Here is a 56614-nt window from a genome sequence, read left to right as displayed (position 1 = left end):
TTCATATTGAACTGGTATCGCGCCTGACACATGACCTTGTGTTCGCCCAGACATTGCGTCTACGCTCAATGAGAACAAAAAGGGTACATAAATGAGCCAAACTGTTCCCGGCCCAGACGGCCAACCCCGCTGCGCGTGGTGCCAATCCGCGCCCGAGTTCTTTGAGTATCACGACCATGAATGGGGTTACCCGGTGGCCGATGATCAGCGCCTGTTTGAAAAACTGTGCCTGGAAAGCTTTCAGTCTGGGCTGAGTTGGCGCACCATATTGGCCAAGCGAGAAAACTTTCGCAAAGCGTTTAAACAATTCGATTTCAACGCTGTAGCATCGTTTGGTGAAGCAGATGTTGAACGGTTGCTGCAAGACGCGGGCATCATTCGTCATCGTGGCAAGATCGAAGCAGTCATCAACAACGCCCGCCGCGCACAAGAGCTTGTGGCCGCAGAAGGATCTCTGGCCGCCTATGTCTGGCGATATGAAGCAGACAACCCGCCAGAACCGCAAACCGCATCGACCTCGGCCGAGTCCATCGCAATGTCGAAGGATTTGAAGAAACGCGGCTGGAAGTTCGTCGGTCCGACCACGGTGTTTGCCTTCATGCAAGCCATGGGGTTGGTGAACGATCACGCCATTGGCTGTTCCAAGCGTGAAAAAGCGGCGCAATTGCGCCGCGATTTCATCAAGCCAGCGTAGCGCCTCTTAGATCGAGGCGCGGAAGATTTTGTCGATATTGCTTCCAAGAGCAGCGTTGAATTCATCATCCGACTGCTGCTTGGACAGACCTTCGGTCAGCGCACGTGAGAAAGAGGCGATCATCTTGCCGTTCTGGTTCAGAAGATCACAGGCTTGCTGGGTCGAATAGCCGCCGGACAGGGCCACAACACGTACAACGCGCGGGTGGTCGGCCAGATCGTCGAACAGGTTCGGATTGCTGGGGATCGTCAGCTTCAGCATGATGTCCTGCCCCTCGTCCAACTGATCGAGGTTTTTCAAGATTTCGGCTTTCAGAATATCTTCAGCCTCAGCCTTGGTGGCGGAGTTGATATTTACTTCCGGCTCGACAATCGGAACCATACCGGCTGCGACAACCTCGCGGGCGACGTCGAACTGCTGTGCAACCACGGCGGCGATGCCTTCGGCGTTAGCCTCATGGATAACCGAGCGTTCTTTGGTGCCAAAAACGCCGTCGGCCTTAGCCAGGGTTTCAGCCAGGCCCGGGATCGGTTTCATCATTTGAACGCCATTGGCCTGCTCTTCCAAGCCTTTGTCGATTTTCAGAAAAGGCACGATGCCTTTCTGCGACCACAGATAGTCTGCAACTTTACGACCTTCGATCTCTTCGCCGAGGGTACGTTCAAAAAGGATGGCGCCGATAACTTTGTCCTTGGTGAAGTCGTCGGCAAGAATGATCCGCGCACGCATCTTCTGAATCTCGCCGAACATCTCTTCGTCCGAGCTGTAGTCTGAGGCTTCAACCCCGTAGAGAGCCAGCGCTTTGGGGGTCGACCCGCCACTTTGATCCAGGGCTGCTATGAAACCCGCGCCGTTGGACATTTGCTCGCGCTGTTCTGCTTTGGACATAAGACTTTCCCGTTCAACAATGATTCCGCGTTTTGCATTCGCATACAGCAAGGCGGCGGGCGATGGTAGGTTGTTAGCGCTCAAACACCCGCAACCAAATCCCATCTTTCGAACGTACCGTTAGATGCGCGACTGGTACGGGCGTTCGCCCTTCGACCAACTCAAACCGGAACTTCCGAAGTAGCATAGACAACAGCAATGGCCCTTCAACCATCGCGAATCCCGCCCCAGTACAGACCCGTGGGCCGGTGGAAAACGGGATATAGGCCTTGCGCTGACAGGTTTTCCCGTTCTTGGTGCTCCACCTTTGGGGGTCAAACTCATCGGGACGCTCCCAAAGACGTTCATGTCTGTGCAGGTGCCACGGACTGATGACGATTTGCGAACCTTTGGGGGCGTCTCTACCCCGAAAGTGTTCAGTACATGTCGCCTCGCGCACCATCATCGGCACCGGAGGATAGAGGCGCAGAGCTTCGCGGAACACGTCTCGACTGAGTTTTAACTTGGACATCGCGCCAAAGCTTGGATCGTCCAAGGCCTCCGCCTCGACGCTTAGCTTTTCCTGCCACTCGGGATAAAGCGCCATTAAATACAGCGTCCACGCCAGTGCAGAGGCGCTGGTCTCATGCCCGGCGAGGAAGAAGATAGCGACCTGATCCACCATTTCTTGTGTGTCAAAGCAGTGCCTGGTTTCCGGATCGGGTGTAGTCATTATTTTTGTTGCCAGATCGTCCGGTGCCTTTCCGGCGTCGATCAATTCAGCGCGTTCCGCCGTCAAGCGTTTGATTAAGTCCCGGATATCCCGCGCATTCCTGCGTGTATTGTGCGCATGTAGACGCGGAACCCATCGGGGCACGGGTATAAATGCGGCCAGGTTCAACAATGGCTGTTGACGTTGGTAGGCCCGAAACTTTTCGAACACCTGCGCTGCAACTTCATGCTCGATCGGAACCGAAAACAGCGTTCTGAAGATCACATCCGCCGCAGCGTGGCTCGTGAGTTCTTCGCACTCGATTTCCTGACCCTCCTGCCCTCGCAGTCGTGTGACGCAGGCTTGCGCTGCCTCAAGCATGGCCGGGAACGTATCCTTCAGCCGCCCTCCTTCGAAAGCTGGATCAATGATGCGGCGCTGCCGTTTCCACGTGTCTCCGTTAGTTAGAAAGACCGAGTCACCTAACAGCGGGCGCAACCCCTCACTGATGCGGCCTGATTTCGGAAAGTCTTCGGGGCGCTGCTTTAGGACCGTATCCACAAGCTCGGGCTGGTTGATCATGTAGGATCGGAAGAATGGGGTGCGAAACTCGGCCATCCAAGCGTGATAGAGACGTTGTGGCTGCGCGGACAACAAATCCTTGCGGAACAGTTTCAGATAGCGCCAAAGCGATACCTGATCCGGCCGAGGCGTTGGCTTGGGCGGTTTCATGAGCGTACTGACCTGAATTTCGACACTGGATGGTCGATGCGCGATTTCGAGGGTGCCCGTCCGGCAAATCTCTGACCCAAGGTCAGTGGCCCTGCTGTTACGCGGAAATAATCGTAGAGACCCGGACGATCAAAGGCGCAGAGGTATTGGAAGTGTAGTCGAAAAAACCGCCAACGCAGCTCGCGCCAGCGCTCAACAGACAGGGTCTGCGTAAAGGCTGCTGACAGCACCAGTGGCCAGCGTTTCTGGTCCGTCGCTACACCGCTTACAGAAACCGGATCGCACAGGGCGAAAGCGCAGCCATCGCCGGGCGCAGACACGTCGACCCAAGTGAAATTGCTTTGGTTCGACAAAAATTTTAGGTCGGAACGCAGATCCCTAGCCTCTGGCAGGAAAGAAACCATCGGCGTCACCTGCCCCAAAGTCAGAAATGCGAGCCTGGGGCCGTCGTTAGAAAGCCCGCGAACCCGGAGTAAATTCGCCAACGAAATTACCCCTAGATGGGCACCGGAGGAATGCCCGACGACCAGAACTTCATCCACGTCGCATTCAAGAGCGCGCTGGATATGAGCTGTGAATTCGGACAGACGCTTTTTTAATTGGGCAGGTACTGCGCCCTTCCACATGGCCGAGTAGGCGTAGTCATGCATCAGGTAGTAGGCGAACAGACGATTGTCGATTTTGCGAAACCATCGCAGCAACGCATATGCGATGAGACAGGCCGGAACCACCCCAAGCCAGCCCGCAAGGTTCCATAGCAGCATTGTCAAACCCCAGGCGACTGCGAGCGCTATTGCCAATTGTCCGATCAGCATTCCAACGGGGTACAGAGCCGCGATAACCGGCCCCTTCCGCAGACGCATCAGACGCCAAAGTGCTCCGGTTCCGATATAAATCCAAGCTGTTCGCAATAACTGTAGATAGGTTGCGGGGATCGAATTCGACATGCTGTCGCGCACGATATCCGACCAGACAAGTACCTCGCATTCAACCTGAACCTCAGCACCATCCTGGCGCGAGTGGACATGCCAGCCGAATAGCCCTTCTCCTGATTTCGGGGATATCGCGATCTCATAACCCGAGATGTCCGCCTGCGCGCGGCCTTCTTTACGATAGAGCTCGCGATAGCGGCGCGGATGAATTGGGTCATAGCCGGGAATATAGAACACCCGGCGCCTGCGCACTTGCGGCTGTTTTGTGTGATTGCTCATGACCTTACCTTCTGTGGCGCAGGTTAGCGCAGCCTTGTGATCAAGGTAAGTCAGATCAGCATATCACCCGAAATTGGCCAGCGCCGGAAAGGTTTCCAAAAGCCACCAGCTGAATTCGGTGAAAAGCCCGGTGATCAACATGATTCCGACGAACAACAGCAGACCACCCATCACCTTTTCAATCGTGCCCATGTAAGGCTTGATCCGATTCATCACCGTCATTGACCGGTTCAGGAACATCGCCGCCAGAAGGAATGGAATGCCCAGCCCTGCGGCATAGACACCCAGCAACAGGGTTCCCCGAGCGACCGAGGCCTCGGATGCGGCGAGCGACAGAATCGCGCCCAACTGCGGACCGATGCAAGGCGTCCATCCAAAGGCAAAAGCTAAGCCCAGAATATAAGCACCAAAGACTGAACCGCCGGAGTCCCCGGTTTCAATCCGCGCCTCGCGATCAAGGAAAGGAATGCGAATGACGTTCAGGAAATGCAAACCAAAGACGATAACCACCGCGCCGGACAATTTCGCGAACAGCACCTGATTCTTCAGCACAAAAGCGCCAAAGGCAGAGGCCGTGAACCCCAACAGCAGGAACACCGTCGACAACCCGAGAACAAAGAACAGCGCCGACAGGGTAGCCTTGCGTCGCGCCTGCGCTTCATCTTGCATCTCATTGATCGTCACACCGCTCATATAGGCCAGATAAGGCGGAACGATGGGTAGCACGCAGGGCGACAGGAAGCTGATCAGCCCTCCCAGCATTGCGATGAACATGGCAGGCAGTAAGCCCGCGTCGATGATATCGATTCCGAACATAAATCAGCACATATGGTATCACACCCGCCGCGTCACGGGGCCATTCGGTCACATCCCCGTGCTTGGATGCTGGACAGAGGCGCGAAGTGGAAATATCTGAGCCTTATGTCAAACCTCACAGAAACGCTGGACGCGCTGGGCCTGTTGTGCCCGCTGCCTGTCCTAAAAGCTAGAAAACGCCTTAAGTCCATGCCCGCAGGAGCCATTCTGCGTGTGTTGGCGGATGATCCTGCGGCCATCATCGACGTACCGCATTTTTGCTCTGAAAGCGGGCATCAGCTGTTGTCACAAGAGGACACAGAGGGGCATCAAGTCTATCTCATTCAAAAATCTGGGTGAGGAAGAGCTTCGGGCTAGAAAAAAAGGCGGGCCCAAAGCCCGCCTTTTCTAATTACTGACCCAAAGACCACCAACCGCGCCGTTTCGGCTTGGCCGGTTCGCTGGGTTGCTCAGGCTCCTCAGCCACAACCTCAAGTACGGGTTCGGGTGTTTCTGCGACCGGCTCTTGTGGTGCGCCTTCAGCTTCTGCTGGTTCGACCGCTTCAGCAACTTCTTGAGCTGCAGGCTCGGCTGTAGGCTCGGCAATCTCTTCTACTGCAGGTTCAGCAACCTCGTCAGTCGCAGACGCACTGGCTTCTTCAACAACAGGCTCGGCTGCAACCGCTTCCGACTGCTCCTCGGCGTGTTCCTGAGTAGACTCTGCTGAAGCATCCTCAGATGTAGCATCCGTCGGCTCTGCACTAACTTCTTCCGACTTCTCGTCGGGCGCAGGCTCGGCTTTAGTCGAGTTTTCCTCAGCCGTTTCAACCTGTTCCGCGTCCTTCTTACGACGGCGCGGCGCACGGCGGCGCTTGGGCTTTTCAGCCTTTTCTTCCGCGATAGTCTCTTCAGACTCGGCTTCAGTCGGGGTATCTACCGCTTCCTCAGCGGCGACCTCACCCTCTTCGGAAATGGTTTCTGGTGTCTCTCCAGAGCCGTTGCTTTTCTTCCGACGACGACGGCGGCGCTTGCGCTTGGGCTTGGTCTCTTCTTCGGCTTGAACCGTTTCTTCTTCGACGGATTCTTCCTCGTCCGCGTCAACTAAATCCATCAGCGACGCATCAACCGACACGACCGGAGCGCTTGCTTCTGGCACAATCCGGCTGGCGGTTTTGAATTTCTCCATCGAGAAATCAGGGCTGACCAAATGCACGTCGCCTTCCACCCGTACCGACAGGCCATAACGCGCCTCGATCTGCGCGATATGTTCGCGTTTCTGGTTCATCAGGAAGTTGGCAATACTGACCGGACAGCGCACCAGAACCTCGCGCGAGCGACGGCGGGTGCCCTCCTCTTCGATCTGGCGCAGGATAGTCAGGGCCATGTTGTCGTCCGACCGGATCAGACCGGTACCATGACAGGCCGGGCAAGGCTGCGTGGTCGCTTCAAGCATACCTGGACGCAGGCGCTGACGGCTCATCTCCATCAGACCAAAGCCAGAAATCCGGCCGACCTGAATACGCGCACGGTCCGTTTTCAGCTTTTCCTTCAGGCGCTTTTCAACAGCCGAGTTGTTCTTGCGCTCGTCCATATCGATGAAGTCGATGACGATCAAACCGGCAAGGTCACGCAGGCGCAATTGCCGTGCCACTTCCTCAGCAGCTTCAAGGTTGGTTTTGAGCGCGGTTTCCTCGATCGAACCCTCTTTGGTCGCCCGACCCGAGTTCACGTCGATCGCCACCAGCGCTTCGGTCACGCCGATCACGATATACCCGCCGGATTTCAGCTGTACTGTGGGGTTGAACATACCCGTCAGGTAGCTTTCCACCTGATACCGCGCGAACAGAGGCAGCGCGTCCTCATACCGTCTTACGTTCTTTGCGTGGGACGGCATGATCATCTTCATGAAGTCTTTGGCGATGCGGTATCCGCCTTCGCCCTCGACCAAAACCTCGTCGATTTCGCGGTTATACAGATCGCGGATCGAACGTTTGATCAGATCGCCTTCTTCATAAATCTTAGCGGGTGCAATGGATTTCAGCGTAAGCTCGCGGATCTGCTCCCACATGCGCTGCAGATATTCATAGTCGCGCTTGATCTCGGACTTGGTACGTTTGGCCCCCGCAGTCCGGATGATCAATCCCGCGCCCGTCGGCACGTCGATTTCAGCCGCGATTTCTTTCAGCTTTTTACGGTCAGGAGCGTTAGTGATTTTACGGCTAATTCCGCCGCCACGCGCCGTGTTGGGCATCAGAACGCAATAGCGCCCCGCCAGCGACAGGTATGTGGTCAGAGCAGCACCTTTGTTGCCGCGTTCTTCCTTGACGACCTGCACCAGCAGAACCTGGCGCACCTTGATGACTTCCTGAATCTTATAGCGACGCGGACGCGGCTTGCGCGGCGGACGAATGTCCTCGCTGTCGTCTTCATCGGCGACCGATTCAATGCTGTCATCCTTGACCGATGCATCCGCGCGAGTCTCCTCTTCGGTCTCGTCACTCTCGTCAGCATCGCCTTTGGCTTCGTCGTCTGCAGCCGTTTCGTCAGAAGGTTTCTCTTCTTCGCTGTCAGATGTCTCTGCAGCATCCTCGACGTTGGCTTCAGCTTCGGCGGACTCGTCCTGTGCCTCAGCCTCTTCACCTTCGGCCTCTTCGGTCGGCTCAGCTGCAGTCTCTTCAGTCTGCGCCTCAGAATCCTCTGCTACAGCCCCCTCGACCTCATCAGCAGGGGTCTCTGCTTCATCCGGCGCCTCAGTGTCATCGCTGGGTTCTTCAACCGGCGTCTCAGCGACATGATCCATCGGAGAGGTGCCTTCCGGAACCGACAAATCAGCCCCTTCTTCCCCCTCATCCAGATCAATCGTTTCCATACCGGTCGGCTCAGACGACACCTCAATGGTCTCGACCACGTCGTCCGATTTCACGTCTGCTGCTTTGGTCCGAGACCGCGAGCGGCGCTTTTTCGGCTTAGTTTCTTCCGCCTCATCCCGCGCTTTCATTGCCTCGGCATAAGCGCGTTCTTCTTCCATCAGCGCTTCGCGGTCAGCGACGGGGATTTGGTAGTAGTCCGGGTGGATCTCGGAAAACGCCAGGAAACCATGCCGGTTCCCACCATAATCAACGAAAGCCGCCTGAAGAGACGGCTCAACCCGTGTTACTTTTGCAAGATAGATGTTGCCAGCAAGCTGGCGTTTGTTTTCGGACTCAAAATCGAACTCCTCGACCTTGTTTCCGTCGACCACCACGACGCGGGTTTCCTCCGCGTGGGTGGCATCGATAAGCATTTTCTTAGCCATGTGTCCTTGGTGCACCGCGCCAAACGCGTTGTCCTTACCCGTCCGGGGGGACAGGCGCTTTTGGGGTGGTGTCTTGTCAGGGCGATTTCGGACGGCGCGCGGCAGGGTCTGGCGCTGTGGCCCCCTGCCCGTATTCTCGATCGTTGCGCGCGCGTCATCGCGGTTCTTCTCCGACAGGTGCGGAGTGCCGCAACCTGCCCATTTGTTCCTTTCGCCCGCCTTGGCGGGCTCAGGCGTTCAACTGCCCCCTGAAGGGCATAATCGGTCTGCATTGCCTCGTGGGGATCATCACCATCCGCGGCAGAGCAGCGAAACTCAAAGATTCGGGGCTTAAGGGCGCATAACCGCCCGGCCCGTCTCGACACCATAAAGGCAGTCCTGTGGAAAAGACAATGGGCAAACTGCATTGTGGCCGGGTCACGGCCACGTGAATCCCGTCGTCAGACTAAAACAATTCGGGGACTTAAGTGCCAATAGAGGGGGCTGGCCCCCTCTCCTGCGTTTACAAGTAGTCTGAGCGTTGCAAGCTGTACTTGGCCATTTTCTCATTCAGTGTGCGTCGCGGCAGGCACAATTCTTCCATAACGGAAGCAATCGAGCCTTTATGTCGGCGCATTGTGTTGTCGATCAGCATTCGTTCGAACGCTTCGACATATTCCTTGAGCGGCTTGCCCTCGGTCGTCATGACTGGTTGCATTTCCTCGTGATCGGACATCAGAAGCGAGGCAATTGTTCCTGACCCGCGGCGAGATTGCAGCACGGCGCGCTCAGCAATATTGATCAGCTGGCGCACGTTGCCCGGCCACGGCGCCTGCAACAGCTGCGCAGCTTCCTGGGCGCTGACTTGCGGTGCGTCACATCCATATTCTTCGGCAAACTGTTCGCTGAGGCGGGTGAACAGCGTCAGGATATCTTCTCCGCGTTGGCGCAAAGGTGGCATGGTTATGCGCAGCGCCGCCAAGCGGTAAAACAGATCCGGACGCAGGACGTCTTCACTGGTCTTACCGGCTTCCTGCAAGTTCGAAATTGCAACGATCCGCGTCTCGGCAGGGGTGCCCTGATCGTTCATGACGCTAAGAAGGCGCGCCTGAAGCGTATCGCTCAGCGCTTCAACGTCTTCCAGCACAAGCGTACCGCCTCGTGCCTCCTCTATGGCGGGCAACTGCGCATCTTCGGGCATCATCGGACCGAACAGGCGTTTCGAAAGCGCCTCTTCTTCCAGTGCCGCGCAGGACACCAGAACGAATTTCTTACCGGCCCGGCTGCCGACAGCATGCAGAGCATGAGCCACCAACGTCTTTCCTGTGCCGGTCTCGCCGTCGATCAACACGTGACCGTCAGCCTGCCCCAGATCCAGAATATCTTCGCGCAGGCGCTCCATCACAGGGCTGGCGCCGATCAACTTGTTCATGATCTGAGTGCCACCGGACAGTTCACGCCGTAGGGCGCGGTTGTCCAACGTCAGACGCCGCGCGTTACTGGCGCGTTTGGCCAGTTCCGACATCCGGTCAGGGTTGAACGGTTTTTCAAGGAAGTCGAACGCCCCGACGCGCATCGCTTCAACCGCCATTGGCACGTCCCCATGACCAGTGATCATGATCACCGGCAAGGTGCTGTCAGCGCCCATCAGCTTTTTCAGCAATTGAATGCCGTCCATTCCGGGCATCTTGATGTCCGAAATGACAATGCCGGGATAATCCGGTCCCAGCACTTTCAGCGCATCCTCGGCACTGGAAAAGGTTTCGGTGTCATATCCCGACAGCGCCAGCCATTGGCTGATCGACTGGCGCATGTCCTGTTCGTCATCCACAATGGCGATTTTCATGGCCTGTGCCATATTCATTCCTCGTTATTCAGCGGCCTCAAGGCCGTCGCTTCCCAGTATCGGCAGTTGCATCTCAAACACCGCGCCACCTTGCTGGCTGTTGCGCGCGGTCAGCCGTCCCCCATGGTCGTTTACGATACCCGAAGAGATGGCAAGCCCCAAACCGACCCCGTCACCGGGTTGCTTGGTGGTGTAGAAGGGTTCAAACAGGTTCTCGATATCCTCGATCCCGTGACCATTGTCGCGCACGGTCAGCACCGCCGTGTCGCCTGCAGCCAGAATAATTTCGACATCCGGCTCTGGTACAGATTTGGTGGCGTCCAACGCATTCCGCAAGAGGTTCACCATTACCTGTTCGATCCGCATCCGGTCTCCCATCACTATAACAGGTTCTTCCGGCAAAATCTGAGTGATTTTAACATGCCGTTGACGCAGTTGCGGTTCCATCATTGACAGGCTGGAAGCCAACGCTTCCCCAAGGTTTACAGGGGAAAACGCGTCTGCGCCTTTTCTGGCGTAGGATTTGAGCTGACGCGTAATCGCACCCATTCGTTCGATCAGACCGTCTATGCGCCCAAAGCTGGCCAGCGCCTCTTCGGAACGGTTTCTGCGCAGCAGCAAGCGCGCGCCTGCAAGATAGGTTTTCATTGCAGCCAGCGGTTGATTCAATTCGTGACTGACGGCGGCTGACATCTCACCCAGAGCAGCCAGTTTCGAGCTTTGCGCAAGCGTCTGCTCGGCAACTTCCAGTGTCTTTTCAACCCGTTCTCGTTCAGCGATTTCCCGCTGTAGCCTTGTGTTCAATGCGCGAAGCTCTGCCGACTCACGTTGGAACAACGTCATACGCAACGTGGCCCGGCGGCTCAGTGCATAGAACGCCAACGCCAACAGAATCGCAAAACCCATGATCTCAAGCGCCAAAACGCTGTTAACCTTTTCACGGATCGAGGCATAGGTGGTGAAAGACGTCATCTTCCATCCGCGGAACGGAATGCGCGTCTCCATCCGCATCACCGCCTCGCCTTGCAAATACGCGTCAGGCGGCAGCGCGGTCCAATCCGTTGTGGCACGGATCGCGCGTTGGATGGCGCCTTCCGGAGGTTGGCGCAGCATGGCCGCGTTTTCCTCAAGCCCGCGCCATTGCGGTTCGGTCGACAAAATGATGTTGCCTGTGCTGTCTGTTACCATCACCGCGTCCGAAATACCGGCCCAGGCCAGCTCGAACTTGTGCAGATCGACCTCAACAACGATTACACCGAGGATATCGCCACCTGCGTCGATACGCCGGGAATAGACAAAGCTGTATCCACCGGATTCCTTAGGAATAACCGTAAAGATAGTGGCATTAGAGCGTACGGCATCAATGAAATACGGTGAACTTCGGTGGGCCTCTTGCAGCCGGTTTCGGTCCGTCGCCGCCCGTGTCGTTCCATCGCTGTCCAGCAACATCAAAGATGCGGCACCGATCTCTTCAACAAAGGAGATAAGGCGCTGGCTGGAAAGAGAATAATCGCTGGACTGAAGTGCCGAAATCAGCGTCGGATCACGCGACAGAAGCTGCGGCACAATCGCGTTTCTGCGCAACTCGCTCAGCAGGTTGCCAGAATACAGCGCCAAACGCAGCTCAGCCCGGCTTCTGGTGGATTCGGTAAACCGGTCCGTCAGCAGCCTGTTTGTGACCCAAACTGTTGCTATGGCAGCCACCAGAAGGGCCATGACGGCAAAACGCAGGCGCCACCCAAGGGGTGCACCACGAAATGGTTTTGTCAGAACGGACCAGCCGGAGCGAACATCGGAATTCATCCCCGGAAATTACGCGGGGATTGGTTCAACCTCAAGTCACGCTGGTGCGAGAACACCGGACAATGCGCGGAACAATGCCGTACCGTCGGTACCGCCGTGGCCTTCATCCGCCGCCCGCTCAGGGTGAGGCATCATCCCCAGCACTCGACGATTTTCCGACAGGATACCTGCAATGTCGCCAACCGAGCCATTGGGATTCTCGGTATAGGTGAACGCGATCCGGTCCTGATCACGAAGCGCGGACAAAGTGGCATCATCAGCAAAATAGTTACCATCATGGTGGGCAATCGGAATACCGATCACATCGCCAGCATTGTAACCTTCGGTAAAGGCGCTATCGCTGGTTTCCACTTTCAGACCGACTGTCTTGCAGATGTATTTCAGGTCGGCATTGCGAAGCAACGCCCCCGGAAGGATGCCGGTTTCGGTCAGGATCTGGAAACCATTACAGACACCTACGGCATAACCGCCACGGTTTGTATGCTCGACAACCGCTTTGCAGATTGGAGACTGAGCAGCAATCGCCCCACAGCGCAGGTAGTCGCCATACGAGAAACCACCGGGCACACCTACAATGTCGATGCCCTCAGGCAACGCGGCGTCTTTGTGCCAGACCATGTCGACCTGAAATCCCGCCTGCTCGAAAGCGACGGCAAGGTCCCGGTCACAGTTGGATCCTGGAAATACGATGACAGCTGCGCGCATGGCGGGGCCTCCGGAATTTAGGTTCAGACCAGTTCGATTTCGTAGCGTTCGATGACCGTATTGGCCAACAGCTTTTCGCACATCTCGGTGATGTCCGCCTCGGTCGCTCCCTCGGCCAGTTCCAGGTCGATCACCTTGCCTTGGCGTACGCCTTCGACCTGATCGAAGCCCATGGCGCCCAATGCGTGCCGCACAGCCTCACCCTGCGGGTCGAGGACCCCGTTCTTCAGCATCACATGCACCCGTGCTTTCATTCCTGCAACTCCAGCTGAGGGCCTCCGGTCCGGGCCCGTTCCGTTGCGCGGGGGATAGCGTGGTTGTCCGCATTGGACAACCCTTGTTGAACCGCAGATTGCCGCAGATCCCCGCGTTTAACCGCCCCCACCCGAGGATAAGCCGGGATAGCGTGCATCAATCGCGTCGAACGCGCCGGTAAAAACCATCTCGACGGCGACCGCCACAAGGATAATTCCCATAATGCGGGTTAGGACGTTGAGAACTGTCGGCCCCAAAAACCGCGATATCGGAACAGCAAACAGCAATCCAACGCCGATCAGGGCACAGGCGATCAGTATCGCCGATCCGAGTGTCACGATTTCGGCACCATCAGAAAGCTGGTGTGCAAACACAATTGTCGTTGCGATCGTAGCTGGTCCGAAGATCAACGGAATCGCCAGCGGTACCACGGCAATGTTGCTCTTTTTCTTGTGACCCTCTTCTGCAGCCTGCTGATCACCCGGCGATCTGTCCGAAGTATTCAGCATCGACATGCCAAGACCAAGAATGATCAGGCCACCGGCAACGCGAAACGACGGGACATCGATGCCGAAGATGGCCAAAACCTCTTCTCCCACCAAGACAACAATCAGAGAACAGACAACCACTGCACCCGTGACGATTAATGCTACACGTTTGCGCTCTGCGGGCGTGTAGCCATCGGTCATGCTCAAAAAAACCGGGATGCCATATAGTGGGCTAAAGATCGCCAGCAAGGCCGCGAGGTATTTCAGGAAAACGGCGTGATTGAAAAGGTCGGCCATCTCGGGAGTTACCTCACATAAAGCTCCGCCCGACAATGCGAGACAACTAATCGATCTGTCAAACCTCCAATTTCATAGAAAAAACGCCACATCTTTCGACGCGGCGCTTTCGCTCAGAATTTGAGCAAACTGACTGATCAGTTGATCAGCGTCGGCTTGCTGACGTTGCTTTTGGGCAAAACGCCCAAACGGCGCGCAACTTCGGAATATGCATCGGTCAGATTACCCAAGTCGCGACGGAACACGTCTTTGTCCAGCTTCTGACCGGTTTCGATATCCCACAGACGGCAGCTGTCCGGGCTAATCTCGTCAGCAATGATGAGACGCTGATAGTCGCCGTCATAGACGCGGCCGATTTCGATCTTGAAGTCGACCAGACGGATACCAACGGCCAGCATCACACCGCTCATGAAGTCGTTCACTCGCAAGGCTAGGCTTAGGATATCGTCCATGTCCTGCTGGCTGGCCCAGCCAAAGGCGGCAATGTGTTCCTCGGTCACCAGCGGATCACCAAGCGCATCGTCTTTATAGCAATACTCGACGATTGGACGCGGCAGTTGCGTGCCTTCGGCAATACCAAGGCGTTTCGACATTGAACCGGCGGCATAGTTGCGCACGATCACTTCCAACGGCACGATCTCGCAGCTGCGGACAAGTTGTTCGCGCATGTTCAAGCGTCGAATGAAGTGGGTCGGAACACCGATCTGTGTCAGACCATTCATAAAGAACTCGCTCAGACGGTTGTTCAGAACGCCCTTACCGTCGATCACGTCCTTCTTCTCGGCGTTGAACGCGGTCGCGTCGTCCTTGAAATACTGCACGATTGTGCCCGGTTCGGGGCCTTCATACAGAATCTTGGCCTTGCCTTCGTAGATTTTCTTGCGACGCGCCATCGGGGCCCCTTCCATATCGCCAAACGCGATTATCGCGCTGTTGTCGCCCTCATAGTGCAAGCACCCCGTTCCCGCAAGTTCACTGACCCGAGGGGCTTTGACGCAGCGCAAACACCTTGCGCACATACCTTGCTATAGTCATATCATAAGGAAAGAAGTTACAATCCAAGGGGTCCCCAAACAATGACCACATTCGACGAACGTGAAGCCGCGTTTGAAAACAAGTTCGCGCACGATGAGAAAATGCAGTTCATCGCCCGGATGCGCCGTAACCGGTTCATGGCCGTTTGGGCTTCGACACTTAAGGGTGAAACCGTCGACAAAGCAAGGGCTTACGGCCAAGAACTTGTGCATACTGATCTTCAGAATGTAAGCGAAGACGACGTGGTCGAAGCCGTAAAAGGATACTTGGGTGATCTGGCCGATGAGGCGAAAATCCGCGAGAAGATGGCGGAACTTCTGATCGAAGCAAAAGAACAGGTGATAGCAGAGGCCGAAATTTAAGGTTTAGCCTGCAATTCTCATGATCTTCATGAGAATTATGAATTTGATTTGGCGCCCCGGTCGTGAGACACGGGGCGTCTCTGATCTTATTAGGCCATTTGTGCCTTTTTCCGGAATATCCCAATGACAAATGCACTGAGCCAGCTTCTAAAAACCACCGATGCTATTTTGGCAGACGGGGCAACGGGCACCAACCTGTTCAACATGGGTCTGCAATCGGGTGACGCTCCCGAGTTGTGGAACGTGAACGCACCAGACAAGATTCGCGCGCTGTATCAAGGATCGGTCGATGCAGGCAGCGATCTGTTTCTGACCAACACCTTTGGTGGCACCTCGGCGCGCCTGAAACTGCATGACGCCCAGAACCGGGTGGGTGAACTGAACCGTATCGGCGCAGAACTGGGACGTGAGGTTGCGGACAAGGCCGGACGAAAAGTGGTCGTAGCCGGATCTGTCGGACCTACAGGAGAAATCATGGAACCGGTCGGCGCGCTGTCTCATGCAGCAGCGGTAGAAATGTTCCACGAACAGGCCGACGCGCTAAAAGCGGGCGGTGCAGATGTCCTTTGGTTGGAAACCATCAGTGCTCCCGAAGAATTCCGCGCTGCGGCCGAGGCCTTTGCTCTGGCAGATATGCCTTGGTGTGGCACCATGAGCTTTGACACCGCCGGACGCACAATGATGGGCGTAACCTCGGCGGACTTGGCGCAACTGGTCGAAACCCTGCCCAACCCGCCAGTTGCCTTTGGGGCCAACTGTGGCACCGGAGCGTCTGATATTTTGCGCACCGTGCTCGGCTTTGCAGCTCAAGGAACTGAACGCCCAGTGATCTCAAAAGGCAATGCCGGTATTCCAAAATACGTGGACGGACACATTCACTATGACGGGACACCTGAGCTGATGGGCCAGTATGCCTCTATGGCGCGAGACGCCGGGGCGACTATCATCGGCGGTTGCTGCGGCACCATGCCTGACCACCTTCGGGAAATGCGTAAAGCACTGGACACAGCGCCACGCGGATCGCGACCGACGCTGGATCAGATCACGGATGCCCTCGGACCGTTCTCATCGGCCTCGGACGGCACCGGAGACGATGCCGTCGCGCCCGAGCGTCGCACACGCCGCCGCCGCCGTGCTTAAGTTTCTCAGCGCCCCTCGAATTTCGGGGGGCGTTTTTCCATAAAGGCCACGACACCTTCGGCAAAATCCCGACTGCGTCCACATTCACCTTGCATATGCGCTTCTAGCGCCAGTTGCTGTGACAGCGTTTTTTCGTAGGTGCCGCGGATGGCCTGCTTGATAGCTCCAAATCCGGCTGTCGGACCCTTGGCAAGGTAAGCGGCTCGTTCGCGCCAATGTGATTCGAAATCGCTGTCAGGCACCGCTTCCCAGATTAACCCCCAGTCATCAGCCTGACGTGCGCTGATCTTGTCGGCAAACAACGCCGCGCCCATTGCTTTGGCAAACCCCATCTGTCGCGGCATGAACCATGTACCGCCCGCATCAGGAAGCAAGCCGATCCGCGCAAAAGCTTGCAGGAAGTATGCGCTTTCAGCGGCAATAACCACGTCAGCGCACAGTGCAAGATTGGCCCCTGCCCCGGCCGCCGATCCGTTAACCGCAGCGATTGTGGGAACCGGGCAATCGAATATTGTCTCAAGCATCGGTTCGTATTCGTCACGCAGCGTCCGCTCCAGATCCACCTTTCCAGTGCTGGATGCGTCCCCCAGATCTTGTCCGGAACAGAACGCCGTGCCAGCGCCAGTAATGACGATCGCCCGAGCATGGCGCGCGGCGTGTTTCATGGCGTACGTAACCTCGGCGCGCATTTGCACCGTCATAGCGTTCATCTTGTCTGGCCGGTTCAGAGTGAGAACCGCCAAATCGTCCGTGATGTCCAACAGGATCGTTTCATATTCCATGAACCCCTCCCCAAGTCTAAGCTTTTCGAAACCCTGACTGAAATGACAGGGAAGGAAAAGATGAACCCTGGGTCAGTCTTCAAGAATTTGGCGCAAACGTTCTTTCTCGGCCTCGCTCAGCGAGTCCTTTTCGGCTTGGGCCTGCACCTGAGACCTCTTCCGCAGAAAATTCCACCCCATTGCGGCGGCGATCAGCAGCATTATTGGACCTGCGAGCCACAACATCAGGTTTGAACCGGTCGTAGTCGGCTTCAGCAGAACATACTCACCATAACGATCCACGATGAAGGCAATCGCCTCTTCATCCGTATCCCCGGCCACAAGCCGTTCGCGCAGAAGCAAGCGCAGATCACGAGCCAGCTCGGCGTTGCTTTCGTCGATGCTTTCGTTACGGCAAACCAGACAACGCAGCCCCGTGCTGAGGTCGCGTGCGCGCTGCTCCAGCGCAGGATCATCCAGCACTTCGTCAGGCTGCACGGCAAACAAAGGTGACGCGATCAGCGTCAGAATCAGAATCAGACGTTTCATTCCGCAGGTACTCCACCCGCTGGGGCCTTGCGCGCACCAGCTGCAACCCGGAACCGACGATCAGACAGGCTCAACAATCCGCCCAGAGACATCAGAATACAACCGGCCCAGATCCAGTTTGCAAAAGGCTTAATATATGTCCGCATGACCCAGCCGCCGTCCGCCTGTTGATCACCGATCACGACGTACAGATCTCGCAGAAAACGGTAGTCAATCGCGGCCTCAGTGGTGGGCATCCTCGCCACCGGGTAATCCCGCTTTTCAGGATGCAGGGTTCTTATATAACGCCCGTCTTGCTCAACCCGTACATCCGCCATAGTCGAGAAATAGTTTGGTCCATCCACGTTCCGCACACCTTCCAATGTCAAGGTGAACTGCCCAACTTCAAACGGCTGACCCGGTTGTGCGACGCGAATGTCCTCGACCTCCCACGCGGTTAGACCAGCTATGGCGAACATGGTCACGCCGAGACCGGTATGTGCCACGGCCTTGCCCCAATCCGCGCCTGGCAGGCGTAGCAGGCGTTTCAAATTGCCCTTGCGGCCGGTGCGGCTCCAAAGATCAATGGCTGCACCAAAAGTAATCCACGCGCCAAGGAACAAACCAACCGGCCCTAAAGCGCTGCGACCTGTCTGCATTGCCCAAACCAGCAGGGCCAGCGCAACGGCCAGCGCAAAAGCGTAGCGCAGTGAATAAGCGGTTTTTCCAAGCTTGCCGCGTTTCCACGGCAACATGGCACCGACCGGCAAAGCGATCCCCAACGCAACCATAAAAGGCGTGAACGCAGCATTGAAGAACGGTGCGCCGACCGAGAGTTTGCGATCAAATGCCATCTCGGCCACCATCGGCCACATCGTCCCGACGAAGACGACGAAACAACTGACAGCCAACAGAATATTGTTCAAAATCAAGCCACTTTCGCGGCTGACCATTCCAAAGACACCCTTGGCCTCCATCGCCTGTGCACGAGCTGCGAACAGCGTCAGCGCGCCTCCCATGAAGAAGATCAGAATGAGCAGAATGAAGACGCCGCGCTCTGGGTCATTGGCGAATGCGTGAACCGACGTCAGAAGCCCCGAACGCACAATGAACGTACCAATCAGCGAGAATCCAAATGCGATAATCGCCAGCAGGATGGTCCAGCTTTTCAGCGACTCGCGCTTTTCCACCACGATGGCCGAATGCAGCAGCGCAGCAGCCAAGAGCCACGGCATGAACGAGGCATTCTCAACCGGGTCCCAGAACCAGAAGCCGCCCCAACCCAGTTCGTAATAGGCCCACCAGGAACCAAGCGCGATACCGATGGTCAGAAAAACCCAAGCGGCCAGCGTCCACGGCCGCACCCAGCGGCCCCACGCCGCGTCCACGCGCCCTTCGATCAGAGCGGCAACGGCAAAGCTGAAAGCCATACTCAGGCCCACATAGCCCAGATACAGGAACGGGGGATGAAATGCCAAACCGGGGTCTTGCAGCAACGGGTTGAGATCGCGGCCGTCAAAAGGCGCTACGATCAACCGGTCAAACGGGTTCGATGTGAATATGATAAAGGCAAAGAATGCTACGGCAATCGAAGCCTGAACCGCCAATACCCGCGCTTTCAGCGTCGGTGGCAGTCCTCCGCCAAAAAACGCTGCCATAGCACCGAACAGCGACACAATCAGCACCCACAGCAACATGGATCCTTCGTGGTTCCCCCATGTCCCGCTGATCTTGTAAATCATCGGTTTGGCCGAGTGGCTGTTTTCAACCACCACCCTCAGTGAGAAATCCGAGGTTACAAAAGCCCATACCAGAGCGCCAAAAGAGAAGGCTATCAACGAAAACTGGATGATCGCAGCGGGTTCGGCAAAACTCATCCAGCCGGGCCATCGTTTAGCGGCACCAACCAGCGGTACCACCGATTGTACGATGGCAACCAGAAAAGCGAGGATCAGGGCAAAGTGGCCAAGTTCAGTAATCATGGCCCCGGGTATATTCCTGTTCGAAGGCAAGCTCCAATCACTTTCGCCCCTTTGGGGCGAGCATAGTGTCGCGGGTCATTGCGGTCGGGTGCGTCGCCAATCCTCAAGAGCTGGGTTCGCATCCGGTCGCGCGGCCTTTTCAGCCAAGGCTGCATTCGTTCCGGGATCTGCGGCCCCAATACCGTCACTGCGCAACGCGTGTAGGGCTCGCAAGTTCTCCAATACCTGAGGTGTGCGTCGCATTATGGTTGAGATCTCTCGTTGCAGGTCTTGCACCTTGGCCTGGTGACGTGCGCCGAAATAGAAGGACACGATCACCCCCAGCAGCCACCACAACGGCTCGGGCACAAGTGCAATCCCTTGCATCCGCGCCGAGAACCAGATTGGATCGACCATCGCTGCAACGAATAGGCCTAGGGTACCAAGCGCCATTGCCGGGCGTGGCAAACGATTGAGCCCGTCCATAAACCGATCAAATGCACCTTTCTGTGGTGCTTTGAACTCCCCGCCGAACTGCGTCACCGCCTGCTTTTGTAACGCCAAATCGCGTTCAGCCCCTTTCTCGGCATTTTCCCTAAATATTTCAGCAGTTTCTCGCACAACGTTACGGCCGCTACCAAATAGAAACGTGAATACGTTGGAGATCAATCCCATCCCGCGACTCTCCTTTGAAAATCCGCGTCACTCAAATGATAAGTGTGGGAGACAAACTCCTCGGCCCGGCGAATCCAGCCGCCTTTACCACCCGAGCGAGTGCGGGCGTATTTACGCGATGCTGGTCGATGATCGGCAAGCCGAAAGTAGTAATTACGCCGCGCCACACCGTAGGCATCTCGGAGTGCGATCGGTTCCGGGTCCGCAGCACTATGGCAGGCTTGCTTGGTATTGGGTCCGACAACCCCATCCACCACAATTTCATACCCCATATCGCGTAGCAGACGTTGCAGAATCTTGACCGCCTGACCGCCCGCATTGACGTACATGTCGAACACCGAGGGCTGCAGCACCCGAGGCAACACGTTGAGCCGTGGAAGTTCAAAATAATGCTGCACAAAGATCTCAAGGGCCTGAGTTTTGCTAAGCAAGCGTACATCGGCGCTGTTAATCACTCCGTCACTCGAAAGATCTAACCCGAGCCGACGCATCGTGTGAATGGTCACACCGTACTTAGTCGCTCCGCCGGGATCATCAGGGTCGTCTACAAATCCGCCCTCCCGCGCCACGATCTCAGTTGCAATCTGTTGCACCGTCTGCATCGCACCCTCCGCTTGCCGCGTGACAAATGCTGAAGACATCCGGTTAAGTCCGAACAATGAGAAAGGGCGCTGCTTCCGCAACGCCCCTCGAGTCTTGCCAGTCTGTAGTCTGAAATCAGCTTTCGCCGCCTTCTTGGTAGACACCCTGTTCTTTCAAAGCATCCACGACCTCTTTTGGCATGTAGGTCTCATCATGTTTCGCAAGAATTTCAGTGGCTTCAAACACACCGTTGACGTACGAACCCGTACCAACCATACCCTGGTTTTCCGCAAACAGATCCGGCAGAACCCCGGTAAATGCCACTGGCACGCTTTCACCGCCATCGGTCACGACGAAATGCACCGTCTCACCCTGCCCTCGGATGATCGAACCTTCCTCTACCAGACCACCGATACGAAACACCTCGGTCGGCAATGGCGGCTCAGCAATCACCTGACTGGGCGAGCGGAAAAAGTTGATGCCATCCCGCATCGCGTACCCAATCAACCCCGTAGCCAAGATCAAAGCCACAACGGCCAGCAAGATAACTTGTACACGACGACGTTTCTTGAGCGTTTTCATACCGTCCTCACGGGAATAGAGGGGCCATCATCAGCCCCTGGGTTTCATTCTCACCTAACATCAGGTTGGCGTTCTGCAAGGCTTGGCCACTGCTACCTTTTGTCAGGTTATCCAATGCGCCAATCACGATGGCGCGACGTTCAATCCGGTCGCCAACCACACCGATATGGCAGAAGTTCGAGCCCCGCACATGGTGGGTCGAAGGCGTCTCGCCAAATGGCAACATCCGGATAAATGGCTCGTTTTCATAGGCTTTGACGAGCGTTTCATACACACTTGCCGGGTCGCCCTTGACGTAAGTGGTCGCCAGAATACCCCGGTTGGCCGGGATCAAATGCGGCGTGAACTGCACATGCACCTTGCGACCGGCCAGAGCCGAAAACTCCTGATCGAACTCGCCCAGATGCCGGTGAGTGCCACCCACAGCATATGCATTGTAACCCTCGCTGAGTTCCGCATGCAGCAAGTTTTCCTTCAGCGACCGTCCTGCACCAGATACAGCGCACTTCAGATCCAGTACGATATCGTCCAGATCAATGACGCCTGCCGAGATAAGCGGTCGCAGCACATATTGCCCCGTCGCCGCATTGCAACCGGTGCCCGCTACCAACCGAGCGTTCCGGATGTCATCCCTGTAGAATTCGGTCAGCCCGTAAACCGCCTCTTCCTGCTGCTCGAGCGCTGCGTGCGGGTTACCGTACCATTTCTCGTATTCTTCCGCGTCCCGCAGCCGGAAATCCGCTGAAAGGTCAATGATCCTTAGATCTTTCGGCAGGTCACGAATAACTTCCTGACTGGTTTTATGTGGCAAGGCACAGAAACACAGGTCGATCTGAGAGAAATCGATCTCAGAGATTTTGCACAGGTCCGGCAAGTCCATGTGGCGCAGATGCGGGAAGACCTGCGCCATCGACATCCCTGCCTTCCGCTCGGCTGCCAAAGCGGTTATTTCCATGTTGGGGTGCTCGGCGATCAGCCGCACCAGTTCCGCGCCGGTATAGCCGGATGCACCCAGAATTGCGATTTTATGGGTCATGTCAGACCTCGTGTTCCATAGTGTCACATTTTCGACCGCCGTTGTGACGGTCTTCGAATAAAGGAGAGTGCGCTGATCCGTCCTTGACCTAAGTCAGGCTGCGTCGAACGTGATTTGTCGTCGAAGGAACTGCGTCGCCCGATCACTGACGAAATTCGGTTTACCGGTAGTCAGGAATCCACCCTCGGCGTTGCCCTGCATGTTCGGGTGACGCTGAAGATAGTCGGCAAGGCTCTCTGCGACCAAAGCGCCCTGACTGAACACCTGAACGTCCGCCCCCAAAGCAGCCTGAAAAGTGTCAGCCATGAGCGGATAGTGCGTGCATCCGAGAATGGCTGCCTGTGGTTCCGGCATTTTTCGTTTCAGAGCATCGACATGGCTGCGCACCAGCGCTTCGGCCAAGATCATGTCGCCGTCTTCAATCGCGTCGACCACGCCGCCGCAGGCCTGCGCCTCGACATCGACACCGATCGCCCGGAACGCCAGTTCCCGTTGGAAAGCACGGCTGGAAACCGTGGCTGGTGTGGCAAACAAGGCAACGTGCTTTACAGCGACCTCACGCGGTGGGCTGTTGTCGCCCCACTGCCGCTCTGTCAGGGCCTCAATCAGAGGCACGAAAACGCCCAAAACGCGTTTACCCTCGGGTACGCCTTCTTCCTGCATCCGACGCAGAGCGGCAGCGCTGGCCGTATTGCAGGCTAGAATCACCAGATTACAACCGCGGTCCCACAGGTCATAAACAGCGCGCCGGGTCAGTTCATAGATGTTCTCGGCGTCACGCACCCCATAAGGCGCGTGCGCACTATCCGCATAGTACAGGAAATCTACGTCCGGCAGACGTTTCTGCGCGGCGTCCAGGACGGTCAGACCGCCCAAACCAGAATCAAAGATGCCTACTGCCATTTGCCCCTTTAGGCGCGATGCCGTTCCTCGAATTCATAGCCGTAGTCATAAGACTTCAACGGCGTCGGGGACAGCTCATACGTGGCTTTGCGCAAGAAATCCATCATCTTGCGCGTATCCTTGGCCAATGGGTCCAGAACGTCGCGCCCGATGGGCTCTCCGATAACCACTTTCACCGGGGTATCAACGCGCTTTTTGAACTCTTTGATCAGCAGTCCCATGCGCAAAGTATTGTGCAAATGGCTGGCGATCTGAAACAGACGTGAGGTGTGTCCGTCAAAGAATACCGGCACCACCGTGGCATTTGACTTGGCCACCATACGGGCCGTAAACCCGCGCCAGCCCGGATCCATCGGGTGCGAGAACGGCTTAACGCCAGTGCTGACCGTCCCTCCAGGAAAAATGCCAATCGCCCCGCCCTCGCCCAGATAATTCAGCGCAATCTTGCGGGTTTCGAGGTTCAACTTCATGGCCTCTTTTGTCTCGTCAAACGAGATCGGCAGGATGATCCGATTCAGATCCTCGGCCTTGCGGAACACGTGGTTGGCCAGAATACGGAAATCATCGCGGGTTTGAGAAAGGATATGACCCATCATCATCCCGTCGAGAATGCCATAAGGGTGATTGGCGATCAGGATCAGCGGACCGTTTTTCGGGATGTTAGACAGCGCCCCGCCCACAACATCCAGCGACAACCCATAGCGCTCGACCATCACCGACCAGAAATCACGCCCATTGGCGACTTCAGTCTCGTACCCATCTGCGCGCTTAATCAGACGTAAGCGACCCGTGGTGTTCTCCATCAATTTGATCACCATCTTCCCGCCCTTGGTTTCGGCGGAATGGGCATAGGAAATGTCGCGAGCGACATGGCGGCGCGAGGGCATTCGAGTCTCCGAAGTTTGCTGCCTGCTAAATAAGTGTAGGCGACAATTTTGCCTAGGTTTCGTGACATTCCCGTGACGATTTATTCAGCAGCGGTGCGCAGTTCCTGTCCTCCCTTCCGAACGGCCACTAGCAACTCCTCGCGTTTTTTCGCAGCTTTGGCTTCGTTGGCTTGCAACACTGGACCGAATCCACGGATATCAAGCGGCAGTTGCGCCAGCGCAATAACCGCATCGCGAGTCTGTGGCGTAACAAGAGGAGATACCTCTTTGATATCCCGTTCATATTGCTTGATCAGGGCGCGCTCCATCCGACGTTCCGCGCTGTAGCCGAAGATATCTAACGGCGTACCACGCAGGACCTTCATCCTTGCCAAAAGCTTCATCGGCTTCAGCATCCATTCGCCGAATTCACGCTTGCGAGGTCGCCCGTCGGACCCCTTTCCACCAAGGATGGGCGGAGCCAGATGGAGGGTTATCTTGAAATCCCCGTCAAACTCTGCGGCTGCCTTTTCCCGACTGTCCAGCATCAACCGGGCGACCTCGTATTCATCCTTATAGGACAAGAGCTTATGATAGCCTTTTGCCACGGCTTCGCGAATCGCTTCATCCTCAAACGAGCCCACCAGCTTGCGATAGCGCTTGGCCAAACGGCCGCTTTGATACGCGGTCAGGTGCTGTGCTCGAAAATCGATCTTCTGATCCAATGTATTTGGCATGTCCGTCACACTGGGCTCAAGAATGCCAGCGACCTCCTGCGGATGCAGAACCGCCCAGCGACCGATATCAAAGGCACGTTTGTTGCGTTCAACTGCGGTTCCGTTCAGTTCGATGGCCTTCACAATGCCCTCATGGCTGACTGGCAACAGACCCCGCTGCCATGCCGCCCCAAACACCATCATGTTCGAATAGATCGAGTCCCCCATTAACGCCCACGCCAATTCAGTGGCGTCAAACATCGACAACCCATCCTTCAGCCTGGCCTGCAAGGCCAACTCCAGGCGGTCACCCGGTATCCGGAACTCGGTATCTCGGGTGAACTCGCCGGTGACAATCTCGTGGTTATTGACGACTGCGCCCGTTTTCCCGGTTCGGGTCAAACCCAGAGTCTTGGCCCCGGCAGAAACGACAAGGTCACCCCCGATTATCGCATGCGCCTCGCCAGTAGCGACGCGGATGGCACTGATGTCTTCGGGGCGGTTGGCAAGACGACAGTTGATATGCACCGCGCCTCCCTTTTGGGCCAGCCCGGCCATCTCCATCATTCCGGCCCCTTTGCCGTCAATCTGTGCGGCTTGCGCCAATATCGCGCCAAGAGTCACCACGCCTGTTCCACCAACCCCGGTGATCACGACATTATGGGTGCCTTTTATTACCGGCAGCTCAGGTTCAGGCAGGTCCGGGAGGTCAATCTCGGTCGTCGCCTCCTTGCGGATTTGCGCGCCCTCCAACGTGATGAACGAAGGGCAAAACCCATTGAGGCAAGAGAAATCCTTGTTGCAGCTGGACTGATCAATCGCGCGCTTGCGACCCAGCTCGGTCTCTTTCGGTACGATTGAGACACAGTTCGACTGCACTCCGCAATCACCACATCCCTCGCAGATATCGGTATTGATAAACACTCGCTTATCCGGGTCCGGGAACGTACCGCGTTTGCGTCGACGGCGTTTCTCGGCTGCGCAGGTCTGCACGTAGACGATAACCGAAACGCCATCAATCTCGCGGAACTGTTCCTGAACCCGCATTAACTCGGCTCGCTCAAAAGTCTCAACGCCTGCGGGCAGAGTCTTGAAGTTTATATCTTCCTTTTCGTCATAAACCACAGCCACATGCTTTACGCCCATGGCTTTGACTTCAGCGATGATACGCTCAGCGGTCAAACCACCTTCGTTTTCCTGCCCCCCCGTCATGGCGACGGCGTCGTTGAACAGGATTTTGTAAGTGATATTCGTTCCCGCCGATAGCGCCGCCCGGACCGCCTGCACGCCCGAATGGTTGTACGTCCCATCACCAAGGTTCTGGAACACATGTTTGGTTGTCGAAAACGGTGCCTCACCAATCCAGTTCGCACCCTCACCACCCATCTGTGTGAAACCAGTGGTCTCGCGATCCATCCACTGAACCATGTAGTGGCAGCCGATCCCCGCATAGGCGCGGCTACCTTCGGGCAATTTGGTCGAGCTGTTGTGCGGGCAACCCGAACAGAAATACGGCAAGCGCGTGGCGATTTCTTCGGCGTTATCGGCTCGGCGCGCTTCGGACAGTTTGTCCAAACCCGAGCGAATGCCATCGGTCTCTCGCCCCTCCTCGATCAGAATCTCGCCCAGCTTTTCGGCGATCATATTCGGGTCCAGCGCGCCGCGTGTCGGGAACAGTTCCTCACGGTGCAGAGTCCCGGCACCACCCTTGTACCAGCCATAGACACGGCGGCCCCGGCGGACGTCAAAGATCGCCTCTTTGACCTGAACCTCGATCAGTTTTCGCTTTTCCTCAACGATTACAATCAGGTCCAACCCTTCTGCCCAATCATGAAACCCGGTCATGTCAAGCGGGAAAGTCTGGCCGATCTTGTAGGTCGTGATTCCCAGTCGCGCAGCCTCACCCGCATCAATGTTCAGCAACGACAACGCGTGGGTCAGATCCAACCAGTTCTTACCGGCAGCGACGAACCCGATCTTGGCACCGGGTTTGCCCCAAACCCGCCTGTCCATTTTGTTTGCATGCGAGAAGGTCTCAGCCGCAAAACGTTTGTAGTCAATGACCCGTGCCTCTTGCAGGTGCGGTGTGTCACCCAATCGGATGTTCAATCCACCTTGGGGCATGTCGAACTGAGGCGCAGCAAGTTTCATACGGTCAAAGTTGCCATCTACAACCGAAGTAACCTCAATCGTGTCTTTCATCGTTTTCAGACCGACCCAAAGTCCCGAAAATCGACTGAGCGCAAAACCGTAGATGCCGTAGTCCAATACCTCTTGCACACCAGCCGGGCTGACGATCGGCATATACATATCGACCATCGACCACTCGGACTGATGCAAAACAGTCGAGCTTTCGCCGGTGTGATCATCGCCCATCGCCATCAGGACGCCGCCGTGTTTGGCAGTGCCCGCCATATTGGCATGCCGCATTACGTCACCCGACCGGTCAACCCCCGGACCCTTGCCGTACCAAAGACCGAACACGCCATCGAACTTACCGTCGCCGCGCAGCCCGGCCTGCTGACTGCCCCAGAGTGCAGTTGCGGCCAGATCCTCGTTCAAACCGTATTGAAAGGTGATGTCGCTCTCGGCCAGTTGCTTTTGCGCCCGTGTCATCTGCAGGTCCACCGCACCCAATGGAGAGCCTCGATAGCCGGTCACCAAACCAGCAGTATTCAGCCCCGCCTGCGTGTCGCGTGCCTTCTGCATCAGCATCAAGCGCACAAGCGCTTGCGTGCCGTTCAGAAGAATAGGGTTTTTTTCTAGATCAAAGCGGTCGTTCAGCGATATTTGTGGCTGACTCATCAGACGCCTCCCCTCGTCAGATCAGTGTGCTACATTTTAACCCATTTTAGGTCATACTTTCTGACCTGCATAGCATTTATCCTCTGAATCCCAAGGATTTCAGCGTTTGAATGTGGAAGTTGCAACCTATTTCATATAGGCGTTCCGAAGGATAACGAAAGTTGCGGCGATGGATTGGGACAAGCTTAGGATATTTCACGCAGTGGCGGATGCAGGTAGCCTGACACATGCAGGTGACAAGCTGAATCTGTCGCAATCGGCCGTCAGCCGACAGATCAGAGCGCTGGAAGAGTCGCTTGATTCGACCCTGTTTCACCGCCATGCCCGCGGCCTGATACTCACCGAGCAGGGAGAGTTACTGTTCGACGCAACTTCGGCCATGTCAAAACGTCTGGATGCAGCCGCTGCCCGTATCCGCGACAGCGAGGAAGAAGTTTTTGGCGTACTGCGCGTCACCACCACCTTCGGCTTTGGCACCCTGTGGCTGGCTCCACGACTTCCGAAACTCTATGAACAATACCCCGACCTCAACATCGACCTGATGCTCGAGGAACGCGTACTCGACTTGCCCATGCGAGAGGCCGACGTAGCCATTCGTATGAAAGAGCCCAGCCAAGCCGATCTCGTGCGAAAGCGGCTGATGACGGTGCAGATGACGCTGTACGCGACGCAAGACTACCTCGACACCCATGGTGGCATGCTGCAGTCACTGGATGAGATCAAGGATCACCGTTTGATTTGCCAGACACCCTCCGCGCCCCAAGTCGGTGCCAGCGCGTCAATGGTGAAACATCTGATGACCTACAATCCTGGATCTCTGCTAACTGTGAATAATTATTTCGGAGTTTTGCAGGGCGTTTTGCACAATCTGGGCATCGGAGTGCTGCCTGACTACGTGACGCAGGACTTCCCTCAGCTCGTACCGATCCTTTCAGATATCGAAACAGCTGATGTGCCAGTCTACCTCGCCTATCCCGAGGAATTACGCCACTCCAAACGCGTTGCGGCCTTCCGAGACTTCGTCCAGGACGAGATCATTGCGCAACGCAAACAGTTGAAGCAGATGGGAAAACTTTAGCTATGCACGCTTAGCATAGCGGACATGATCTGCAATCAGTCTGAAACATCTTGATCGTCCATAAACTGATCCCTAAATGAGCACTCGAAGGCGATGATGCTGAAACGCTCATCATCTTCATACCTCCCTGTTGGACTACGGCCGAGCTTAGTGCTCGGCCTTTTTTTTGCATTGGGGCGTTGCGCACGCCGTTCGAATACCAAAACATCTGTGAATCTCGGGCACTTAGACCTATGATCGGGCAAAAATCACTAAGACTTGTGTTCGAGGACAGATTCGATGTTTCACCCCTTTCGCCTTTTGATGGCGATACTTTCAGTTATTTGCCTTTCCGGGCCGGTTCTGGCGCAAGAAAACGGCACCACCAGTTCCACAAATACAATTACTATTCCCGAAGACCTGACTCCTGAACAAGTGGACGATTTGGTTGCCCGTATGTCCGACGATCAGGTGCGCGCCATCCTCTTGGAACGTCTGGATGCAGTCGCCGAAAAACGCGCTGCTGAAGCAGAGGATCGTGAAGACCCCATCAAGGAGATAAATGCGATTTGGGAAGCGATGGTGGCTTCATGGACTCATGTCGTCGTCACAATTCCAAATATCTTCAGCGCGCAGGCTCATGCGGTCGAGAATTTCGTAGGTACCTTTGGGGCGCAAGGAACGTTTGTCCTCATGGGATTGGTCCTGAGCGTTCTGGTCGTCGGCTTCATCGCGGAAAAGCTATTCTATCTCTTCACCCGAAAATGGCACGATCAGGCTGGTGCTAATGAGGAGAATGACCTCTGGGGTGCCGCCAGATTCTTGTTCCGCCGCTTCTGTCGGGAAATTGCTGGTTTGGTAGTGTTTTACGTTGTGATCCGTGCATTGGGGCGCGGGTTACTAACACCCGAACAACTGACCTATGCCGCACCTTTTGTCCTTTACCTAATCTGGGTTCCACGTCTGGGCGCGGCTGCCTCGCGGTTCGTACTGGCCCCGAACCAACCTCGATACCGGCTTGTCAATATTGACGATCATTGGGCTAAATTCTTGCACCGCAATCTGATCGGACTTTTGCTCCTGATTGGGTTGACACTGTTCATCGTTCATTTCAACCAACTGAACGGTATTACCGGGCGAGAAACACGGATTGCGTTCTGGCTCAATGGTTCGATTCACATATATATCGGAGTAATTGCTTGGAAAGCCCGCGAAGGGCTGTCGCAGATGATGCTGGGTACCGACCCGGATCGCACCAAGTTTGACGAGGAAGTCGCGCATTATTACCCCTATTTTGCGATCGGGGTCTCGGCCGTTATTTGGCTTCTGGTTGAATTCCTGGCAGCGCAGCGCGATCCCATGATCCGCACTCTGCTTTCGCAAGGCGCACATTTCACCACAATGTTCTGGCTACTGATTGCGCCAGCACTAGATACCCTGATCCGTGGTTTGGTGCGTCACCTGCAGCCACCGATGCTAGGCGAAGGTCCAGTGGCCGAGCGTGCGTATAAATCAACCAAACGCAGCTATATTCGAATTGGCAGGGTTCTGGCGGGGATTCTGGTCATCCTGATGATTGCCAACGCATGGGACCTAGATCTGCAGGAAATCGCGGGTGGAGGTGATGAGTCCGGCAGCAGGCTGATTCAGTTCTTCATCATCATCGCCGTCGGTTACATCCTGAACGAACTCGTTTCGCTGTGGATCAACCGTCGTCTCGCGAAAGAACAGACTGCTGCCGATCAAAGCCCCGACGAGGAAGCCGGTGAAGGCGGCGGCTCGGGTGGCTCGCGCTTGGCGACGGTCCTGCCCCTGCTGCGTGTAACCGCGCAAGTGGCCATCGCGGTGATCTTCGTCCTGCTGGCGCTTGGTGCACTGGGCATCAACATCACCCCGCTTCTTGCCGGTGCCGGTGTTCTGGGTCTGGCCATTGGCTTTGGCGCGCAGAAACTGGTGGCCGATATCGTTGGCGGTATCTTCTTCCTAGTGGATGACGCCTTCCGTGTTGGCGAATATGTGGACGTTGGCGGTACAACCGGCACAGTCGAGAAAATCTCGATTCGCTCGATGCAACTGCGTCACCACCGCGGCCCGGTACATACAATCCCTTACGGCGAGATTCAGAAGCTGACCAACTACAGTCGCGACTGGGTCATAATGAAGCTGAAGTTCACCGTGCCGTTCGACACAGACCCCAACAAGGTGAAGAAAATCTTTAAAAAGATTGGTGCCGAGATGATGGAGGACGAGGTCCATAAGGATGGCTTCCTTCAACCCTTCAAATCTCAGGGCGTATTCGACTTCGACGATGTCGGGATGATCATCCGCGGCAAGTTCATGGCTAAGCCCGGCAAGCAGTTCACCTTACGCAAGGAAATCTTCAACCGGGTCAAGGCCGCGTTCAAAGAGAATGGTATCGACTTCGCCCGCCGTGAGGTGCGCGTTGCAATCCCCGGTCTGGACGAGGCGGAACATCTGACCGAGGAGCAAAAAACGGCGATCGGTGCAGCAGCTGGAGAAATTGCCAACCAACAAGCCGAACAGCAGGAGCAAAAACCTAGTTCCGGACATGGTGCTCCAAAATAAGAAATGACGTTCAAAACAACACAGGGCCGCCCGTCACACCCGCCGGGCGGCCTTTTTCTGGCCGGATCGCCACAGGAAAACCCTTGGCGCCAGTCTTAACTCTTTCCACCGACGCGCCCTTGCCCTAAAAGGCGCGCAATCTCGGCCACCTTGAGAACAGGACAGACGATGCAAGAGCCCGCCATCACACCGGATCTGATTGCCGCCCACGGATTGAAGCCCGACGAGTACGACATGATCCTAGAGATCATCGGCCGCGAGCCGACCTTCACCGAGCTTGGCATCTTTTCCGCAATGTGGAACGAGCACTGCTCTTACAAATCCTCGAAAAAATGGCTACGTACCCTGCCCACTTCGGGCCCACAGGTGATCTGTGGACCGGGTGAAAACGCGGGCGTTGTCGATATCGGTGATGGCCAAGCCGTTGTTTTCAAGATGGAAAGCCACAACCACCCATCTTACATTGAACCTTACCAAGGTGCTGCGACGGGAGTCGGCGGCATCCTGCGCGACGTCTTCACCATGGGCGCGCGCCCGATCGCTTCGATGAATGCTCTGTCCTTCGGCGAACCCGGCCACCACAAGACCCGCCAACTGGTGAACGGCGTGGTTGAGGGCATCGGCGGCTACGGCAACTGCTTTGGTGTGCCGTGTGTCGGCGGCGAGGTGCGATTCCACCCGGCCTATAACGGCAACTGCCTCGTGAACGCATTTGCCGCAGGTCTCGCCGACAGCGATAAGATTTTCTACTCAGCCGCCTCCGGCATCGGCATGCCCGTCGTCTACCTGGGTGCCAAAACCGGCCGCGACGGTGTGGGCGGCGCGACCATGGCCTCGGCCGAGTTCGACGACACGATCGAAGAAAAGCGCCCCACCGTTCAGGTTGGCGACCCGTTCACCGAAAAGCGCCTCATGGAGGCGACGCTAGAGTTGATGCAGACTGGCGCCGTTATTTCAATCCAGGATATGGGGGCTGCAGGCCTGACCTGTTCTGCCGTTGAAATGGGTGACAAAGGTGGTCTCGGCGTCCGCCTCGATCTAGAGAACGTCCCCCAGCGCGAAGAGAACATGACCGCCTATGAGATGATGCTGTCCGAGTCTCAGGAACGCATGCTGATGGTTCTCAAACCCGAGCTTGAAGCCGAGGCCCGCGCCGTATTCGAGAAATGGGACCTGGATTTTGCCATCGTCGGCGAAACCATTGCCGAGGACCGCTTCCTGATCGTCCACAACGGAGAGGTCAAAGCCGATCTGGTTCTGTCGAAACTCTCCTCGACCGCGCCGGAGTATGACCGCTCGTGGGAACCGACACCTGAAGCCGAAGAATTGGCAGAAGTGCCGCAGATCGACCCGATTGACGGTCTGCGCGCCCTGCTCTCTTCGCCCAACTATGCGGGTAAGCAGTGGGTCTACGAACAATATGACACGATGGTCATGGCAGACACCGCCCGCACACCAGGTCTGGGCGCTGGAATGGTCCGTGTCCATGGCACCGACAAAGCGTTGGCTTTCACGTCGGACGTGACCCCTCGCTATGTTCGCGCCAATCCGGTTGAGGGCGGCAAGCAGGCCGTGGCCGAAGCGTACCGCAACCTGACCGCCGTTGGCGCCAAGCCTTTGGCCACGACCGACAACCTGAACTTCGGCAACCCCGAAAAGCCCGAAATTATGGGCCAGTTCGTCGGTGCGATTCAGGGTATCGGTCAGGCGGTGGCCGCGCTGGATATGCCGATCGTTTCGGGCAATGTTTCGCTGTATAACGAGACCGACGGTCAGGCGATCCTGCCGACCCCCACCATTGGCGCTGTAGGCCTGCTGAACCACACTGATGAGATCATCGGCAACGAGGTTCGCGAAGGCCACGTCGCGCTGGTTATCGGTGAAACCAATGGACATTTGGGTCAATCGGCCCTGCTGGCTGAAGTCTTCAACCGCGAAGACGGCGATGCGCCCCATGTTGATCTGGACGCCGAAAAGCGAAACGGAGAGTTCATCCGCGCCAACCGCGACATGATCAAAGCCTGTACCGATCTGGGTGATGGTGGCCTTGCGCTGGCCGCATTTGAACTGGCTGAAGCGGCAGGCGTTGGCGTCCACCTCGATGAGGCGTCGACCGAGTTCCTGTTCGGTGAAGATCAGGCCCGCTATCTGGTCGCCTGCAATTTCGATCAGGCCGAAGCGCTGATGATCGCGGCCGGTCAGGCCGGTGTTCCGCTGGTTTCGGTTGGCCGCTTTACCGGCAACGCCGTCAAAATCGGCAATTCCGAAGCCGCGCTTGATGATCTGACCGCCACTTTCCGCGGCAGCTTTGCCGAGGCCGTTGCCTGATCACCGATCATGACTGCAATTATGAAACCTGCGCCCCCACACAGGCGCAGGTTTTGTTGTTTTCAGCCCCCCTTCCCACCCTTGCGCGCCCGGTCCGGGCGCTCTACATCTTGGGAAAGACCTTTAGGAGAAACCTACATGCCGATGAGCGCCCACGAAATCGAACACCTGCTGCGCCAAGCTTTTCCAGATGCGGAAATTCAGGTCGGCGGGCATGACGGCGTACATATGTCCGCCATGGTCGTGGACGAGAGCTTTCGCGGAAAAAACCGGGTCCAGCAGCAACGCGCAGTCTATGCCGCGTTGAAAGGCAAGATGGACGGCCCAGACGGAGAGCTTCACGCGCTGGCGTTGACTACGAAAGTACCCGAGTAATGGATCTAGCAATTGGCATTGTTGGCATTTTGGCCGTTATAATGCTTGTTGCTTTTCTGTCGCGTAGTCGCGCGAAACTTGATCCGAAACCAAAACGAGGCATTCACCCAGGTAAGGGTGACCAGATGATTAACGCCAGTTACGACTCAGGTGGGCCTGGCGGTGGCCACGGAACAATCATTCGTGTACCTAAGGATCCCCAAGAGTATACCAAGGCGATGTCACCCAAGAAATGAGTAGCTGGCTGTTCTGGATATGTGTGATCGCGGCATTGATAGTTGCCGCCGCTCTGATCGAAGCCTATGTGAAGCGGAACAGGAAACGTAACCTCGCCGACATGCGTCCGGACCCGGACAAGATCAGCAAGGTTGGTGGCATCGAAAGATACGGGCTGGACCCACTGGCCCTGGCGCAAGCCGAACACCGACGGTTGGAGGAAGAAGGATGGACCTCTGACCCGTCACAGAATGAAACGACTGCCCGAGATGCGGGTGAAGAGGACAAGCAAGATGACCGACGTTAAGACCCAGATCGACGAAACCGTCAAAGCCAATGACGTGGTGCTGTATATGAAAGGCACCAAAGAGATGCCCCAATGCGGTTTCTCTTCACGTGTGGCCGGTGTTCTGAACTATATGGGTGTTGAATACACCGACGTGAACGTTCTGGCCGACGAGGAAGTCCGTCAGGGCATCAAAGACTATTCTGACTGGCCGACGGTTCCCCAGCTCTTTGTCAAAGGCGAATTTGTCGGTGGCTGCGACATCATCACCGAGATGACCCTTTCGGGCGAACTGGACACTCTGTTTGATGAAAACGGTGTCGGCTACAACAAGGATGCAGCCGACAAAATCCGCGAAGCGAACGCCTGATCAGCTGCTGACGCAGCTTTCCAAAATGACCTGTTCACTGGCGGCATCTGCACCTGTCGCCAGAAAGCTCACCGTAGCCTCCCAACCCTTGGAACGCAGGATGTACGTGCCTGCTCCACCTACGGATTCGTAACGAATGCCAGAACCGCTCTCGACCTGCCGTAGAGTGACAAGCTGGTTGTCCACCATCATCGCTGCTGCACTGGAGCCGTCTGGCGCGTTGAAATAGGCGATTTGCAGCGGAATGCCATTCTGGCAGGTGAACGTAACCGGCAGAATATCAATCTCTGCGAGCGCCGCACCGGCAGGCAATGCCATAGCTGCGGCACAGGCAAGCGCCTTCGCAGCCTTCATCGTGCAGACCTTTCTTCGATCACCGATGCCAGAGCCTCGGCCCTCGCGGCCAGTTCTGCAAGTGTATCCGTGACCGATGGTGGCACTACGGCAACCTCAATCCGTTCTGGTTCGGGTCGGGGCATATTTCTTAGGGTGTGAAGCTCGGCCTCAACCTCGGCCAGTTTCGCTTCAAGCGCGGTGATCTTGTCTTCAGTCCCGGCCGCTTTGTCAGCCAACATCAGCCCGGCCATCAGTAGCATTCTCGATTCCGGCATGCGGCCTATTTGGTCGGACAGAACCTGAGCCTCATCATCCAGCATCTTGGCAGCTGAATGCAGGAACGTTTCTTCCCCTTCCTGGCACGAGACGTCAAAGCCGCGCCCGCCGATTTGAATAGTCACTTCGGGCATTATTCAACCTCCCCTTCCGCCAGTTTCGCTTTGGACAGCAAGGGCTCCAATCGGGCCAGAACTGCATGCGCTTCGGCTGCATCCGTGGCCTGAGCGGCGCGCGTGGCCTCAAGCTCTGCCACCGTAGCCCGGTTGAGCAGATCAGCATCCGAAATACCTTCTGCCGCAGCGGCCCGCAGCTCATCCACTGATTGGCGCAACTGTTCGTTTGCCTTGCGCATTCGCTGCAGATCGTCATCCAAACGAGACATCGCGGCCCCGTGGCTAGTGCGTTCTGCACGCAACATGTCCAACTCGGCGCTCAACTCGGACACGCGCTCACTGTCAGCCAGTTCAGATCGCAGACGCGCATTCTCGGCTTCGATTTTTTGCGCTGAAGAAACGGCAGCTTTCAACTCGGCGTTTTCGTTCTGGATCGCTTGCACTGCGTTCATTGCAGCGGTCAGTTTCGCATTTTCAGCTTTAAGTGCCTCAAGCTCGTCTTGGTTCTCCAGCGCTTCCTTCGCTGCAGCCAATTCGGCACGCGCCGCCTCGACCGCGGCCAGCTTTGAATGGGCCTCAGCCAGTTGCTCTCGCAGAGCCCCTTTTTCAGAATCTTCGATCGGCGCCGCGCGCAGGCTTTCCATGTCTGCGCGCATTGCGCTGACTTCCTGCTCGTGGCGGTCCGTCAGTGATTTCAGTCGTTCTTGCAATTGTTCATTGGCGACCCGTTGGTCATCCAAAGCTGCACGTAATGCGTCGTCCTCACCGCCGCTGGCCGGAGCCACATCCCGCAGCGCCTCAACGCCCGTTCCGATCCGATCCATCGCGGCAACGATACGGCGTTGTAGTTCTTCGATCTGGCTCATGCCCCTGCCACCTCATTTTCAAGGTTCGTTCGTTTCCCGGCTTTGTCCGAATCAACATAGCGCGGGTCTTGCCCTAGTCTAACCCAATGGGGCGGAAAATACCCACTGTTTGCTTTCAATAACTTGGGCTGCTTTCTTGAACCACACCTCCACCGAAACCCCAACGAAACACCCAGTTCCGCTTGCACTTTGGGGGGTGGATGGTATTGAGCGCCCATCTGCCTGTAATCCAAAGGAACAACGCCCGTGGACCTGACTGCGCTGCGCAATGCAAACCCCGAACACTGGGACAAAGCTGCGGCCATCCGCACCCTGACCCTTGACGCCGTCGCCGCCGCCAATTCCGGCCATTCCGGCATGCCGATGGGCATGGCCGACGTTGCGACCGTGCTGTTTGAGAAACACCTAAAATTTGACGCCTCGGCCCCGAATTGGCCGGACCGCGACCGGTTCATCCTGTCCGCGGGTCACGGTTCGATGTTGATCTATTCGCTGTTGTATCTGACGGGTCATGGCGACGTAACGCTTGATGAGATCAAGAACTTCCGCCAATTGGGCGCGAAAACCGCAGGCCACCCGGAAAATTTCCTTGTCGACGGCATCGAAACCACGACCGGTCCGCTGGGTCAGGGTATCTCCAACGCTGTGGGCTTTGCTATGGCCGAGGAAATCCAGCGCGCGCACTACGGCAAAAAGGTCGTAGATCACTACACCTATGTGATTGCGGGCGACGGTTGCCTAATGGAAGGTGTCAGCCAAGAGGCGATCACGCTGGCCGGCCGTCATGAGCTGAGCAAGCTGATCGTGTTCTGGGACAACAACAACATCACCATCGATGGCACCGTCGATATGGCCGACCGCACTGATCAGGTACGCCGTTTCGCGGCCTCGGGCTGGCATGTGATCGAGATTGACGGCCATGATCCAAAGGCCATCGACGCCGCAATCGTACAGGCGAAAGCTTCGAACAAGCCGACCATGATCGCGTGCGAAAGCCACATCGCGCTGGGTCACGCCGCGCAAGGCACTTCAAAAGGTCACGGAGCACTAACGGATCAGGAGCAGTTGAAAGCCGCGAAAAACGGCTATGGCTGGCCCCATGACGCGTTTGAGATTCCGGCCAACATCAAATCCGCATGGGAAACCATTGGCGCCCGAGGCGCTGCCGAGCGCGCCGCGTGGGAAGAGCGTTTCGCGCAACTGTCCGAGCGCAAGCAGGCCGAGTTCAACCGTGCTTATGCGTTCGAAGCCCCCAAGAAGCTGGCTGGTGCCATTCGGGCGTTCAAAAAGCAGATGTCGGAAGACCAGCCGAAGCTGGCCACACGCGCCTCGTCCGAGAAGGTTCTGAACGTCGTGAACCCGATCATGACCGAGACCGTGGGCGGCTCGGCCGACCTGACCGGCTCGAACAACACCAAATCGGCCGATATGGGTGTGTTCCTGCCGGAAAACCGCAAGGGTCGCTACATTCATTACGGTATCCGCGAGCACGGTATGGCCGCTGCCATGAACGGTATGGCGCTGCACGGTGGCATCCGCCCCTACGGCGGCACATTCATGGCCTTCACCGATTATGCACGCCCGTCCATGCGTCTGGCTGCTCTGATGAAAGTGCCGTCGGTATTCGTGATGACCCACGACTCGATCGGTCTGGGCGAAGACGGCCCAACTCACCAACCGGTCGAACATCTGGCGATTTCGCGTGCGACGCCGAACACTTATGTGTTCCGTCCCGCCGACACTATTGAAACTGCTGAAGCTTGGGAATTGGCGCTGACCTTCAAGGACAGCCCCTCTGTCCTGTCGCTGACACGTCAGGGTGTGCCCACCGTACGGACCGAGCACAAAACAAAGAACCTTGTTGCTCAGGGCGCTTATGTTCTGGCCGAAGCCGAAGGCAAGCGTCAGGCTATCCTGATTGCGACAGGTTCAGAGGTATCGCTTGCGATGGAAGCCAAAGCGTTGCTCGAAGCCGAAGGCATCGGCACCCGCGTTGTTTCCATGCCCTGTATGGAACTGTTCGCACAACAGGAGGAAGCCTACCGCAAGCGCGTTCTGCCCGCAGGTCCGGTTCGGGTCGGCATCGAGGCCGCCGTCCGCGCCGGCGGCTGGGACCGCTGGCTGCTGGGTGAGCGTGGCCGCGAAGCCAAAGCTGGTTTCATCGGCATGTCGGGCTTTGGTGCATCTGCTCCCGCAGGCGAACTTTATAAGCATTTTGGCATCACCGCCGAGGCGACCGTTGCGAAGGTCAAAGAACTTTTGGCCTAACCAAAGAACCTGAAAACGAGAAAACGCCGACTTTAAGAGTCGGCGTTTTTTTTAAGAATGACTCGGAGGCGTATAAACTTCTTTGACCGCCTTGTAAGTCTCCAGAGCGTCTTTGTACTCGCTCCATCCATAAAGAGGAATAGATTTAAGCTTCTCGTTTGACCCCAATACGTTAGCAGACATTTCAATTGCAAGGAAATCGCTCATCTTAGGGAAATCGCAAATAAAAGCGATGTGATAATCCTGACCCAAAAGGCCATAAAATCCGACAAGTTTACCGCCCGCAGATTCTACTGCCTTTCGCGCCATTTCCTCTCGGTTGAGTTCTCCCTCAACAACCGCTGCTAGCGCCTGAGGTGTAAACCGTGCCATTAGCATGAAAAGTGCCATAACCTTCTCCTAAAAGTATCTGATTTGCGTTTGAGAATGTAGACAAGTAGACGCGCGCAAGTTTACCGCGTGCGTCCCGATCATATCACTCAAACGCGCTCAACACACTGAAAGGCAAGATACGCAAGGTTACGCGAGTTTGTTCTTATGTTTTTTGCGAATGGAACCTGGCCAAGAGCGGTGAAACCACGCGCGTTGCAACCGGGATCAAAACAAGCCCCCAGGCCAGACCAAACACGCCGTCCATCGCGGCTTTGGAAATCCATTCCACAGCGCCCACCCACTGCTCGGCAACTGAATGCCCAATCGCATAGGCCCAGTCGTGGATGTGATGGCCCAGCCAGCCGAAGCCCAGTACTTCCATCCCGTGAATGACAATCGATCCGCCGACCCACAGCATCGCGGCAGTCCCCACGATCGACAGAGTCTTCAACACGCCCGGCATCGCCTTGACCAGACCGCGCCCCAATCCGCGCCCTATCGGCGTTGGCGCGTTCTGCGCCAGGTACAGGCCCACGTCATCCATCTTCACAATCAGCGCGACCGACCCATACACCGCAACTGTTACACCGATGCCAACGACCGCCAGCGTCGCGGCCTGCATCCACAGATTTGGCGCCTCAATGGCCGCCAGCGCTATGGTCATTATCTCGGCCGACAGGATGAAATCGGTCTTGATGGCACCCCTGACCTTCTGTTCCTCCAGATGACCGGGATCGCGCACGTTCATGTCCTCTTCGATGGCGTGGCTGCCATGCGGAAACAGGACGTGAAAAATCTTCTCAGCCCCTTCGAAACACAAGTAAGACCCACCCAACATCAACAAAGGCGTGATCAGCCAGGGCGCAAAATTGGCCAGCAACAAAGCCACCGGCAGCAGTAGCACGATCTTGTTGAACACCGAGCCTCTCGCAATACGCCAGATGATCGGCAGCTCGCGCGCGGGCGCAAACCCTTGAACGTATTTCGGAGTGACTGCCGCGTCGTCGATGATCACACCCGCCGTCTTGGCCCCGGCCTTGCCCGCCGCTGCCACCACGTCATCCACCGAAGACGCCGCGACCTTGGCGATCCCCGCCACATCATCCAAAAGGGCCAACAGACCGCTCATCGCGCATCCTTTCCTGTATCCTGCCGCATCCGGACCCTACCCGATCCAACAGCTAGCGCAAGCGTTAGCGCAATCGCGTGAGGTTTGCGCTAACACCTTAAAAATATGCCGCTTTTACTCTTTTGAGATTCAGTAATCGCCGCTATATGGCCTTCAAAGCAAGCGCATTTTGGAGACATCATATGACCATCAAGGTCGGTATCAATGGTTTTGGCCGCATCGGCCGCTGCACCCTGTCGCACATCGCCGCGTCGGGACGTAACGACATCGAAGTGATCAAGGTCAACGCGACCGGCCCGTTGGAAACCTCGGCACATCTGTTGAAATATGACAGCGTCCATGGCCGTTTCCCGCGCGACATCGCCATCAATGGCAACACCATGGATCTGGGCCGTGGCCCGATGGAGATGTTCTCGACCTACGATATGAATGAACTGGACTGGGAAGGCTGCGACGTCGTTCTGGAATGCACTGGCAAGTTCAACGATGGCACCAAAGCAAAAACGCATCTTGAGCGTGGCGCTGGTAAAGTTCTGTTGTCAGCCCCCGGCAAAAATGTCGACAAGACCATCGTGTTCGGAGTGAACCACAACACTCTGACCGCGAACGACAATATGGTTTCGAACGGGTCGTGCACCACCAACTGCCTTGCTCCGCTTGCCAAGGTTCTGGACGAGGGTATCGGTATCGAAAACGGTATCATGACCACAATCCATGCCTATACCGGCGATCAGCCGACCCTGGACCGCCGCCACAGCGACCTTTACCGAGCCCGCGCCGCCGCCATGTCAATGATCCCGACCTCGACCGGCGCTGCGAAAGCACTGGGTGAGGTATTGCCGAACCTGAAAGGTCGTCTGGACGGTTCCGCGATCCGCGTACCTACCCCGAATGTTTCGGCCGTCGACCTGACCTTCCGCGCCGCACGCGAAGTCACCGTCGATGAGGTGAACGAAATCGTCCGCGAAGCTGCCCAAGGTCCGATGCAGCGCGTTCTGGGTTATGAGCCTGCACCGCTGGTTTCGACCGACTTCAACCACACCGAGGAAAGCTCGATCTTTGCACCGGAACAAACCCGTGTTGTGGATGGCCGCTTGGTCCGCGTGCTTGCCTGGTATGACAACGAATGGGGCTTCTCGGTTCGCATGGCAGACGTCGCCGTCGCTATGGGACGCCTTAACTAAGATCGATTTGAAATCTTGAACCTTTTTGCCCGCTCAGGTTATCTGGGCGGGCATTTTCGTTCGGGGCCACTATGACCAACCAAATCGCCATCTGGCTTGGCCTCCTGATCGTTGGCGGATTCATTGTGGATTATGCCATCTTCGGCCCGGAGCATTTGGTTTTCCTCGGTAAAAAACTCTACGCCTTTCTGGATTGGCTCGCTTTCTGGCGCTGACAGAGGTTTTGCTTGACATTTCCGTCGATCTAGTTTTGTTAGCGCTAACTTTATTCAAGCCAAAAATTCGGACGGAGCGGAAAATGACACTCAAGCTGGCAATCAACGGGTTTGGAAGGATCGGGCGAGGCGTTTTGCGCGCGGTGATGGAAACAGGCCGCACAGATGTAGAGATCGTCGCCATCAACGACCTCGCCAAACCCGAAATGAACGCGCATCTGTTCGAATTTGATAGCGTGCATGGCCGTTACCCCCACAAAGTGACGCTGACCGACGCCGGACTGGACGTTGGCGCCGGTCCAATCCGCCTTTCCAACGAGCGCGACCCCGAGGCTTTGAACTGGTCGGATATCGATGTGGTTCTTGAATGCACCGGTGTATTCCGCACCCGCGAAGCAGCCGAACGCCACTTGAAGAACGGCTCCAAGAAAGTACTGATCTCGGCCCCAGCGCGTGGAGATGGCGCGGTGAAAACGGTTGTATTTGGTGTAAACGAACACGAACTGACGGCCGAAGACTCAGTTGTTTCGAACGCTTCTTGCACCACCAACTGCCTGTCTCCGGTCGCTGCTGCTCTGGATGCCGGTCTTGGCATTGTTCACGGCAACATGACTACTGTTCACGCCTATACCGCCAGCCAGCCGGTTCATGACACAGCGGGCAAAGACCCCTACCTGTCGCGTGCCGCCGCCCTTTCGATGATCCCGACGACAACTGGCGCCGCCGCTGCCGTTGGTCTGGTTTTACCGCAACTCGCAGGAAAACTGACCGGCCAGGCGATCCGTGTTCCCACACCGAACGTCTCGGTCGTTGATCTGGTGGCCGAAGTCTCGCGCCCGACGACCGAAGAAGAAGTTAACGCGCTGTTTGTTGAAGCTGCAGCCAAGACCCCCGGTGTTCTAGCCGCTGAACGCCGTCCGCTGGTGTCGATGGATTTCAATCACGACTCACACAGCTCGACCGTATCGCTGGCAGAAACCAAGGTCACCGACGGTACAATGGTTCGCGTTCTGGCGTGGTATGACAACGAATGGGGTTTTTCGAACCGGATGCTGGACACAGCTGCTGCGATGGGTGCCCTAGCCTAACCGCTCTCGCAGCGCAGTACTAACGCGGGGCGTGACGAATTTCGACACGTCCCCGTTCAACCGCGCGATCTCTTTTACCAGTTTCGAGGCAATGGCCTGATGCCGCGCCTCGGCCATCAGAAACACGGTTTCGATTGAATCATCCAGAGCACGGTTCATGCCAACCATCTGGAATTCATACTCAAAATCCGCCACAGCGCGCAGCCCTCGCACAATGATCTGGGCCCCAACATCACGGGCACAATCTATCAACAGGTTTTCAAAGGGATGAGCGACGATCTCGGTCCCCGTCTGCTCGGTCAGATGCGCGCATTCCGCCTCGATCATGGCGACACGCTCTTCCAGGTTAAAAAGGGGTCCCTTATCGCGGTTGATGGCAACGCCAATTACCAATTTGTCCACCAGTGCAGAGGCCCGACGGATAATATCAATATGACCCAGTGTAATTGGATCAAAAGTTCCCGGATATAATCCAACCCGCATCAGGCTCTCCTGCGCAATATTATTTCTGCGCTAGCAAACATAACTTCGTCGCGGGTGCAAGGGGTTGAAACGATGCCAGCTCTTTCAATGGCCCATAATCATGCCCTGAAGTGCATCCTTTTCCATGGCCAGTTCCGACAACTGCGCTTTGACCACATCCCCAATGGTTACTATGCCGACCAGCTTACCTTCCTCGACTACGGGCATGTGGCGAAAGCGGCCTTCAGTCATGAGCGTCATGATCTCTTGAACTGTAGCTTGGCGCGTTGTCGTGATCAGGTCCTGCGTCATGTAAGAGCTAACCGGTTTGCTCAGACAACTACTGCCGCTTGCGGCCAGTTCTCGGACGATGTCGCGCTCGGACAGAATGCCGGACGCCGTCTGCCCTCCGTCATCTGACACGACAACGGTCCCGATCCGTTTCTCCGCAAGAATCTTCGATGCGTCCGAGATCGTGGCCGAAGGCTCAACTGTCACCACGCCTTGTGTCGCCTTGGATTTCAAAATGGCCTGAACAAGCATGAGGAGCACCTCCGAAATAGTAAACTTATCCAAAGCGTTGCGCGATTGGGTCGACCTGTCAAGCATCTGCATCGGCTTCAAGCCGCGCAACTTCGTCACGGATACCTTGTGTAAGGGCATTGGCAAAGCGGTTCAGGCGTTCGTTCCGCTGGTCACCTTGGTGCCGAACCAGATAGAAACTTCGCGTCAAACTGACTTGATCCGTCAGGATTTTCCGCAGGTTCGGGTGAAACGGCAACGTGAAGTCATGGGCAACACAAACCCCTGTGCCAAGTGAGACCTGTCGCAGCTGAACCGAAACAGAATTCGATGCAAGCGCGACACGGTCAATGCCGATATCGTTGAGATAATCCAATTCGCGGTCAAAGATCATATCCGGGATGTAACCTATCAGCCGGTGCCCTTTTAGATCGCTAAGGGATCGAATGGGGTCATGGCGTTCCAGATACTCATGCGTGGCCACCATATGCAGCTTGTAGTCGCTGACTTTCTTGACCAGTAGTTTCCCAGCTGTGGGCGCACTGACGGTTAGCGCCATGTCTGCCTCACGTCGGGACAGGTTGATGATCCGCGGCAGTGCCAGGATCTGAATATCCAGATCCGGGTTGGCGTCGCTGATTTTCGCACAAACCTGCGGCAGCAGATAGTTCGCGCTGCCATCCGGTGCACCGATCCGGATCTGACCGCTCAGCGACTTGGTTGATCCCGCCACGGCCCCAGCGGCCGCGCGCATCGCCTCTTCGGCCTGTAAACCGTGGTCCAAAAGGCGTTCGCCCGCAGCCGTCAGGACATATCCCTGCTGCGATTTGGTAAACAGCAGAGCATCGAGGTTCGCTTCCAACCGTGCAATGCGTCGCCCAACTGTGGCCGGGTCGATTTTCAGGATGCGCCCCGCTGACGAAAGGCTTTCCTCTCGGGCCACGGCCAGAAAAATCCGCATGTCATCCCAGTTCGGGTTCATCTTTCTTCCTTTTGCATTTTTGCAAAGCTCTTTTGAAACATTGCCTCTGTTCGCGGGATTTATGCAAGCCTATCCTGCGCGCAAATCTATCGGAGGAGTTTTCGATGCAAGACCTGACTCATTTCCTGAATGGCGAACAAGTTGCCGGTACATCCGGTCGTTTCGACGATGTCTTCAACCCGGCAACCGGCGAAGTACAGTACAAATGCCCAATGGCAAGCGCGGCTGAAGCCACCGCAGCCATTGAGCAGGCCGCGATTGCTCAACCTGCTTGGGGGGCAACCAACCCGCAGAAACGGGCACGCGTGATGATGGCGATGGTTCACCTGATGAACCGCGACATGGACAAGCTGGCCGAAGCGCTGAGCCGCGAGCACGGCAAAACCATTCCCGACGCCAAGGGTGACCTGCAGCGTGGTTTGGAAGTGATCGAGTACTGCATCGGCGCGCCTCAGATGCTGAAGGGTGAATTCACCGACAGCGCAGGTCCCGGCATCGACATGTATTCCATGCGCCAGCCACTAGGCGTCGTGGCCGCGATCATGCCGTTCAACTTCCCCGCCATGATGCCCCTGTGGCATGTCGGTCCCGCACTGGCCTGTGGCAACGCAGTCGTTCTGAAACCGTCCGAGCGTGACCCCTCGGTGCCGCTGATGCTTGCCGAACTGTTTGTCGAAGCCGGCCTGCCCAAAGGCGTGTTCCAGGTCGTCAACGGCGACAAAGAGGCCGTGGATACTCTGTTGGATAGCGAGATCATTCAGGGCGTCAGTTTTGTCGGCTCAACTCCGATCGCACATTACATCTATTCCCGCGCAACTGCGAACGGCAAGCGCGCCCAGTGTTTTGGTGGCGCCAAGAACCACATGATCGTCATGCCCGATGCCGATCTGGACCAGGCCGCAGACGCACTGGTCGGCGCAGGTTTTGGTGCGGCTGGCGAACGCTGCATGGCGATCTCAGTGGCTGTACCGGTGGGCGAAGAAACCGCCGATGCGCTGATCGAAAAGCTGATCCCGCGTGTCGAAAAACTGAAGGTCGGCCCCTACACCGCAGGCGACGACGTGGACATGGGCCCGGTGGTCACTGGTGCCGCAAAAGAGCGTATCCTTGGCCTGATCAACTCGGGCGTGGAACAGGGTGCGAAACTGGTCGTCGACAACCGCGATTTCAGCTTGCAGGGCTATGAGGACGGCTTCTTTGTTGGTCCGCACCTGTTCGACCGCGTGACGCCCGAGATGGACATCTACAAGCAAGAGATCTTCGGCCCCGTCTTGTCGACTGTTCGCGCTGGTTCCTATGAGGAGGCGCTGAAGCTGGCCATGGACCACGAGTACGGCAACGGCACCGCGATCTTCACCCGTGACGGTGACACCGCGCGCGACTTCGCCAGCCGTGTAAACATCGGTATGGTCGGCATCAACGTTCCGATCCCGGTGCCGCTGGCCTATCACACCTTTGGCGGCTGGAAGAAATCCATGTTTGGCGATCTGAACCAGCACGGTCCCGACAGCTTCAAGTTCTACACGCGCACCAAGACCGTGACCGCCCGCTGGCCCTCTGGCATCAAAGAAGGTGGCGAGTTCAACTTCAAAGCTATGGACTGATCCCCGCTAAATCAGTGCTCCTACAAACCCGGCCCTCTCAGGCCGGGTTTTTTTCGGCAAAGTGCCGCCAAAACGCTCAGCTTCACGATAAATTCAGGCTACGAACCCTAGAAATACCGGGCAATGACCAATAATTTACCAGCAAATTATTGCTCGAGCAGTTCCTGAACCGGAGGCCAATTTGTCGAATCCCCGTATGACTCGTCGCTCTGCATTGTTGGGCGCAGCATCTCTACTCGCGACGCCCGCTATCGTTCGTGCGCAAAGCACGGATGCTTTCCCAATTGATGAAGAAGCGATAAGCACACAACTGCCGGTGCGCCGTAACGTGTCTTCGTTCTCGCAACAGAACTGGCAGGATCATTTTGATGAACTTGGGGTTGGCTGTCTTCTGGCGGACATCACCAGCCGCGCGGTTCATTATTGGGGCCCTGACGGAACCTACAAGCTGTACCCGAGTTCAGTTCCGATGAGCGAAGAACTGACTAAACGTGGCTACACCAAGGTAGTGCGCAAGACCGAGAACCCAAGCTGGACCCCGACCGCCAATATGCGTGAACGTGACCCGACTTTGCCCATTCGTATGGAAGGGGGCGACCCAGGTAACCCGCTTGGCACACGCGCGATGTATCTGGATTGGCCTGCGTATCTGGTGCACGGCACCCATGACACGCGCAAGATTGGCCGTCAAAGTTCCTCTGGCTGCATCGGCCTTTACAACCAGCATGTTGAGGAGTTGTACCCTCTGGTCCAGATCGGAACTCAGGTTAGACTGGTCTAACTGAAAAAGCCCCGGCCATCAGGACCGGGGCTTTCTGCTTCAAAGGGTTGATTATTCAGGCAGAATCACTGCGTCGACGACATGGATTACGCCGTTGCTGGTTTCGATGTCGGCCTGAATGACCTCAGCATCGTTCACTTTGACGCCATTCTTCGCATTCACGCTCAGACGGTCGCCCTGAACTGTTAGCACCTTGGCGCGCTTACCAGCGATATCACCAGACATTACCTTTGCCGGAACCACGTGATAGGTCAGTATCTCGACCAGTTGATCCTTGTTTTCCGGAAGCAGCAGCGTTTCAACCGTGCCTTCGGGCAGTGCAGCGAACGCCTCGTCCGTTGGGGCAAAAACAGTGAACGGGCCGTCGCTCTTCAGCGTATCGACCAAACCTGCGGCCTGAACGGCAGCAACAAGAGTGTTGAATGACCCGGCCGAAACGGCGGTGTCCACGATATCAGCGGCTTGCGCTTTGACGGGCAATGCAAGTGCAAGTGCGGCGGCGGCGCCCATGAATGTGCGGCGAAACATGGCTGTTGTCTCCTCTCCAGCTTGTTATGCAGAGAGTTACGGAGGCTCAGCCAGCCCGGATCACTTTTCTTTCACCTGAACCCAGATGCTCTGCGCTCTGCCGTCTTTCAGAAATGGCAGGGCTTCAACCGCATCGGGTCGATCCATTTGCAGGTAATACCCCGGCCAAAGCATTGAATATGCACCAGATTGCAGCAAGGCATGCAGAATGTACTGCTCGCCCCAACCCGGGCAGTCATAGAAGAACCGTTTGGGGTATTCGTAGGGCAGAAAAACATCGTGCACGTGGATCACAACGCCTGGTTTCAAAGCGGGAATGATCCGGCAGAAAAGATGCGCAACGTCGTTACTCATTCGAACAACGTGGCTGGAGTCAATAAACAGTACGTCACCTGCTTCGAGTTGATCGAACAGCGCCAGGTCGACCTCCTCCAGCCGCTTTTGCTCAAAGTGGTCCACGACGTGAGCGATATCAGCACGGGGATGCGGGTCTATCGCGGTGATCTGGGTGTTCAGCCCGCCGTCGATGATCGCCTGTCGGGTCACACGGGTAGAGTTACCACAGCCAACCTCGATCACGCGCTTCGGTGAAAACCTGCGGATCATTAGGTACAATGCGTCCGCATCGGGACTGTCGTAATAGCCGTTTCCGGCACGATAGCCCGTCTGATTTTGCTCGTGATCTTTGAGTGCCACCAACGCAGCGGCATACTCGGCGTGTTCGGCCACCAGTTGTTCGATGTCGAAACCTTCCATCCCCGGTGACAAAGCATAGGCCGGGCGGGTCAACCCACCTGCCTGTTCAAACGCCTCGAGCCGGGCGCGCTCATCCTGATCCGGGGCCTTGTCGATCAGCTTCACCCCCAACTCATCGAGGGCCTCATTGATCTTGGGGAATTTTCTGGTTTTCACGGGCGGCTCCACTTTCCGGTTCGGCTGTTTCTTACCTTTGCTTACCGGGCCTCTGCAAGAAGAGCCGTGTCAAACGCTTGGCAAAACAGAAATTTCCGTATTCACTGGTCGGAATAATTGTACGAGGACCGCCATGCAGCAGGAATTTACGCTGGGCATAGAAGAAGAGTATCTGCTTGTTGACCGCGACAGCCTGCAACTTGCCGAAGCACCGGCTGCCCTGATGGAGGCTTGCCAATCGGATTTTGAAGGTCAGGTCAGTCCCGAGTTCCTGCAGTGCCAGATCGAAGTCGGCACCCGACCGCATTCAACGATTAAGTCAGCTCGCGAGGATCTGAAACGCCTGCGTTCTTGCGTTTCGAAACGTGCCGCCGAGCACAACCTCGCGCCGATTGCTGTATCTTGCCACCCGTTTGCCGACTGGAAGAAACAGCATCACACCCGCAAGGATCGCTATGACGCACTGCAACACGCGTTAGGTGGAGTGGCACGTCGTATGCTGATATGCGGTATGCACGTGCATGTCGGTGTCGAGGACCCTGCCCTGCGCGCGGACCTGATGCCGCAACTCTCGTATTTCCTGCCGCACCTGTTGGCTCTGTCGACCTCATCACCCTATTGGAACGGCGAAGACACGGGGCTGTCATCCTATCGTCTGACTGTGTTCGACAACTTGCCGCGTACTGGATTGCCACCGGTTCTGGCTAGCTGGTCGGATTATGAGCGCACCACAGGAATTCTGGTTGAGCTTGGCGTGATCGAGGACACCACGAAAATCTGGTGGGACCTGCGCCCGTCGCATCGCTTCCCGACCCTGGAAACACGGATCATGGATGTGCAGCCTCGGTTGGAGCACACGTTGTCGCTTGCGGCTTTGGTACAGGCTTTGACCCGCATGCTGTGCAGGCTGAAAGATCGAAACCTTCGCTGGCGTCACTATGACCAATTTCTGATCGGTGAAAATCGCTGGCGCGCACAGCGGTATGGTGTGGGCGAAGGTCTGATTGATTTCGGCGACCGGTCCATCAAACCCATGCCCGAGCTGATGGGCGAATTGATGGGAATGCTAGCCGAAGACGCCGAGGCTCTGGGCACAATGACAGAGCTGGCGCGTTTACAGCAGATTGCACAGACCGGCACATCCGCGACTCGGCAGCGCCGAGTCTATGCCGAGGCCGTAGCGCGAGACGACGATCCCGGTAAAGCGGTCGTGAAACATTTGATCGAAGAATACCACTTAGATCTTTAAGGCCCTTCTCCGGTGATTGCTGGCCGTGCAAAATTTCTGTAAGGATTGAGAAATAAACAAGCGTTCAATTCAATCCGCACCGTGGGAGGCAAACCTTGGATTTCGCACTGACAGAAGAGCAATCCGCGATCTTCGACATGGCGTATGACTTTGGGCAGGACAACATTGCCCCATACGCCCGCCAGTGGGAGGCTGACGGAACGATTCCCAAAGATCTCTGGCCTCGCATTGGAGAGCTGGGTTTCGGCGGGCTTTACGTGTCGGAAGATGGCGGCGGATCGGGACTAAGCCGTCTGGACGCTACTTTGGTATTCGAGGCGTTGTCGATGGCCTGCCCTTCGGTCGCAGCGTTCCTGTCGATCCACAACATGTGCGCCAAGATGCTCGACAGTTTCGCGAGTGACGAGTTGAAATCCCGCATCATGCCCGACGTGCTGAACCTGAACACCGTTCTAAGCTATTGTCTGACGGAACCCGGATCAGGTTCAGACGCGGCGGCCCTGAAGACCCGTGCAGAACGTACGAATGAAGGGTACACATTAAACGGTACCAAGGCCTTTATTTCGGGTGGTGGCTATTCCGATGCATATGTCTGCATGGTGCGCACCGGCGAGGATGGCCCCAAAGGCATTTCAACTGTCTATGTCGAAGATGGCACACCCGGCCTCAGCTTTGGCGCGTTGGAACAGAAGATGGGTTGGAAAAGCCAACCCACAGCGCAAGTCCAGTTCGATGATTGCAAGATACCGGCAAGCAATCTCGTTGGCACCGAAGGCGACGGTTTCAAATACGCAATGAAGGGATTGGATGGCGGGCGCCTGAACATTGCCTCATGCTCTCTGGGAGCCGCACAGAACGGGTTGAATTTGACCTTGCAATACATGTCCGAGCGCAAGGCCTTTGGCCAATCCATCGACCAGTTTCAAGCGCTGCAATTCCGTCTGGCCGATATGGAAATCGAGTTGCAAGCCGCGCGCACGTTCCTGCGCCATGCCGCTTGGAAACTGGATCAAGGCACACCAGACGCCACCAAGTTTTGCGCCATGGCCAAGAAATTTGTGACCGAAACCGGCTCAAAAGTCGTAGACCAATGTCTACAATTGCACGGCGGCTACGGCTATCTGGCCGATTACGGCATCGAGAAGCTGGTCCGCGATTTGCGCGTGCACCAGATTCTGGAAGGCACCAACGAAATCATGCGGGTCATTGTCGCCCGTCAAATGCTCGCTGAACGCTGAGGACTTTATGCCAGACATCGACATCCGCATCACAGGCCGCGCCGGGCGCATCACTCTTACCCGCCCCAAGGCTCTGAACGCGATGACTTATGAGATGTGCATGGCCATCGACACGGCCCTGCGCAACTGGCGCGAAGACGACGCGGTAGATCTCGTCATTATGGATGCCGAGGGCGACAAGGCCTTTTGTGCAGGCGGAGATATTGCCGATCTCTACGCCACCGGCATCAAGGGAGACTATGGTTTCGGCCGCACATTCTGGCGCGACGAATACCGACTGAATGCGCTGATCTTTGAATACCCCAAACCGGTCGTCAGCTTCCTGCAGGGTTTTACCATGGGCGGCGGCGTCGGGATCGGGTGCCACGGCAGTCACCGCATCATCGGCGAAAGCTCGAAAATAGCGCTGCCAGAGTGTTCGATCGGTTTGGTGCCAGACGTGGGCAGCACTTTGATGTTGGCTTTGGCCCCCGGACGCGTGGGCGAATATCTGGGAACCACCGGCCATCGCATGGGTCCAGGAGACGCCATTTTTGCGGGCTTCGCCGACCACTTTATCCCTATCGCAGAATGGCCCGTTCTGATCGAGATGCTCGAGGCCTCAGGCAATGCTGAACTACTGAATTCCCACGCCGCGACACCACCTGAAAGCGAACTTGAGCAACAGCAGCCTATCATAGACGCCCATTTCGCAGGAGAGAGCCTCGGAGATATCCTGAACACACTGGCACATTCCGATCAGGAGGTTTCAGCTGAAGCCAAAAAACTAATGGATCGTAATTCGCCCTTGTCTATGGCTTGCACGGTGGAAATCCTCCACCGTTTGCGCGGCCCCAGTCTGACACAACGCAAAGCGTTGGAATTGGAGTACCGTTTCACTTTCCGTGCTATGGAACATGGAGATTTTCTGGAAGGTATCAGGGCCCAGATCATCGACAAAGACCGCAGTCCGCGCTGGCAATTTGCTGAACAATCTGTGCCTGCAGTGGCGGTATCGAAGATGCTACAGCCGCTGGGCCAAGACATGCTGACATTTGAGGAGACATAAGTGATGAAAATCGGGTTTATCGGCCTAGGCAATATGGGCAATCCGATGGCCGCTAATTTGGCCAAAGCCGGGCATGACGTGACTGGCTTTGACATGGCCGATGTCGACGTTGCCGGCGTCACTATGGCCGCGTCCGGAGCCGAGGCCGCCGAGAACGCTGAAATTGTCATCACAATGCTGCCGAACGGTAAAATCCTTCGCGCGGTTGGGGATGAGATCATTCCAGCGATGCAATCCGGTGCGGTTTGGATTGACTGCTCGACCGTCGACGTCGACAGCGCCCGCGCTGTTGCGGATCAGGCGAAGGCGGCTGACATCCTCGCTGTTGACGCCCCGGTCTCGGGCGGAATCGGCGGTGCGGCAGCGGGTACGCTGACCTTCATGGCGGGCGGAAGCGATGCCGCCTTCGCAAAAGCTGCGCCTCTTTTCGACATCATGGGGCAGAAAGCCGTTCATTGCGGAGAATCCGGTGCAGGTCAGGCCGCAAAGATTTGCAATAACATGATCCTCGGCGTCACTATGATCGCCACCTGCGAAGCCTTTGCTCTGGCCGATAAACTAGGTCTGGACCGACAAAAGATGTTTGACGTTGTCAGCACCTCGTCGGGTTATAGCTGGACCATGAACGCCTATTGCCCCGCCCCTGGCGTCGGACCCGAAAGCCCTGCAGATAACGACTACCAGCCTGGTTTCGCCGCCGAGTTGATGCTGAAGGATCTGCGTCTCAGCCAGCAAGCCGCGGAAAGTTCGGATGCCGACACTCCGATGGGTCAGGCCGCGACCGCGCTATACGAGCAATTCGTTGAGGCCGAAGGCGGCTTGGGTAAGGATTTCTCAGCCATGCTGCCTCGGTTCGAAAAGCGCGGGCGTAGTTAAGCGACAACCGTGGGCGGCCTCCCGCCTACGGGGTTGACCCAAACGGAACCTGCGGCCATCTATCTATCGACCCGGCGTACATTCGAAAGGAAGCGAGATGAAGCGCAGTTTGGCCATATCGACGGCATTATTGGCGCTTGCGCTCAGTTCAAGCGTAGCCTTGGCCGGGAACGGCAAAGGAAAAGCCGGGCATTGCCCTCCGGGTTTGGCTAAGAAATCTGTGCCTTGTGTGCCGCCTGGCCAGGTGAAAAATCTGTACCGTGCGGGCGACTATATCAATGGCGACTATAGATGGATTAACGATCCATATCGCTACGGGCTTCGCCGCGGTGACAGCTACATCCGAGCCGGAGACTACGTTTACCGAGTCGACCCCGATACCCGGAAAGTGCTCAACTTGATTGGCGCGGTGGCTGACATCCTCAACTGACGAGCAGCCGCTACTCCGCAGCGACCCTCGCCCCGTCCAACATCTGTTTCAGATAGCGACCTGTATGGCTGCGATCGACTTCGGCCACGTCTTCAGGCGTACCGGTCGCAACGATTTCACCACCGCCATCGCCACCTTCGGGACCAATGTCGATGATGTGATCCGCAGTTTTCACAACGTCCAGATTGTGCTCGATCACTACAACCGTATTACCCTGATCAACCAACTCATGCAGCACTTCCAACAACTTACGAACGTCTTCAAAATGAAGTCCGGTCGTCGGTTCGTCCAGAATATACAGCGTTCGCCCAGTTGACCGTTTGGACAGCTCCTTTGACAGCTTCACCCGCTGGGCCTCGCCGCCAGACAGGGTCGTGGCCTGTTGCCCGACCTTGATATAGCCCAGACCAACCCGCGCAAGCGCATCCATTTTGTCCCGGATTGACGGTACCGCCTTAAAGAACTCCTGAGCATCTTCCACAGTCATGTCGAGGACATCAGCAATGGATTTGCCCTTAAATTTGATCTCCAGCGTCTCGCGGTTGTACCGCGCGCCTTTGCACGTCTCGCAGGTCACGTAGACGTCGGGCAGGAAGTGCATCTCGATCTTGATGACACCGTCACCCTGACAAGCCTCACACCGGCCACCTTTGACATTGAAGCTGAATCGCCCGGGCTTGTAGCCGCGCGCCTTGGCTTCGGGCAGACCGGCAAACCAATCCCGAATCGGAGTGAAGGCCCCGGTGTAAGTCGCTGGATTCGAACGCGGAGTCCGCCCGATGGGACGCTGGTCAATATCAATGACCTTGTCCAGATGCTCGAGTCCTTTGATCGTCTCGCAGGGCGCCGGAGTTTGACGCGCTCCGTTCAACCGCATCGAGGCGGTTTTGAACAGGGTCTCAATAGTCAGTGTTGACTTACCGCCACCGGACACACCGGTCACGCAAACAAATTTGCCCAGAGGAAATTCGGCTGTGACGCTCTTAAGGTTGTTTCCCGTCGCCTTAACAACCGAAACCTTCTTCTTGTTTCCCTTGCGCCGCTCAGCCGGGACCGGGATTTCACGTGTGCCCGCCAGATATTGGCCTGTCATCGAAGCTGCATCTGCTGCTATCTCGGCCGGTGTTCCTTTACTCACAACCTGCCCGCCGTGCACACCTGCACCCGGGCCGATATCGAAGACATAATCGGCCTCGCGGATGGCTTCTTCATCATGTTCCACCACGATCACGGTGTTGCCCTGATCTCGCAGGTTTTTCAGTGTGCCCAGCAGACGATCGTTATCCCGCTGATGCAGCCCGATCGAGGGTTCATCCAGAACGTACAGGACCCCTGTCAAACCCGAACCGATCTGGCTGGCCAAACGAATCCGCTGGCTCTCTCCGCCGGACAAGGTGCCACTTGAGCGAGACAACGTAAGGTATTCCAATCCGACGTTATTCAGGAATCCCAAACGTTCACGAATCTCCTTGAGAATCGCCCGCGCGATCTCGTTCTTCTGGACGCTCAGATGATTGGGCGCGTCTTCAACCCAGGCCAAAGCCTCTTTGATCGACATCTGAACCACTTGCCCCACATGCAGTCCGGCGATCTTGACGGCCAGCGCTTCGGGCCGCAGGCGATACCCATCGCAGGAGCCGCAGGGGCGGTTGTTCTGGTAGCGCTCGAATTCCTCGCGAATCCAAGCGCTGTCCGTCTCGCGGTAGCGGCGTTCCATGTTGGGAATCACGCCCTCAAAGCTGCGGGTAACCTGATAGACCCGCCCTCCTTCGTCATAGCGGAACTGGATTTCCTCGTCGCCCGAGCCGCGGAGGAATACCCGTTGAACCTTCGCAGGCAGGTCTTTCCATGGCGTGTTCTTTTCGAACTCGTAATGCCGCGCGATGGCCTCGATGGTCTGCAGAAAATAAGGCGACTTCCCTTTGCGCCAAGGGGCCAGAGCTCCGTCATAGAGTTTCAGGGATTGATCAGGCACAACAAGCCGTTCGTCAAAGAACAGCTCGACCCCCAGACCGTCGCAATCCGGGCACGCCCCGAAGGGCGCGTTGAACGAGAAAAGGCGAGGTTCGATTTCGGAAATCGTGAAGCCGCTGACAGGGCAGGCAAAGTTCTCGCTAAACGTAATGCGCTCGGGGTCACCCTCGTGCGGGGCTGTTTCCAGAATCGCGATTCCGTTCGCCAGATCCAAAGCGGTGCGCAGACTGTCGGCCAGCCGTGTTTCCATCCCCTCCCGAACGACCAGCCGATCGACCACAACGTCGATATCGTGACGGAACTTCTTGTCCAACGTGGGCGGCTCGTCCAACTCATAGAATTCGCCGTCCACCTTCACGCGCTGGAAGCCCTGCTTACGAAGCTCTAGGAACTCCTTTTTGTACTCGCCCTTCCGGTCCCGAACGATGGGTGCCAGAAGATAGCCGCGCGTCCCCTCCTCCATCGCCATGATCCGGTCGACCATGTCCTGCACCTGTTGTGCTTCGATGGGCTGTCCAGTCGCAGGGCTATAGGGCGTACCTGCACGGGCAAACAGAAGGCGCAGATAGTCGTAGATCTCCGTAACGGTTCCGACGGTCGAGCGTGGGTTTTTCGACGTGGTTTTCTGTTCGATGGAAATCGCCGGAGACAAACCGCTGATGTGATCCACATCAGGCTTTTCCATCATATCGAGGAATTGACGCGCATAGGCCGAGAGGCTTTCGACATAACGACGCTGACCTTCGGCGTAGATCGTGTCAAACGCCAATGACGATTTCCCTGAGCCCGACAGTCCAGTGATCACCACCAGCTGATCGCGCGGAATGTCCACGTCGATGCTTTTGAGGTTATGCTCGCGCGCCCCGCGCACCTCGATATTCTTCAGCTCAGCCATATTCGGCCCCCAACACACAAGTGTCCTAGAAATAGGCGAGCGGCAGCGAGTCTCCAACAGAAAAGTTAGAACAAAGTAAGAACGCTCAAATTATTGCCGACATCTCCTGACACAAAGACCCCGATCCGATAACCGCCCCTAGAAAGGGGTTAAGATTTCATCGTCTCTAAGGGAAATGGCGCGGTTGACGGGGCTCGAACCCGCGACCCCCGGCGTGACAGGCCGGTACTCTAACCAACTGAGCTACAACCGCGCATTAGGGTCTATGTCTGATCCAATAACCCGGATCAAAGGCTGGCAGCGATGGCGCGGTTGACGGGGCTCGAACCCGCGACCCCCGGCGTGACAGGCCGGTACTCTAACCAACTGAGCTACAACCGCCCGCTGCCCGTTCGTTGCTGAACGTTTGGGTGT

At 56.5% G+C, this 56614-nt stretch carries 54 protein-coding genes and 2 tRNA genes (1 of these 56 cut by a window edge); 22 read left to right on the top strand and 34 right to left on the bottom strand.

Translation table 11 applies throughout. The features are described 5' to 3' along the window. Together ABLN94_RS17710 and ABLN94_RS17705 are read left to right on the top strand one after the other, a co-directional pair. On the top strand, positions 1-27 hold the 3' end of the coding sequence (locus ABLN94_RS17710; protein WP_352994840.1) for a ribbon-helix-helix domain-containing protein. 189 nt of this gene lie to the left of the window's left edge; only the last 27 of its 216 coding nucleotides appear in the window; the start codon falls outside the window, past its left edge; its stop codon occupies positions 25-27. A gap of 64 nt (positions 28-91) precedes the next feature. After that, the gene (locus tag ABLN94_RS17705) at positions 92-694 is read left to right on the top strand and encodes a DNA-3-methyladenine glycosylase I (protein ID WP_352994837.1); all 603 of its coding nucleotides are present in this window, start codon (positions 92-94) and stop codon (positions 692-694) included. A 6-nt stretch (positions 695-700) separates the two neighbouring features. Here ABLN94_RS17705 and ABLN94_RS17700 read toward each other — a convergent pair whose 3' ends face one another. The 4 genes from ABLN94_RS17700 to ABLN94_RS17685 form a co-directional block, all read right to left on the bottom strand. Continuing rightward, a complete protein-coding gene (locus tag ABLN94_RS17700; RefSeq protein ID WP_352994834.1) occupies positions 701-1582 on the bottom strand; it encodes a fructose bisphosphate aldolase in 882 nt (293 codons plus the stop codon). 73 nt (positions 1583-1655) lie between these two features. Continuing rightward, positions 1656-3005, bottom strand: coding sequence for a cytochrome P450 (locus tag ABLN94_RS17695; protein WP_352994832.1), 1350 nt, complete (start codon positions 3003-3005; stop codon positions 1656-1658). Further along, positions 3002-4216: a hypothetical protein gene (locus ABLN94_RS17690; RefSeq protein WP_352994830.1), complete on the bottom strand. Its 1215-nt coding sequence runs from the start codon at positions 4214-4216 to the stop codon at positions 3002-3004. Before ABLN94_RS17690 ends, ABLN94_RS17695 begins: the two co-directional genes overlap by 4 nt. A 63-nt stretch (positions 4217-4279) precedes the next feature. Next, entirely contained in the window at positions 4280-5032 is a 753-nt protein-coding gene (locus tag ABLN94_RS17685) for a cytochrome c biogenesis CcdA family protein (RefSeq protein ID WP_170487518.1), read from the bottom strand. 105 nt (positions 5033-5137) lie between these two features. Between ABLN94_RS17685 and ABLN94_RS17680 the strand changes: the two genes are divergently transcribed. Next, on the top strand, positions 5138-5371 hold the full coding sequence (locus ABLN94_RS17680) for a sulfurtransferase TusA family protein (protein WP_352994827.1): 234 nt from the start codon (positions 5138-5140) through the stop codon (positions 5369-5371). A gap of 52 nt (positions 5372-5423) precedes the next feature. On the opposite strand, the gene ABLN94_RS17675 is transcribed toward ABLN94_RS17680, so the two are convergent. The 7 genes from ABLN94_RS17675 to purC all read right to left on the bottom strand — a co-directional run bounded on the left by ABLN94_RS17675 (position 5424) and on the right by purC (position 14572). Beyond that, positions 5424-8306: an Rne/Rng family ribonuclease gene (locus ABLN94_RS17675; protein ID WP_352994824.1), complete on the bottom strand. Its 2883-nt coding sequence runs from the start codon at positions 8304-8306 to the stop codon at positions 5424-5426. Positions 8307-8808: 502 nt separating this feature from the next. Then, positions 8809-10143 (bottom strand): sigma-54-dependent transcriptional regulator, encoded by a 1335-nt coding sequence (locus ABLN94_RS17670; RefSeq protein WP_170348615.1) that lies wholly within the window; start codon positions 10141-10143, stop codon positions 8809-8811. A 12-nt stretch (positions 10144-10155) separates the two neighbouring features. After that, positions 10156-11847 carry a sensor histidine kinase gene (locus ABLN94_RS17665; RefSeq protein WP_417750531.1) on the bottom strand — a complete coding sequence of 564 codons (1692 nt, stop codon included), beginning with the start codon at positions 11845-11847 and terminating at the stop codon, positions 10156-10158. 123 nt (positions 11848-11970) lie between these two features. Further along, positions 11971-12639 (bottom strand): phosphoribosylformylglycinamidine synthase subunit PurQ, encoded by a 669-nt coding sequence (gene purQ, locus ABLN94_RS17660; RefSeq protein ID WP_170487510.1) that lies wholly within the window; start codon positions 12637-12639, stop codon positions 11971-11973. Between the two features lie 23 nt (positions 12640-12662). Then, positions 12663-12893, bottom strand: coding sequence for a phosphoribosylformylglycinamidine synthase subunit PurS (gene purS / locus ABLN94_RS17655; RefSeq protein ID WP_109311572.1), 231 nt, complete (start codon positions 12891-12893; stop codon positions 12663-12665). Positions 12894-13010: 117 nt separating this feature from the next. Then, complete coding sequence (locus ABLN94_RS17650) at positions 13011-13679, bottom strand: MarC family protein (RefSeq protein ID WP_352994820.1); 669 nt, start codon at positions 13677-13679, stop codon at positions 13011-13013. Positions 13680-13816: 137 nt separating this feature from the next. Beyond that, entirely contained in the window at positions 13817-14572 is a 756-nt protein-coding gene (gene purC / locus ABLN94_RS17645) for a phosphoribosylaminoimidazolesuccinocarboxamide synthase (RefSeq protein ID WP_170487506.1), read from the bottom strand. A gap of 183 nt (positions 14573-14755) precedes the next feature. Between purC and ABLN94_RS17640 the strand changes: the two genes are divergently transcribed. Then, positions 14756-15076 (top strand): DUF1476 domain-containing protein, encoded by a 321-nt coding sequence (locus tag ABLN94_RS17640; RefSeq protein WP_352994817.1) that lies wholly within the window; start codon positions 14756-14758, stop codon positions 15074-15076. A gap of 123 nt (positions 15077-15199) precedes the next feature. After that, the gene (bmt, locus tag ABLN94_RS17635) at positions 15200-16216 is read left to right on the top strand and encodes a betaine--homocysteine S-methyltransferase (protein WP_352994815.1); all 1017 of its coding nucleotides are present in this window, start codon (positions 15200-15202) and stop codon (positions 16214-16216) included. 5 nt (positions 16217-16221) lie between these two features. Here bmt and ABLN94_RS17630 read toward each other — a convergent pair whose 3' ends face one another. The 10 genes from ABLN94_RS17630 to ABLN94_RS17585 all read right to left on the bottom strand — a co-directional run bounded on the left by ABLN94_RS17630 (position 16222) and on the right by ABLN94_RS17585 (position 27631). Beyond that, on the bottom strand, positions 16222-16998 hold the full coding sequence (locus ABLN94_RS17630) for an enoyl-CoA hydratase-related protein (protein ID WP_170487496.1): 777 nt from the start codon (positions 16996-16998) through the stop codon (positions 16222-16224). Between the two features lie 72 nt (positions 16999-17070). Further along, positions 17071-17526, bottom strand: coding sequence for a cytochrome c-type biogenesis protein (locus ABLN94_RS17625; protein WP_352994812.1), 456 nt, complete (start codon positions 17524-17526; stop codon positions 17071-17073). Then, a complete protein-coding gene (locus ABLN94_RS17620) occupies positions 17523-19487 on the bottom strand; it encodes a heme lyase CcmF/NrfE family subunit (RefSeq protein WP_352994811.1) in 1965 nt (654 codons plus the stop codon). Before ABLN94_RS17620 ends, ABLN94_RS17625 begins: the two co-directional genes overlap by 4 nt. 75 nt (positions 19488-19562) lie before the next feature. Further along, positions 19563-20141 carry a holin family protein gene (locus tag ABLN94_RS17615; RefSeq protein WP_352994808.1) on the bottom strand — a complete coding sequence of 193 codons (579 nt, stop codon included), beginning with the start codon at positions 20139-20141 and terminating at the stop codon, positions 19563-19565. Next, the gene (locus ABLN94_RS17610; RefSeq protein ID WP_352995072.1) at positions 20132-20743 is read right to left on the bottom strand and encodes a holin-associated N-acetylmuramidase; all 612 of its coding nucleotides are present in this window, start codon (positions 20741-20743) and stop codon (positions 20132-20134) included. The genes ABLN94_RS17615 and ABLN94_RS17610 overlap by 10 nt, the downstream gene beginning before the upstream one ends. Before the next feature lie 115 nt (positions 20744-20858). Beyond that, the gene (gene ccmE, locus ABLN94_RS17605) at positions 20859-21305 is read right to left on the bottom strand and encodes a cytochrome c maturation protein CcmE (protein ID WP_352994805.1); all 447 of its coding nucleotides are present in this window, start codon (positions 21303-21305) and stop codon (positions 20859-20861) included. A gap of 7 nt (positions 21306-21312) precedes the next feature. Then, the gene (gene argC / locus ABLN94_RS17600) at positions 21313-22341 is read right to left on the bottom strand and encodes an N-acetyl-gamma-glutamyl-phosphate reductase (RefSeq protein WP_352994803.1); all 1029 of its coding nucleotides are present in this window, start codon (positions 22339-22341) and stop codon (positions 21313-21315) included. 93 nt (positions 22342-22434) lie between these two features. Then, the gene (gene murI / locus ABLN94_RS17595; protein ID WP_352994801.1) at positions 22435-23244 is read right to left on the bottom strand and encodes a glutamate racemase; all 810 of its coding nucleotides are present in this window, start codon (positions 23242-23244) and stop codon (positions 22435-22437) included. Between the two features lie 8 nt (positions 23245-23252). Next, entirely contained in the window at positions 23253-24131 is an 879-nt protein-coding gene (locus ABLN94_RS17590) for a lysophospholipid acyltransferase family protein (protein ID WP_352994799.1), read from the bottom strand. Positions 24132-24211: 80 nt separating this feature from the next. Beyond that, on the bottom strand, positions 24212-27631 hold the full coding sequence (locus ABLN94_RS17585; RefSeq protein WP_352994796.1) for an indolepyruvate ferredoxin oxidoreductase family protein: 3420 nt from the start codon (positions 27629-27631) through the stop codon (positions 24212-24214). Between the two features lie 169 nt (positions 27632-27800). On the opposite strand from ABLN94_RS17585, the gene ABLN94_RS17580 reads away from it, so the two are divergent. From ABLN94_RS17580 to grxD, 6 genes are all read left to right on the top strand, one after another. Beyond that, the gene (locus ABLN94_RS17580) at positions 27801-28709 is read left to right on the top strand and encodes a LysR family transcriptional regulator (protein ID WP_170487476.1); all 909 of its coding nucleotides are present in this window, start codon (positions 27801-27803) and stop codon (positions 28707-28709) included. A 279-nt stretch (positions 28710-28988) separates the two neighbouring features. Beyond that, positions 28989-31274, top strand: coding sequence for a mechanosensitive ion channel family protein (locus tag ABLN94_RS17575; protein ID WP_352994793.1), 2286 nt, complete (start codon positions 28989-28991; stop codon positions 31272-31274). Between the two features lie 168 nt (positions 31275-31442). Next, positions 31443-33602 (top strand): phosphoribosylformylglycinamidine synthase subunit PurL, encoded by a 2160-nt coding sequence (gene purL / locus ABLN94_RS17570; RefSeq protein ID WP_352994792.1) that lies wholly within the window; start codon positions 31443-31445, stop codon positions 33600-33602. Between the two features lie 138 nt (positions 33603-33740). Next, positions 33741-33977, top strand: a complete 237-nt coding sequence (locus ABLN94_RS17565; protein ID WP_352994791.1) for a BolA/IbaG family iron-sulfur metabolism protein — start codon at positions 33741-33743, stop codon at positions 33975-33977. Positions 33978-34209: 232 nt separating this feature from the next. After that, a complete protein-coding gene (locus ABLN94_RS17560) occupies positions 34210-34500 on the top strand; it encodes a hypothetical protein (RefSeq protein WP_352994789.1) in 291 nt (96 codons plus the stop codon). Next, complete coding sequence (gene grxD, locus ABLN94_RS17555; protein ID WP_170487468.1) at positions 34487-34849, top strand: Grx4 family monothiol glutaredoxin; 363 nt, start codon at positions 34487-34489, stop codon at positions 34847-34849. Before ABLN94_RS17560 ends, grxD begins: the two co-directional genes overlap by 14 nt. Here the strand turns inward: grxD and ABLN94_RS17550 are convergent, their stop codons facing one another. From ABLN94_RS17550 to ABLN94_RS17540, 3 genes are read right to left on the bottom strand one after another with little or no spacing between them, the layout of a single operon-like run. Further along, entirely contained in the window at positions 34850-35203 is a 354-nt protein-coding gene (locus ABLN94_RS17550; protein WP_352994786.1) for an MliC family protein, read from the bottom strand. Further along, positions 35200-35595 (bottom strand): cell division protein ZapA, encoded by a 396-nt coding sequence (locus ABLN94_RS17545; protein WP_170487464.1) that lies wholly within the window; start codon positions 35593-35595, stop codon positions 35200-35202. Before ABLN94_RS17545 ends, ABLN94_RS17550 begins: the two co-directional genes overlap by 4 nt. Continuing rightward, a complete protein-coding gene (locus ABLN94_RS17540; protein ID WP_352994783.1) occupies positions 35595-36443 on the bottom strand; it encodes a hypothetical protein in 849 nt (282 codons plus the stop codon). Before ABLN94_RS17540 ends, ABLN94_RS17545 begins: the two co-directional genes overlap by 1 nt. A gap of 246 nt (positions 36444-36689) precedes the next feature. Between ABLN94_RS17540 and tkt the strand changes: the two genes are divergently transcribed. After that, a complete protein-coding gene (gene tkt / locus ABLN94_RS17535; RefSeq protein ID WP_352994780.1) occupies positions 36690-38711 on the top strand; it encodes a transketolase in 2022 nt (673 codons plus the stop codon). A 51-nt stretch (positions 38712-38762) separates the two neighbouring features. Here the strand turns inward: tkt and ABLN94_RS17530 are convergent, their stop codons facing one another. Continuing rightward, positions 38763-39101: a GYD domain-containing protein gene (locus ABLN94_RS17530; protein WP_352994777.1), complete on the bottom strand. Its 339-nt coding sequence runs from the start codon at positions 39099-39101 to the stop codon at positions 38763-38765. 145 nt (positions 39102-39246) lie between these two features. Then, the gene (locus ABLN94_RS17525; protein ID WP_352994775.1) at positions 39247-40212 is read right to left on the bottom strand and encodes a DUF808 domain-containing protein; all 966 of its coding nucleotides are present in this window, start codon (positions 40210-40212) and stop codon (positions 39247-39249) included. A 182-nt stretch (positions 40213-40394) separates the two neighbouring features. On the opposite strand from ABLN94_RS17525, the gene gap (ABLN94_RS17520) reads away from it, so the two are divergent. The 3 genes from gap (ABLN94_RS17520) (at position 40395) to gap (ABLN94_RS17510) (ending at position 42699) form a co-directional block, all read left to right on the top strand. Continuing rightward, positions 40395-41396 (top strand): type I glyceraldehyde-3-phosphate dehydrogenase, encoded by a 1002-nt coding sequence (gene gap / locus ABLN94_RS17520; protein WP_352994773.1) that lies wholly within the window; start codon positions 40395-40397, stop codon positions 41394-41396. A 71-nt stretch (positions 41397-41467) separates the two neighbouring features. Next, entirely contained in the window at positions 41468-41611 is a 144-nt protein-coding gene (locus ABLN94_RS17515) for a hypothetical protein (RefSeq protein ID WP_352994771.1), read from the top strand. An 83-nt stretch (positions 41612-41694) separates the two neighbouring features. Next, positions 41695-42699, top strand: a complete 1005-nt coding sequence (gene gap / locus ABLN94_RS17510) for a type I glyceraldehyde-3-phosphate dehydrogenase (protein WP_352994769.1) — start codon at positions 41695-41697, stop codon at positions 42697-42699. On the opposite strand, the gene coaD is transcribed toward gap (ABLN94_RS17510), so the two are convergent. The 3 genes from coaD to ABLN94_RS17495 form a co-directional block, all read right to left on the bottom strand. Further along, on the bottom strand, positions 42691-43182 hold the full coding sequence (gene coaD, locus ABLN94_RS17505; RefSeq protein ID WP_170487450.1) for a pantetheine-phosphate adenylyltransferase: 492 nt from the start codon (positions 43180-43182) through the stop codon (positions 42691-42693). The two genes, gap (ABLN94_RS17510) and coaD, sit on opposite strands and share 9 nt — an antisense overlap. Positions 43183-43266: 84 nt before the next feature. Further along, complete coding sequence (locus ABLN94_RS17500) at positions 43267-43704, bottom strand: CBS domain-containing protein (RefSeq protein ID WP_170487448.1); 438 nt, start codon at positions 43702-43704, stop codon at positions 43267-43269. 58 nt (positions 43705-43762) lie between these two features. Beyond that, complete coding sequence (locus ABLN94_RS17495) at positions 43763-44665, bottom strand: LysR family transcriptional regulator (RefSeq protein WP_352994765.1); 903 nt, start codon at positions 44663-44665, stop codon at positions 43763-43765. A gap of 104 nt (positions 44666-44769) precedes the next feature. On the opposite strand from ABLN94_RS17495, the gene ABLN94_RS17490 reads away from it, so the two are divergent. Then, on the top strand, positions 44770-46269 hold the full coding sequence (locus ABLN94_RS17490; RefSeq protein WP_352994762.1) for a CoA-acylating methylmalonate-semialdehyde dehydrogenase: 1500 nt from the start codon (positions 44770-44772) through the stop codon (positions 46267-46269). A 196-nt stretch (positions 46270-46465) separates the two neighbouring features. Then, positions 46466-47050 carry a L,D-transpeptidase gene (locus ABLN94_RS17485; RefSeq protein ID WP_352994759.1) on the top strand — a complete coding sequence of 195 codons (585 nt, stop codon included), beginning with the start codon at positions 46466-46468 and terminating at the stop codon, positions 47048-47050. 51 nt (positions 47051-47101) lie between these two features. Here the strand turns inward: ABLN94_RS17485 and ABLN94_RS17480 are convergent, their stop codons facing one another. Both ABLN94_RS17480 and ABLN94_RS17475 read right to left on the bottom strand, forming a co-directional pair. Beyond that, positions 47102-47578: a fasciclin domain-containing protein gene (locus tag ABLN94_RS17480; RefSeq protein WP_352994757.1), complete on the bottom strand. Its 477-nt coding sequence runs from the start codon at positions 47576-47578 to the stop codon at positions 47102-47104. Between the two features lie 60 nt (positions 47579-47638). Continuing rightward, on the bottom strand, positions 47639-48490 hold the full coding sequence (locus tag ABLN94_RS17475; protein WP_352994754.1) for a class I SAM-dependent methyltransferase: 852 nt from the start codon (positions 48488-48490) through the stop codon (positions 47639-47641). A gap of 133 nt (positions 48491-48623) precedes the next feature. Between ABLN94_RS17475 and ABLN94_RS17470 the strand changes: the two genes are divergently transcribed. The 5 genes from ABLN94_RS17470 to ABLN94_RS17450 all read left to right on the top strand — a co-directional run bounded on the left by ABLN94_RS17470 (position 48624) and on the right by ABLN94_RS17450 (position 53331). Then, the gene (locus tag ABLN94_RS17470; RefSeq protein WP_352994752.1) at positions 48624-49739 is read left to right on the top strand and encodes a carboxylate-amine ligase; all 1116 of its coding nucleotides are present in this window, start codon (positions 48624-48626) and stop codon (positions 49737-49739) included. A 95-nt stretch (positions 49740-49834) separates the two neighbouring features. Next, a complete protein-coding gene (locus ABLN94_RS17465; RefSeq protein WP_352994750.1) occupies positions 49835-50977 on the top strand; it encodes an acyl-CoA dehydrogenase family protein in 1143 nt (380 codons plus the stop codon). 7 nt (positions 50978-50984) lie between these two features. After that, positions 50985-52025: an enoyl-CoA hydratase/isomerase family protein gene (locus ABLN94_RS17460; RefSeq protein WP_352994749.1), complete on the top strand. Its 1041-nt coding sequence runs from the start codon at positions 50985-50987 to the stop codon at positions 52023-52025. A 3-nt stretch (positions 52026-52028) separates the two neighbouring features. Then, positions 52029-52901, top strand: a complete 873-nt coding sequence (mmsB, locus tag ABLN94_RS17455; RefSeq protein ID WP_352994747.1) for a 3-hydroxyisobutyrate dehydrogenase — start codon at positions 52029-52031, stop codon at positions 52899-52901. Positions 52902-52998: 97 nt separating this feature from the next. Next, the gene (locus tag ABLN94_RS17450; protein WP_352994745.1) at positions 52999-53331 is read left to right on the top strand and encodes a hypothetical protein; all 333 of its coding nucleotides are present in this window, start codon (positions 52999-53001) and stop codon (positions 53329-53331) included. 10 nt (positions 53332-53341) lie between these two features. Here ABLN94_RS17450 and uvrA read toward each other — a convergent pair whose 3' ends face one another. The 3 genes from uvrA to ABLN94_RS17435 all read right to left on the bottom strand — a co-directional run bounded on the left by uvrA (position 53342) and on the right by ABLN94_RS17435 (position 56581). After that, positions 53342-56200: an excinuclease ABC subunit UvrA gene (gene uvrA, locus ABLN94_RS17445; protein ID WP_352994742.1), complete on the bottom strand. Its 2859-nt coding sequence runs from the start codon at positions 56198-56200 to the stop codon at positions 53342-53344. A 176-nt stretch (positions 56201-56376) separates the two neighbouring features. Beyond that, positions 56377-56453, bottom strand: a tRNA-Asp gene (locus tag ABLN94_RS17440). Between the two features lie 51 nt (positions 56454-56504). Continuing rightward, positions 56505-56581, bottom strand: a tRNA-Asp gene (locus tag ABLN94_RS17435). Between the last annotated feature and the right edge of the window lie 33 nt (positions 56582-56614).

Source organism: Ruegeria sp. SCP11, assembly GCF_040329455.1.
Taxonomy (GTDB): Bacteria; Pseudomonadota; Alphaproteobacteria; order Rhodobacterales; family Rhodobacteraceae; genus Ruegeria; species Ruegeria atlantica_E.
Note: the sequence above shows the minus strand (reverse complement) of the source record. Positions and strands in the feature narration are given on the sequence as shown.

Bases quoted from the DNA above. Each gene is read 5' to 3' on its own strand.
- ABLN94_RS17705 (WP_352994837.1), top strand. From the start codon at position 92: ATGAGCCAAACTGTTCCCGGCCCAGACGGCCAACCCCGCTGCGCGTGG.
- ABLN94_RS17700 (WP_352994834.1), bottom strand. From the start codon at position 1,582: ATGTCCAAAGCAGAACAGCGCGAGCAAATGTCCAACGGCGCGGGTTTC.
- ABLN94_RS17695 (WP_352994832.1), bottom strand. From the start codon at position 3,005: ATGAAACCGCCCAAGCCAACGCCTCGGCCGGATCAGGTATCGCTTTGG.
- ABLN94_RS17690 (WP_352994830.1), bottom strand. From the start codon at position 4,216: ATGAGCAATCACACAAAACAGCCGCAAGTGCGCAGGCGCCGGGTGTTC.
- ABLN94_RS17685 (WP_170487518.1), bottom strand. From the start codon at position 5,032: ATGTTCGGAATCGATATCATCGACGCGGGCTTACTGCCTGCCATGTTC.
- ABLN94_RS17680 (WP_352994827.1), top strand. From the start codon at position 5,138: ATGTCAAACCTCACAGAAACGCTGGACGCGCTGGGCCTGTTGTGCCCG.
- ABLN94_RS17675 (WP_352994824.1), bottom strand. From the start codon at position 8,306: ATGGCTAAGAAAATGCTTATCGATGCCACCCACGCGGAGGAAACCCGC.
- ABLN94_RS17670 (WP_170348615.1), bottom strand. From the start codon at position 10,143: ATGGCACAGGCCATGAAAATCGCCATTGTGGATGACGAACAGGACATG.
- ABLN94_RS17665 (WP_417750531.1), bottom strand. From the start codon at position 11,847: ATGGCCCTTCTGGTGGCTGCCATAGCAACAGTTTGGGTCACAAACAGG.
- purQ (WP_170487510.1), bottom strand. From the start codon at position 12,639: ATGCGCGCAGCTGTCATCGTATTTCCAGGATCCAACTGTGACCGGGAC.
- purS (WP_109311572.1), bottom strand. From the start codon at position 12,893: ATGAAAGCACGGGTGCATGTGATGCTGAAGAACGGGGTCCTCGACCCG.
- ABLN94_RS17650 (WP_352994820.1), bottom strand. From the start codon at position 13,679: ATGGCCGACCTTTTCAATCACGCCGTTTTCCTGAAATACCTCGCGGCC.
- purC (WP_170487506.1), bottom strand. From the start codon at position 14,572: ATGGCGCGTCGCAAGAAAATCTACGAAGGCAAGGCCAAGATTCTGTAT.
- ABLN94_RS17640 (WP_352994817.1), top strand. From the start codon at position 14,756: ATGACCACATTCGACGAACGTGAAGCCGCGTTTGAAAACAAGTTCGCG.
- bmt (WP_352994815.1), top strand. From the start codon at position 15,200: ATGACAAATGCACTGAGCCAGCTTCTAAAAACCACCGATGCTATTTTG.
- ABLN94_RS17630 (WP_170487496.1), bottom strand. From the start codon at position 16,998: ATGGAATATGAAACGATCCTGTTGGACATCACGGACGATTTGGCGGTT.
- ABLN94_RS17625 (WP_352994812.1), bottom strand. From the start codon at position 17,526: ATGAAACGTCTGATTCTGATTCTGACGCTGATCGCGTCACCTTTGTTT.
- ABLN94_RS17620 (WP_352994811.1), bottom strand. From the start codon at position 19,487: ATGATTACTGAACTTGGCCACTTTGCCCTGATCCTCGCTTTTCTGGTT.
- ABLN94_RS17615 (WP_352994808.1), bottom strand. From the start codon at position 20,141: ATGGGATTGATCTCCAACGTATTCACGTTTCTATTTGGTAGCGGCCGT.
- ABLN94_RS17610 (WP_352995072.1), bottom strand. From the start codon at position 20,743: ATGCAGACGGTGCAACAGATTGCAACTGAGATCGTGGCGCGGGAGGGC.
- ccmE (WP_352994805.1), bottom strand. From the start codon at position 21,305: ATGAAAACGCTCAAGAAACGTCGTCGTGTACAAGTTATCTTGCTGGCC.
- argC (WP_352994803.1), bottom strand. From the start codon at position 22,341: ATGACCCATAAAATCGCAATTCTGGGTGCATCCGGCTATACCGGCGCG.
- murI (WP_352994801.1), bottom strand. From the start codon at position 23,244: ATGGCAGTAGGCATCTTTGATTCTGGTTTGGGCGGTCTGACCGTCCTG.
- ABLN94_RS17590 (WP_352994799.1), bottom strand. From the start codon at position 24,131: ATGCCCTCGCGCCGCCATGTCGCTCGCGACATTTCCTATGCCCATTCC.
- ABLN94_RS17585 (WP_352994796.1), bottom strand. From the start codon at position 27,631: ATGAGTCAGCCACAAATATCGCTGAACGACCGCTTTGATCTAGAAAAA.
- ABLN94_RS17580 (WP_170487476.1), top strand. From the start codon at position 27,801: ATGGATTGGGACAAGCTTAGGATATTTCACGCAGTGGCGGATGCAGGT.
- ABLN94_RS17575 (WP_352994793.1), top strand. From the start codon at position 28,989: ATGTTTCACCCCTTTCGCCTTTTGATGGCGATACTTTCAGTTATTTGC.
- purL (WP_352994792.1), top strand. From the start codon at position 31,443: ATGCAAGAGCCCGCCATCACACCGGATCTGATTGCCGCCCACGGATTG.
- ABLN94_RS17565 (WP_352994791.1), top strand. From the start codon at position 33,741: ATGCCGATGAGCGCCCACGAAATCGAACACCTGCTGCGCCAAGCTTTT.
- ABLN94_RS17560 (WP_352994789.1), top strand. From the start codon at position 34,210: ATGAGTAGCTGGCTGTTCTGGATATGTGTGATCGCGGCATTGATAGTT.
- grxD (WP_170487468.1), top strand. From the start codon at position 34,487: ATGACCGACGTTAAGACCCAGATCGACGAAACCGTCAAAGCCAATGAC.
- ABLN94_RS17550 (WP_352994786.1), bottom strand. From the start codon at position 35,203: ATGAAGGCTGCGAAGGCGCTTGCCTGTGCCGCAGCTATGGCATTGCCT.
- ABLN94_RS17545 (WP_170487464.1), bottom strand. From the start codon at position 35,595: ATGCCCGAAGTGACTATTCAAATCGGCGGGCGCGGCTTTGACGTCTCG.
- ABLN94_RS17540 (WP_352994783.1), bottom strand. From the start codon at position 36,443: ATGAGCCAGATCGAAGAACTACAACGCCGTATCGTTGCCGCGATGGAT.
- ABLN94_RS17530 (WP_352994777.1), bottom strand. From the start codon at position 39,101: ATGGCACTTTTCATGCTAATGGCACGGTTTACACCTCAGGCGCTAGCA.
- ABLN94_RS17525 (WP_352994775.1), bottom strand. From the start codon at position 40,212: ATGAGCGGTCTGTTGGCCCTTTTGGATGATGTGGCGGGGATCGCCAAG.
- gap (WP_352994773.1), top strand. From the start codon at position 40,395: ATGACCATCAAGGTCGGTATCAATGGTTTTGGCCGCATCGGCCGCTGC.
- ABLN94_RS17515 (WP_352994771.1), top strand. From the start codon at position 41,468: ATGACCAACCAAATCGCCATCTGGCTTGGCCTCCTGATCGTTGGCGGA.
- gap (WP_352994769.1), top strand. From the start codon at position 41,695: ATGACACTCAAGCTGGCAATCAACGGGTTTGGAAGGATCGGGCGAGGC.
- coaD (WP_170487450.1), bottom strand. From the start codon at position 43,182: ATGCGGGTTGGATTATATCCGGGAACTTTTGATCCAATTACACTGGGT.
- ABLN94_RS17500 (WP_170487448.1), bottom strand. From the start codon at position 43,704: ATGCTTGTTCAGGCCATTTTGAAATCCAAGGCGACACAAGGCGTGGTG.
- ABLN94_RS17495 (WP_352994765.1), bottom strand. From the start codon at position 44,665: ATGAACCCGAACTGGGATGACATGCGGATTTTTCTGGCCGTGGCCCGA.
- ABLN94_RS17490 (WP_352994762.1), top strand. From the start codon at position 44,770: ATGCAAGACCTGACTCATTTCCTGAATGGCGAACAAGTTGCCGGTACA.
- ABLN94_RS17485 (WP_352994759.1), top strand. From the start codon at position 46,466: ATGACTCGTCGCTCTGCATTGTTGGGCGCAGCATCTCTACTCGCGACG.
- ABLN94_RS17480 (WP_352994757.1), bottom strand. From the start codon at position 47,578: ATGTTTCGCCGCACATTCATGGGCGCCGCCGCCGCACTTGCACTTGCA.
- ABLN94_RS17470 (WP_352994752.1), top strand. From the start codon at position 48,624: ATGCAGCAGGAATTTACGCTGGGCATAGAAGAAGAGTATCTGCTTGTT.
- ABLN94_RS17460 (WP_352994749.1), top strand. From the start codon at position 50,985: ATGCCAGACATCGACATCCGCATCACAGGCCGCGCCGGGCGCATCACT.
- mmsB (WP_352994747.1), top strand. From the start codon at position 52,029: ATGAAAATCGGGTTTATCGGCCTAGGCAATATGGGCAATCCGATGGCC.
- ABLN94_RS17450 (WP_352994745.1), top strand. From the start codon at position 52,999: ATGAAGCGCAGTTTGGCCATATCGACGGCATTATTGGCGCTTGCGCTC.
- uvrA (WP_352994742.1), bottom strand. From the start codon at position 56,200: ATGGCTGAGCTGAAGAATATCGAGGTGCGCGGGGCGCGCGAGCATAAC.